Source organism: Streptomyces sp. NP-1717 (assembly GCF_022695985.1).
Lineage (GTDB): Bacteria > Actinomycetota > Actinomycetes > Streptomycetales > Streptomycetaceae > Streptomyces.
The window spans coordinates 1-49370 of the sequence record NZ_JAAPBF010000035.1 but is presented as its reverse complement, the minus strand read 5'-3'; the positions used below and the strand labels follow the sequence as shown (position 1 = coordinate 49370).

At 71.7% G+C, this 49370-nt stretch carries 42 protein-coding genes and 1 pseudogene; 22 read left to right on the top strand and 21 right to left on the bottom strand.

The window, feature by feature from the left end; all coding sequences use genetic code 11:
* Nucleotides 1–206 precede the first annotated feature (206 nt).
* From GXP76_RS10850 to GXP76_RS10840, 3 genes are all read left to right on the top strand, one after another.
* Nucleotides 207–1127, top strand: coding sequence for a hypothetical protein (locus GXP76_RS10850; protein ID WP_242571254.1), 921 nt, complete (start codon nt 207–209; stop codon nt 1125–1127).
* On the top strand, nt 1124–1885 hold the full coding sequence (locus GXP76_RS10845; RefSeq protein ID WP_242571253.1) for a hypothetical protein: 762 nt from the start codon (nt 1124–1126) through the stop codon (nt 1883–1885). Before GXP76_RS10850 ends, GXP76_RS10845 begins: the two co-directional genes overlap by 4 nt.
* 153 nt (nt 1886–2038) lie before the next feature.
* A complete protein-coding gene (locus GXP76_RS10840; RefSeq protein WP_242571252.1) occupies nt 2039–2695 on the top strand; it encodes a maleylpyruvate isomerase family mycothiol-dependent enzyme in 657 nt (218 codons plus the stop codon).
* A gap of 12 nt (nt 2696–2707) precedes the next feature.
* Here the strand turns inward: GXP76_RS10840 and dhaK (GXP76_RS10835) are convergent, their stop codons facing one another.
* The 5 genes from dhaK (GXP76_RS10835) to GXP76_RS10815 all read right to left on the bottom strand — a co-directional run bounded on the left by dhaK (GXP76_RS10835) (nt 2708) and on the right by GXP76_RS10815 (nt 7317).
* Nucleotides 2708–3703, bottom strand: coding sequence for a dihydroxyacetone kinase subunit DhaK (gene dhaK / locus GXP76_RS10835; RefSeq protein ID WP_242571251.1), 996 nt, complete (start codon nt 3701–3703; stop codon nt 2708–2710).
* An 81-nt stretch (nt 3704–3784) separates the two neighbouring features.
* Nucleotides 3785–4465 (bottom strand): dihydroxyacetone kinase subunit DhaL, encoded by a 681-nt coding sequence (gene dhaL, locus GXP76_RS10830; protein ID WP_242571250.1) that lies wholly within the window; start codon nt 4463–4465, stop codon nt 3785–3787.
* 22 nt (nt 4466–4487) lie between these two features.
* The gene (locus GXP76_RS10825) at nt 4488–5327 is read right to left on the bottom strand and encodes an HAD-IA family hydrolase (RefSeq protein WP_242571249.1); all 840 of its coding nucleotides are present in this window, start codon (nt 5325–5327) and stop codon (nt 4488–4490) included.
* Between the two features lie 2 nt (nt 5328–5329).
* Nucleotides 5330–6190 carry a class II fructose-bisphosphate aldolase gene (locus tag GXP76_RS10820; RefSeq protein WP_242571248.1) on the bottom strand — a complete coding sequence of 287 codons (861 nt, stop codon included), beginning with the start codon at nt 6188–6190 and terminating at the stop codon, nt 5330–5332.
* Between the two features lie 107 nt (nt 6191–6297).
* Nucleotides 6298–7317 carry a DUF4331 family protein gene (locus GXP76_RS10815; protein ID WP_242571247.1) on the bottom strand — a complete coding sequence of 340 codons (1020 nt, stop codon included), beginning with the start codon at nt 7315–7317 and terminating at the stop codon, nt 6298–6300.
* A 218-nt stretch (nt 7318–7535) separates the two neighbouring features.
* Between GXP76_RS10815 and GXP76_RS10810 the strand changes: the two genes are divergently transcribed.
* Nucleotides 7536–8084: a GNAT family N-acetyltransferase gene (locus tag GXP76_RS10810; RefSeq protein ID WP_242571246.1), complete on the top strand. Its 549-nt coding sequence runs from the start codon at nt 7536–7538 to the stop codon at nt 8082–8084.
* 148 nt (nt 8085–8232) lie between these two features.
* On the opposite strand, the gene GXP76_RS10805 is transcribed toward GXP76_RS10810, so the two are convergent.
* Complete coding sequence (locus tag GXP76_RS10805; protein ID WP_242571245.1) at nt 8233–8562, bottom strand: MerR family transcriptional regulator; 330 nt, start codon at nt 8560–8562, stop codon at nt 8233–8235.
* A gap of 784 nt (nt 8563–9346) precedes the next feature.
* On the opposite strand from GXP76_RS10805, the gene dhaK (GXP76_RS10800) reads away from it, so the two are divergent.
* The 7 genes from dhaK (GXP76_RS10800) to GXP76_RS10770 all read left to right on the top strand — a co-directional run bounded on the left by dhaK (GXP76_RS10800) (nt 9347) and on the right by GXP76_RS10770 (nt 16366).
* Nucleotides 9347–10339: a dihydroxyacetone kinase subunit DhaK gene (dhaK, locus tag GXP76_RS10800; protein ID WP_242571244.1), complete on the top strand. Its 993-nt coding sequence runs from the start codon at nt 9347–9349 to the stop codon at nt 10337–10339.
* Between the two features lie 96 nt (nt 10340–10435).
* Nucleotides 10436–11035 carry a dihydroxyacetone kinase subunit DhaL gene (gene dhaL, locus GXP76_RS10795; protein ID WP_242571256.1) on the top strand — a complete coding sequence of 200 codons (600 nt, stop codon included), beginning with the start codon at nt 10436–10438 and terminating at the stop codon, nt 11033–11035.
* Nucleotides 11032–11442, top strand: a complete 411-nt coding sequence (locus GXP76_RS10790; protein ID WP_242571243.1) for a PTS-dependent dihydroxyacetone kinase phosphotransferase subunit DhaM — start codon at nt 11032–11034, stop codon at nt 11440–11442. The genes dhaL (GXP76_RS10795) and GXP76_RS10790 overlap by 4 nt, the downstream gene beginning before the upstream one ends.
* 121 nt (nt 11443–11563) lie before the next feature.
* The gene (locus GXP76_RS10785) at nt 11564–13591 is read left to right on the top strand and encodes an NADPH-dependent 2,4-dienoyl-CoA reductase (protein WP_242571242.1); all 2028 of its coding nucleotides are present in this window, start codon (nt 11564–11566) and stop codon (nt 13589–13591) included.
* Between the two features lie 29 nt (nt 13592–13620).
* Nucleotides 13621–14235, top strand: a complete 615-nt coding sequence (locus GXP76_RS10780) for a PadR family transcriptional regulator (protein ID WP_242571241.1) — start codon at nt 13621–13623, stop codon at nt 14233–14235.
* Nucleotides 14236–14342: 107 nt separating this feature from the next.
* Nucleotides 14343–15830: an NAD(P)/FAD-dependent oxidoreductase gene (locus GXP76_RS10775; RefSeq protein WP_242571240.1), complete on the top strand. Its 1488-nt coding sequence runs from the start codon at nt 14343–14345 to the stop codon at nt 15828–15830.
* A gap of 80 nt (nt 15831–15910) precedes the next feature.
* Nucleotides 15911–16366, top strand: a complete 456-nt coding sequence (locus GXP76_RS10770) for a tellurite resistance TerB family protein (protein ID WP_078078742.1) — start codon at nt 15911–15913, stop codon at nt 16364–16366.
* A gap of 331 nt (nt 16367–16697) precedes the next feature.
* Here the strand turns inward: GXP76_RS10770 and GXP76_RS10765 are convergent, their stop codons facing one another.
* Both GXP76_RS10765 and GXP76_RS10760 read right to left on the bottom strand, forming a co-directional pair.
* Nucleotides 16698–17708: a M56 family metallopeptidase gene (locus GXP76_RS10765; protein WP_242571239.1), complete on the bottom strand. Its 1011-nt coding sequence runs from the start codon at nt 17706–17708 to the stop codon at nt 16698–16700.
* A gap of 5 nt (nt 17709–17713) precedes the next feature.
* The gene (locus GXP76_RS10760) at nt 17714–18121 is read right to left on the bottom strand and encodes a BlaI/MecI/CopY family transcriptional regulator (protein WP_242571238.1); all 408 of its coding nucleotides are present in this window, start codon (nt 18119–18121) and stop codon (nt 17714–17716) included.
* Between the two features lie 134 nt (nt 18122–18255).
* Here GXP76_RS10760 and GXP76_RS10755 point away from each other — a divergent pair, with 134 nt between their 5' ends.
* Nucleotides 18256–18831, top strand: a complete 576-nt coding sequence (locus GXP76_RS10755; RefSeq protein ID WP_242571237.1) for a TerD family protein — start codon at nt 18256–18258, stop codon at nt 18829–18831.
* Between the two features lie 109 nt (nt 18832–18940).
* On the opposite strand, the gene GXP76_RS10750 is transcribed toward GXP76_RS10755, so the two are convergent.
* The 4 genes from GXP76_RS10750 to GXP76_RS10735 all read right to left on the bottom strand — a co-directional run bounded on the left by GXP76_RS10750 (nt 18941) and on the right by GXP76_RS10735 (nt 22770).
* Complete coding sequence (locus tag GXP76_RS10750) at nt 18941–20224, bottom strand: cation:proton antiporter (RefSeq protein WP_242571236.1); 1284 nt, start codon at nt 20222–20224, stop codon at nt 18941–18943.
* A 6-nt stretch (nt 20225–20230) separates the two neighbouring features.
* Nucleotides 20231–20716: a cation:proton antiporter regulatory subunit gene (locus GXP76_RS10745; protein ID WP_242571235.1), complete on the bottom strand. Its 486-nt coding sequence runs from the start codon at nt 20714–20716 to the stop codon at nt 20231–20233.
* Between the two features lie 392 nt (nt 20717–21108).
* Entirely contained in the window at nt 21109–21399 is a 291-nt protein-coding gene (locus GXP76_RS10740; RefSeq protein ID WP_242571234.1) for a DUF3040 domain-containing protein, read from the bottom strand.
* Nucleotides 21400–21471: 72 nt separating this feature from the next.
* Nucleotides 21472–22770: an SLC13 family permease gene (locus GXP76_RS10735; RefSeq protein WP_242571233.1), complete on the bottom strand. Its 1299-nt coding sequence runs from the start codon at nt 22768–22770 to the stop codon at nt 21472–21474.
* Between the two features lie 247 nt (nt 22771–23017).
* Here GXP76_RS10735 and GXP76_RS10730 point away from each other — a divergent pair, with 247 nt between their 5' ends.
* From GXP76_RS10730 to GXP76_RS10715, 4 genes are all read left to right on the top strand, one after another.
* A complete protein-coding gene (locus GXP76_RS10730; protein WP_242571232.1) occupies nt 23018–24007 on the top strand; it encodes a HAMP domain-containing sensor histidine kinase in 990 nt (329 codons plus the stop codon).
* A complete protein-coding gene (locus tag GXP76_RS10725; RefSeq protein WP_242571231.1) occupies nt 24004–24771 on the top strand; it encodes a response regulator transcription factor in 768 nt (255 codons plus the stop codon). The genes GXP76_RS10730 and GXP76_RS10725 overlap by 4 nt, the downstream gene beginning before the upstream one ends.
* An 86-nt stretch (nt 24772–24857) precedes the next feature.
* Nucleotides 24858–25718, top strand: coding sequence for an ABC transporter substrate-binding protein (locus GXP76_RS10720; protein ID WP_242571230.1), 861 nt, complete (start codon nt 24858–24860; stop codon nt 25716–25718).
* Between the two features lie 65 nt (nt 25719–25783).
* Complete coding sequence (locus tag GXP76_RS10715; protein ID WP_242571229.1) at nt 25784–26743, top strand: siderophore-interacting protein; 960 nt, start codon at nt 25784–25786, stop codon at nt 26741–26743.
* 15 nt (nt 26744–26758) lie between these two features.
* Here GXP76_RS10715 and GXP76_RS10710 read toward each other — a convergent pair whose 3' ends face one another.
* On the bottom strand, nt 26759–30556 hold the full coding sequence (locus tag GXP76_RS10710) for a BTAD domain-containing putative transcriptional regulator (protein ID WP_242571228.1): 3798 nt from the start codon (nt 30554–30556) through the stop codon (nt 26759–26761).
* 181 nt (nt 30557–30737) lie between these two features.
* On the opposite strand from GXP76_RS10710, the pseudogene GXP76_RS10705 reads away from it, so the two are divergent.
* Nucleotides 30738–33165 (top strand): annotated as a pseudogene (locus GXP76_RS10705) (beta-L-arabinofuranosidase domain-containing protein).
* A 116-nt stretch (nt 33166–33281) separates the two neighbouring features.
* Here GXP76_RS10705 and GXP76_RS10700 read toward each other — a convergent pair.
* A complete protein-coding gene (locus tag GXP76_RS10700; RefSeq protein WP_167756268.1) occupies nt 33282–33431 on the bottom strand; it encodes a hypothetical protein in 150 nt (49 codons plus the stop codon).
* Between the two features lie 197 nt (nt 33432–33628).
* Between GXP76_RS10700 and GXP76_RS10695 the strand changes: the two genes are divergently transcribed.
* Both GXP76_RS10695 and GXP76_RS10690 read left to right on the top strand, forming a co-directional pair.
* Nucleotides 33629–34111, top strand: coding sequence for an NUDIX domain-containing protein (locus GXP76_RS10695; protein ID WP_242571227.1), 483 nt, complete (start codon nt 33629–33631; stop codon nt 34109–34111).
* Nucleotides 34112–34144: 33 nt separating this feature from the next.
* Nucleotides 34145–34978, top strand: a complete 834-nt coding sequence (locus tag GXP76_RS10690; RefSeq protein WP_242571226.1) for a glycoside hydrolase family 75 protein — start codon at nt 34145–34147, stop codon at nt 34976–34978.
* Nucleotides 34979–35124: 146 nt separating this feature from the next.
* On the opposite strand, the gene GXP76_RS10685 is transcribed toward GXP76_RS10690, so the two are convergent.
* Both GXP76_RS10685 and GXP76_RS10680 read right to left on the bottom strand, forming a co-directional pair.
* Nucleotides 35125–36648, bottom strand: a complete 1524-nt coding sequence (locus GXP76_RS10685; protein ID WP_242571225.1) for an amino acid permease — start codon at nt 36646–36648, stop codon at nt 35125–35127.
* A gap of 87 nt (nt 36649–36735) precedes the next feature.
* Nucleotides 36736–37734, bottom strand: a complete 999-nt coding sequence (locus GXP76_RS10680; protein WP_242571224.1) for a hypothetical protein — start codon at nt 37732–37734, stop codon at nt 36736–36738.
* A 258-nt stretch (nt 37735–37992) separates the two neighbouring features.
* On the opposite strand from GXP76_RS10680, the gene GXP76_RS10675 reads away from it, so the two are divergent.
* From GXP76_RS10675 to GXP76_RS10665, 3 genes are read left to right on the top strand one after another with little or no spacing between them, the layout of a single operon-like run.
* Complete coding sequence (locus tag GXP76_RS10675) at nt 37993–39498, top strand: FGGY family carbohydrate kinase (RefSeq protein ID WP_242571223.1); 1506 nt, start codon at nt 37993–37995, stop codon at nt 39496–39498.
* Nucleotides 39495–40964 (top strand): NAD(P)/FAD-dependent oxidoreductase, encoded by a 1470-nt coding sequence (locus tag GXP76_RS10670; RefSeq protein WP_242571222.1) that lies wholly within the window; start codon nt 39495–39497, stop codon nt 40962–40964. The genes GXP76_RS10675 and GXP76_RS10670 overlap by 4 nt, the downstream gene beginning before the upstream one ends.
* Nucleotides 40961–42292: an FAD-dependent oxidoreductase gene (locus GXP76_RS10665; protein WP_242571221.1), complete on the top strand. Its 1332-nt coding sequence runs from the start codon at nt 40961–40963 to the stop codon at nt 42290–42292. The genes GXP76_RS10670 and GXP76_RS10665 overlap by 4 nt, the downstream gene beginning before the upstream one ends.
* Nucleotides 42293–42427: 135 nt before the next feature.
* On the opposite strand, the gene GXP76_RS10660 is transcribed toward GXP76_RS10665, so the two are convergent.
* Genes GXP76_RS10660 through GXP76_RS10640 form a run of 5 tightly spaced genes read right to left on the bottom strand, consistent with a single transcriptional unit; the run spans nt 42428 to nt 48855 of the window.
* Complete coding sequence (locus GXP76_RS10660; RefSeq protein WP_242571220.1) at nt 42428–43915, bottom strand: mucin-5B; 1488 nt, start codon at nt 43913–43915, stop codon at nt 42428–42430.
* Entirely contained in the window at nt 43915–44886 is a 972-nt protein-coding gene (locus tag GXP76_RS10655) for a substrate-binding domain-containing protein (protein ID WP_242571219.1), read from the bottom strand. Before GXP76_RS10655 ends, GXP76_RS10660 begins: the two co-directional genes overlap by 1 nt.
* On the bottom strand, nt 44883–45932 hold the full coding sequence (locus GXP76_RS10650) for an ABC transporter permease (RefSeq protein ID WP_242571218.1): 1050 nt from the start codon (nt 45930–45932) through the stop codon (nt 44883–44885). The genes GXP76_RS10655 and GXP76_RS10650 overlap by 4 nt, the downstream gene beginning before the upstream one ends.
* Nucleotides 45929–47455 (bottom strand): sugar ABC transporter ATP-binding protein, encoded by a 1527-nt coding sequence (locus GXP76_RS10645; RefSeq protein WP_242571217.1) that lies wholly within the window; start codon nt 47453–47455, stop codon nt 45929–45931. Before GXP76_RS10645 ends, GXP76_RS10650 begins: the two co-directional genes overlap by 4 nt.
* Nucleotides 47452–48855: an aldehyde dehydrogenase family protein gene (locus GXP76_RS10640; RefSeq protein WP_242571216.1), complete on the bottom strand. Its 1404-nt coding sequence runs from the start codon at nt 48853–48855 to the stop codon at nt 47452–47454. Before GXP76_RS10640 ends, GXP76_RS10645 begins: the two co-directional genes overlap by 4 nt.
* Between the last annotated feature and the right edge of the window lie 515 nt (nt 48856–49370).

The window sequence follows — 49370 nt, the reverse complement described above, 5'->3', positions numbered from 1 at the left end:
GCGGTGCTCGCGAGTGCCATGGCACTGAGGACGGTTCGGCGCATGAGTCGCTCTCTTTCGTCGTCCGCCTGCCCGGGGATCCGGCGGGCGGGGCCGGTGATCGGGAGGAGAGACGAGGGGGCGACGGACCAGGTTGTAAAGGAATGGCAAAGTCGCGCGGGCCGCCAGCCCCTGCGCGTGCCCGGGTGTCGTGCTGTACTGACGAGATGAAGCGCAAGCACACGCCGGCGTTCGTCAGGACGCTCGCCGAGCGGCCGGGCAGAGCGGCTTCCGACACCGGCCACGCCGAGCGGGCCGAACAGGTGCGCACCAGGGTGCGGCTCATGATCGAGATCACCGCGCGGGCCGGGTCGTACCGCAAGGGCCTGGTCCGGGCCGCCGAGCGGCTCAGCCCCGAGGAGGCGGTGATCCTCGCCGATCTGGAGGCGCACGGCCTGCAGGTGCCGCAGCTGCGGGACGTACTGCGCGGCGGCCATGTGCTGGTGGACGATCCACAGCTGTACGAGAGCTGGCGGTTCGCCAAGGGCAGCCATCCGCGGCTCTCCAGCCACCACCGCGACATCGACAAGGCGGTCTACCCCGACATCGGGATGCGCGGACACGTCGTACGGGAGAAGCTGCACGGCCGTACGGCACAGGGGACCTGGGTGCAGCTGGAGAAGACCCCGGCCGCGTTCGGCGGATCCAAGCTGCCGCGGCCGAGCGATCTGCGGCACCTGATGGACTACGTGGTCTACAAGTTCACCGACAGCAACGTCGGGCCGTGGGGGCTGTCGCGGATGACCGAGCGGCGCCCGCTGTACCTCTCGCCGGTTCTGGCGGTGCCCACGTCCCTGAGCCCGCCAGTCGCGCGGTCGCTCACCCGGGAGCTGCGCCGGATCGAGGCGAACGACGACGTCACGGCGGTGTCCCGGTCCCAGGAACTCGCGTCCCGGTTCCCACCGCCGGACCGGCCGGATCTGGCCGGTGAGCTGGGACAGGCGCTGTCCGGGAGGGGCGGCCGGGGCCTGTTCGGCAACTCCGACGTATGGGTGACGCAGACCCCGTCCCGTACGGCCGCCGCGGTGCTCCGTGAGAGCCGGGCGGCGCCTTCCACGGACGGATGGCCGGCAGGAGGTCTGGCATGAACGACGACCGGCGCGGTACTCCCCCGGCGGCGCGGCCGGGACCGGGCGAGGCATCCGTCCCCCAGGGACTGGTCTCGGCCGTGGTGGATCTGGTGAACACCGGGCCGGTGCTGCTCGGCGCGTACACCATCGCCGAACTCACGGCCGTGGACGCGATCGTGGACTTCCTGGAGGCGCGGCCCTCGGACGACGAACTCGCCGAGGCCGTCCGCTCACTGGCCGCACGCGAACTGCTCCTGGCGGGGTCCTCGGGCGAGGAGGTCCAGGTACGGGGGGACCTGGGCATCGCCGTGGCGTTCCAGCAGCGGGCCAGGAAGGTGCTCGACGCGCGTACGACCGGCACTGCCCCGGGCGAGCCGTGGCGGATCCTGCTGCTCCCCCAGCCCGAGAAGATCTGTCTGATGGTCCGCATCGACGCGCTCGGCGTCCACCAGATCGGTCTGTACAAGCTCGACGAGGCGCTCCGTACGCTCACCGAGTGGCTGCCCCGGGGACCGTCGGCGGACGGCGATCGGCCGGTGGACGCCGACGCGGTGCTCTCCGGGTCGGAGCGTTCCGCGCTGGTCACCGTCACCGAGTACACCGCGGTCGGATCGGCCGAGACGGCGGGCGCCAGCACCGACCTGATCCTGGCCCGGAACGAGGGGCGGCTGCACGTGCTGTCCCGGGACCCAGGGCAGCGGGAGAGGCTGGTGGCGGCCCCTGAGAGTGACCGGGACGGTGTGCGCGACAGACTGGCCGGCCTCCTGGCCGCGTAACCGCCGCCGGGTGTTGTCTCAGAACGTGGAAGAAAACTCGGTCACGAGCGATGATTCCGCTCCGGGTCGGGAGTCCTCTCCTGGACGCCCGGCCTGAATTCCGTTCCGGCTCCGGTGCGGCACAGAACACGACCCGTGACAGGAGCCTCTCTCGTGATCGATCCGGAACCGACAGCCGACTCCGGCCGCAAGACCGACGTCTGGCCCTTGATCCGCACCGAGCGGGCGGCACTGGCCGCCGATCTCGCGGACCTGACCGACGAGCGGTGGGCGACGACGTCGCTCTGTACCGAGCTGACGGTGCGCGAGGTGCTGGCACACCTCACCGCGTCGGCGAACCTCAACGCGGTGCGCTGGCTCGCGGGTGTGATCCGCTGCCGGTTCGACTTCGACAAGATGGTGGCCATGCGGCTGGCCGAGCATCTGGGTTCGAGTCCCGCCGAGACTCTTGAGAGGTTCCGGCGCTCGGTCCCGAGCAGGACCAAGCCTCCCGTCCCCGCCATCGCCCTGCTCGGCGAGGCGATCGTGCACGGCGAGGACATCCGGCGCCCGCTCGGCATCCGCCACCCCTATCCGATCAGTACGCTCACGCTGGTGGCCGAGTACTACCGGGGTACGGACCAGGTGGTCCTGGCCAAGGGCCGTATAGGCGGGCTCCGGCTCGTCGCGGACGACGGGCCGTTCACGGCCGGCTCCGGGGCGCTCGTGTCCGGCTCCACCGTGGCCCTGATCATGGCCATGACCGGGCGCGCGACGTACTGCGACGATCTCACCGGCGACGGTGCGGAGACGCTCCGCGGCCGCTGCTGACAGGGGCGCCCGTCAGAACACCCGGATCGGGATCTCGGCCGGGTCGGTGAGCAGCTCGAAGATCTCGTCGTCCAGCCGGACCAGTGTCACGGAGGCGCCGGCCATGTCGAGCGAGGTGCAGTACTCACCCACGTAGCTGCGCCCGACCGTGATGCCGCGGTCGGCCAGCTGCCTGTGGGCCAGGCCGTAGACCAGGTACAGCTCACCGATCGGTGTGCCGCCGAGTCCGTTCGCCATCAGGGCGACGCGGTCACCGGAGGCGAACGGCAGGTCGTCCACGACAGCGCTGACGAGCTCGCCCACCATGGCGTCCGCCGACTGGAGCTTCTCGCGCTTGCGGCCCGGTTCACCGTGAATGCCCACGCCCATCTCGACGGCGTCCTCGGGCAGGTCGAACAGCGGCGACCCCTTCGCCGGCGGCGTGCAGGCGGTGAGCGCCATGCCCATGCTGCGGGTGACGGAGTTGACCTTCTCGCCGATGCGGTACAGCTCGTCGAGGTCCGCGCCCCGTTCGGCCGCGGCGCCGACGGCCTTCATGACGAAGAAGTTGCCGGCCACCCCGCGCCGGCCGACGGTGTACGTCGAGTCCTGTACGGCCACGTCGTCATCGATGAAGAGGGTACGGACGGTGACCCCGTCGGCCTGCGACAACTCCTCGGCCATCTCGAACGCCATCCGGTCCCCGGTGTAGTTGTTGACCAGCAGCAGGACGCCCTTCGGGGAGGCGACCCGCTTGACCGTCTCGTAGACGAAGTCGGCGGGCGGCGCGGCGAACACGTCACCGGGGCAGGCGGCGTCGAGCATCCCCTTGCCGACGCTCATCACGTGCGCCGGCTCGTGGCCGGATCCGGATCCCTGCACAAGGGAGACCTTGTCCTCGCGCGGGGCGTCGGCACGCATGATCAGGTTGTAGTCGGGCACGTACTTCAGCGTGTCGGGGTTGGCCAGGGCCAGTCCCTCCAGCATCTGCGCGACGTAGTCCTTCGGGTCGTTGACGAACTTCTTCATGCCGCAACTCCTCCTGATCCGGCCCGTCCCGGGCGCCCCGGGACGGGGATTCGGTCCGGGCGCCCGGCCCGGTGTCCGCTGTCAGTCGCGTGCCTCCCACTCGGCGGCGACGCGCTCCGCCATGACGGCGATCGCCACCGCGCCCGGGTCGGGCGAGCCGATGCTGCGCTCGCCGGTGTAGCTCTGGCGCCCGCGTCTGGCCTGCATGGGGGTCGTCGCGTCGGCGGCGGCGCGGGCGGTCGTGGCGGCCAGGGCGGCGAGTTCCGCACCGCCGGCCGCCGGTTCGCCGCCGGCCAGCCGCCGCTCCAGGGCGTCGGTCATCGGAATCAGCGCGTCCAGCAGCGTCTTGTCCCCGAGGTCGGACCTGCCCCGTGCCTTGATCCCCTCGGCGGCGGCCCGCAGCATGGCCACGGCGTCCGCGGCGTTCAGCTCCGGCCGGTCCTTCACGGCCCCGGCGGCCCGCAGGAAGGCGGTGCCCCAGAGTGGCCCGGAGGTGCCGCCCACCCGTTTGGAGATCACCAGGGCGACCTTCTTCAGGGTGTCGGCCGGGGAGTCCGAGGCCAGGTCGTCCCAGTCGCTGAGCACGATCTCGAAGCCGCGGGCGAGCGAGTACCCGAAGTCCCCGTCGCCCGCGACGGCGTCGAGATCGCCGAAGGCCTTCTCGTTGTCCACCGCGGTCCGGGCGACGGACCGGACGACGAAGGTGAGGTCGTCGGCCGGAGTCGACGACGACGGCGACGGTGTCGGTGATGGCGATGACATGGCTCTCCTGACTGCCGCGACGTCACCGCGGCCGGGGGCGGGGGCCGTCCACGGGCGGATCGGCTGCCGTGGGGTCCGGGGCGCCGTCACGGCTGGGCAGGACGGCCAGGTCCGCGAGTACCACACAGGGCCCGGGCCGGACGCCGAGCGGGTCGCTCAGCACCCGGGTGACGGTCTCCCGCGGCGGTGGGTCGCCGAGCGAGTCGACCACCAGCAAGGCCCCGGTGAAGTCCTCGTCACCGGTGTAGGCGCTGGTCGTGACCGCGCAGGCGAGCCCGGCGCCGAGCGCGGCCAGCATCCCGTTGCGGCTGTCCTCGATCACGACGGCGTCCGCCGGATTCAGGCCCAGCCGATCCACGGTCAGGGCGTAGATGTCCGGGGCGGGCTTCTTGCGCCGGACCACGTCGCCGGCGAACACGCCGAAGTGGGCGGCCAGTTCCGGCCCCATGGCCAGTTCGAGCACACTGCGGACGGACGCTTCCGCGGAGGTGGACGCGACCGCGAGCGTCCACCCGGCCTCGTGCGCGGCGGCGGCGACGCGCCGCACGCCCGGCCGGGGCGGGACGCTTCCGCCCCGGATGATCCCGGTGTAGATCTCGGTCTTGCGCCGGTGCCAGCGGGCGACCCGCTCATCGAGCGCGTCCGGGTCGGAGGGCAGGCCGGCGGCGGCGACGAACTCGGGCGTCAGCAGCGTCCGCATCCGCTCCTTGCCGCCTCCGACCTTCACCTTCCGCGCGTACTCCTCGTCGCTCCAGCGCACGGGCAGGCCGAATTCCGCGAACGTCTCGTTGAAGGCGGGCAGATGCCCGTCGCGTTCGGTGTCGGCCAGGACACCGTCACAGTCGAAGATGAGCGCGGGCACGGTTACCCCGCCTTCCCGGCGCTGCCGAAGAGCCTCATCAGCGAACCGGCCATCTCGACGACGTCCTGGCGCACGGCCCGGAAGAGCGACGGCGGATCCCACTTCTGCCGCTCCTCCGCCGTCCGCAGGAAGGCCAGGTTCGACTTCATGTACGTCTCCTTGAGGGCCGTGGAGATGTTGACCTTGGCGCACCCCCGGGAGATCAGATCGTGGAACTGCTCGTCGGACAGTCCGCTGCCGCCGTGCAGCGCGATCGGCACCGGATACTCCGCCACGAGGTCGGAGACGCGCTGGGCGTCGAGAACCGGCGCCTGCTTGTACGAGCCGTGAGCGTTTCCGATCGCCGGGGCGAAGACGTCGACGTGCGTGGTCCGCAGGAACTCCAGCGCGACCGCGAGGGTCTGCTGCTCGGCGGCCTCGGCGCTGCCGATGCCGTCCTCCACGCCGGTGATCGACTCGATCTCGCCCTCGACCGCGGCCCCGTACGCGCGGGCCTCCGCGACGACCTCGACGGTCTGCCGCATGTTCTCCTCGACCGGCAGCTTGGACGCGTCGAACAGCACCGAGTTCCAGCCCCGCCGCAGGCACTCGGTGATGACCTCGCGTTCCGGACAGTGGTCCAGGTGCAGGGTGACGGGCACCTCGATACCGGCGGTCATCGAGGTCCACATGTCGTGGAGGACGTCGCTGCCGATCGATCTGACCGTCTTGACAGAGGTCTGCACGATCAGCGGCGACGCGTTCTCCACCGCGGCCGCCAGCACGGCCTCCAGCGTGAGGTCGTTGAACACGTTGATGGCCGGTACGGCGTAGCGCTCGTCGAAAGGCTTGGCCAGGATCTCGGTCAGCGGTGTCACACCCACAGCGCCTCCACGTCTCCTCCCCGCCCCTCCATTCCACGCCCGCGCATCCCGCCCCGCCACTTCTGGGCCTGGGGTGGCACCCGCGCGGCAGGCTCCGCCGGGGTCGGTCAGGTCGCGGTTGCGGGGTGCGGGTCGCCGAGGTAGGGGAACCGGTCCAGGGTGTCGGTGTGCGGTGTCAGACCGGTGGGCGGCGCCTCGTTCTTGGTGAGGAACGCGACGCGGATGTCGATGACGTCCTCGGAGAAGGTGCGGCCGTTGGGGTACGCGGCGGGCCTGGACGGGTCGAAGTGCAGCACGTCCGGCAGGATGCCGTGCTCGTCGAGCGCGGCGATCGCCTCCTCACGCGAGTAGTCGCCGGTGTGGCCGAGCAGGTGGACGAACTGGTCCGTCCACCGGGCCCGGTCGTCGACGGGCTCGCCGGCGTTGTACTCCTCCTTGGTGTCGTCGGTGTTGAAGAAGCTGCTCACCGACGGGTGCCCGGCCCGGTCCGCGTGGACGAGCTCACCGTCGCGCATGACGCTGCACCGGCCCCAGATGCGCAGCTCGGGCTTGGGCGCCAGCTCCGCGGTGGGCAGTTCGACGGCCATGGAGAAGACGTTGGCCGTGCTGTTGGAGTCGACACCGGTCCACGGGGACTCACCGCTCAGATGCGGTGAGGTGAAGTTCCGCTTGCCGCTGGTGTCGAACAGCTTCTGGATGCCGTCGAAGTCGAAGAAGAAGGCATCACTGCGGCTGCCGGCGGCCACCTTGTAGTCACCGCTGACCACCACATTGGCCCGGGTGTCGAAGGAGACTGCGGCGTCCGACACGATCTTGGTGCCGACGGCCTCGGGCTTGCGGGCGTCAGCGCCGGTGGCCATGAAGACGCTGTAGGTCTGCGAGCCGTCCGCCGCCGGCGGGCTGAAGACCCAGCTGAAGGCGATGTCCGTGAGGAGGTCGCCGTCGTTGTCGATGTTCAGGCGGTACACGGCGTCGGGGTGCAGGGCGTCCGCGACGGGGTTGGCGTTGAGGATGAGAACGGTCCTGCTCGGATCGCCGGGTGCCCCGAAGGCGTACAGGTCGCACAGGTCGAGACGCTGGTCGCCGAGCGGCGCCCCAAGGCTGAGGCCGGTGAAGTGGTTGGACATGTCGGGCTTCCTCTGCTCGCGGGCCGGGAGCCGCCGGAGCGCACGAACAGCCGTTCGCCGCCCATGAGGTGCGTCCCGCACCCCGGCGGCGCAGCCAAGCTAGCCCGCGACGGCGGTCCGACCGCCGCAGCCGAAAGAGCCGCCGTGAAATGGCGCCCGAATGGGCCACCGCGAGGGCGACGACCGGGCGGCGTACCGCCGGGTCCTACCATTGGCGCATGCCCCATACACCGTCACGGGTCGAACTGAGCCCGCTCACCCTCGCCGACCAGGACGAGTTCTGCTCGCTCGTGAGGGCCAGCGCCGAGCTGCACCGGGCGACGATGCAGCTGCCCGCGACCGCGGAGGCGTTCCGGGACTGGATGCGCCGCTTCGAGGACGGCACCAACCGGGGCTATGTGATCCGCGTTCGGGAGACCGGTACGGCCGCCGGCATGGTCAACATCAACTCGATCATCCGGGGCCGTTACCAGGGCGCGTCCCTCGGGTACGCGGCGTTCGCCCCGTCCGCGGGGCGGGGCTATATGACCGAGGGACTCACCGCCGTCATGCGGCACGCCTTCGAAGACCTGCGGCTCCACCGGCTGGAGGCGAACATCCAGCCGTCGAACAAGGCCTCCGTGACCCTGGTCGAGCGCCTGGGCTTCCGTTACGAGGGTCTGTCGCCCGCCTACCTCTACATCAACGGGGCCTGGCGCGACCACGAGCGCTGGTCCGTCACCGCGCCGTCCCCCTGGACACCGGATCCCTCTCTTCCCGAGGTCTAGGTCCTGTCGTCCGGATCTTGCGGGGCTCAGGTGACCGGGCGCCGGATTCGCCCGCGCCACGGTCGGCGATCGTCATTCCCGGCTGCGGCGGGCGGCGGTGCACCCGTCTGAACCCCGCCGCTCTCTCCTGGCGGTGCCTGCCGAGGGTTCAGCCGGCGGAGTTGTGCTGTTGGCGCTGCTGTTCGTTGATGCGCAGGGCGTCTTCGAGCTGGTCTTCGAGAATGATGATGCGGCAGGCGGCTTCGATCGGGGTGCCGTTGTCGACGAGTTCACGGGCTCGGGCGGCGATACGCAGCTGGTAGCGGGAGTAGCGGCGATGCCCGCCGGCCGAGCGCAGCGGGGTGATGAGCCGGTTCTCACCGAGGGCGCGGAGGAAGGCCGGGGTGGTGCCGAGCATGTCGGCGGCGCGGCCCACCGTGAAGGCGGGATAGTCGTCGTCGTCGAGTCTGTCGGCGGGGCGGGGTTTCTCAGGGGGCACAGCACCTCTTTTTCGGGAACGCATCGAGGGGCCCGGGTGCCGTTACGGCACCCGGGCCCCGGGTTTCAACACCATCTGCCGACTATGTGCGCCGGCTTTCGTTTTCCGCCGACCGCCCGGTAGACCGGGCGGCTGTGCGGGGATCGCGTAAGCGTGACCGGGGACCACCTTCCGTTCTGGGGTCTGCGGTACCCGGGCGCAGTGATGCCCGCCCGGGCGATCCTGACGGTGTCTACTCCTCACTTCCTTCGGGTTGTACTGCCGGATTCCGCGGGACTGCTCGCGGCCCCTGGGGCCGCACGGCCCGGCAGCCAGTCACGGGACCCACCGATTCCGGCCCCGCCACTCCACTGCCGTTCCACAACCTGCTTGACCTGCATGCACGCCAGTTCATCTCTGCCGTGCTTCTTCACTGCCTGGCTACGAGAAGAACGTTAGCGCCGCAGAAGACCGAATGTCTACTCCCAACACGACAGATTTTCTGCCGCGCCGGGTCGGCGATGTTCTGCCGTCCGGATGCCACGGAAAGCTCCTCTCGCGAGGTGTGAAGCCCGGCGGTCCGGGAATGAACGCGGTTTTGCCGCGAGTCTCGTGATCGCGGACGACGGATGCCAGCGCGCCAGGCTTCACGATCGCGCCTGCCTCTTCGATACTGAGTGCGCGCCGGCCCTGGGCAAGCCAGGCCGGATGCGGCCTGACGACCGGTCAGGTCCCTCGCGCACCGGCTGACCAGGTAGATCCCGGCTCGGAAGCCTGGCTGGTAACTCTTCCCAGGAGGAACCCCTTGAAAATGCTCATCAACGTGCCGGAGACCGTCGTCGCCGACGGGCTGCGTGGAATGGCCGCCGCGCACCCCGATCTGTCCGTCGATGTCGACAACCGCGTCGTCGTACGCCGGGACGCGCCCGTCGAGGGAAAGGTGGGGCTCGTCTCGGGCGGCGGTTCGGGGCACGAACCGCTGCACGGCGGGTTCGTGGGGCCCGGGATGCTCTCCGCCGCCTGTCCGGGTGAGGTCTTCACCAGTCCGGTGCCCGATCAGATGCTGCGGGCCGCCACCGCCGTGGACAGTGGCGCGGGGGTGCTGTTCATCGTCAAGAACTACACCGGCGACGTCCTCAACTTCGACATGGCGGCCGAACTGGCCGAGGACGAGGGCGTCCGCGTCGGGAAGGTGCTGGTCAACGACGATGTCGCCGTGACCGACAGCCTGTTCACGGCGGGCCGGCGCGGCACGGGCGCCACGCTCTTCGTCGAGAAGATCGCCGGCGCCGCCGCCGAGGAGGGTGCCCCGCTGGAGCGGGTCGAGGCGATCGGGCGGCAGGTGAACGAGAACGCGCGCAGCTTCGGTGTCGCCCTCAGCGCCGTGACGACGCCGTCCAAGGGCAGTCCGACCTTCGATCTGCCGGACGGTGAGCTGGAGCTGGGCATCGGCATCCACGGCGAGCCGGGGCGTGAGCGGCGCGCCATGATGACCTCGCGCGAGATCGCGGACTTCGCGGTGGACGCGGTGCTGGAGGACCTGCACCCGTCGGGCCCGGTGATCGCGCTGGTCAACGGTATGGGGGCGACGCCGCTGCTGGAGCTGTACGGCTTCAACGCCGAGGTGCAGCGGGTGCTTGCCGAGCGGGGCGTGGCGGTGGCCCGTACGCTCGTCGGGAACTACGTGACCTCGCTCGACATGGCCGGGTGCTCGGTGACGCTCTGTCAGGTCGACGAGGATCTGCTGCGGCTCTGGGACGCGCCGGTGCAGACGCCCGCACTGCGCTGGGGCCGCTGAGCCGCCCGGTCCCGCCGGTCCCGCAGGCACGTACGTCCGACACGTACGCCCGACGCTCTTCGAGGAGACCTTGTGTCCGACCAGGATTCCGAGCCGGTGCTCGACGTCGATTTCTTCCGCCGCTGGCTCCGGGCGGCGGCCGCCGACGTGGAGCGGGAGGCGGCCCGTCTCACCGAGCTCGACTCGGCGATCGGTGACGCCGACCACGGCAGCAACCTCCAGCGCGGCTTCCGGGCCGTGACCGCGGCGCTGGAGTCGGAGCCGCCGGACACGCCCGGCGCCACGCTGATCCTCGCGGGGCGGCAGCTGATCTCCACGGTGGGCGGCGCCTCGGGGCCGTTGTACGGGACGCTGCTGCGGCGTACGGGCAAGGAGCTCGGCGATATTGCCGAGGTCACGCACGCGCGGTTGGCCGAGGCGCTGGGCGCCGGGGTCGCCGCCGTGGCGCAGTTGGGCGGCGCGAAGGCCGGGGACAAGACGATGATCGACGCGCTGGAGCCCGCGGTGGCCGCGCTCGGCACGTCGTTCGCGGCGGCGGCGACCGCGGCGGACGAGGGCGCGGTGGCGACCGTGCCGCTCCAGGCCCGCAAGGGCCGGGCCAGCTATCTCGGTGAGCGCAGCATCGGGCACCAGGATCCGGGCGCCACGTCCTCGGCGCTGCTGATCGCCGCCCTGGCCGCGACGGCGGGCGAATGAGTACCGGCAAGCCGGTCGGCGTCGTGCTGGTGTCGCACAGCCGGGCGGTGGCCGAGGCCGTCGCCGAGCTGGCCGTCGGACTCGCGGGCGGCGGTACCACCGCTCCGGTGGCCGCCGCCGGGGGCACTCCGGACGGCGGGCTCGGCACGAGTTCCGAGCTGATCGCGGCGGCGGCCGCCGAGGTGGACCGCGGCGCGGGTGTCGCGCTCCTGGTCGATCTGGGCAGCGCCGTGCTGACCGTGAAGTCGCTGCTGGCCGAGGGCGACGAACTCCCGGACGGCGCACGGCTGGTGGACGCGCCCTTTGTGGAAGGCGCCGTCGCGGCCCTGGTCACGGCGTCGGCGGGCGCGGACCTGGACGCGGTGGAGGCGGCGGCCTCGGAGGCGTACGACTACCGCAAGGTCTGACACCCCGGCGGGGCTTCGGGGAGCGATGGGCGAGAGACCGGCCACACTTTGTGCAACTGGTTGCACAAAGTGTGGCGGCCGGGCTACTACTGGAGCGCAGCCGTCGCGCGAGGAGCCCCCCATGAGCCCGTACCCCCATCTGTTCAGCCCTCTCGACCTGGGCTTCGTCACCCTGCCCAACCGGGTGCTGATGGGTTCGATGCACGTCGGCCTGGAAGAGGCCGAGAACGGCTTCGCGCGCATGGCGGCCTTCTACGCCGCCCGTGCCCGTGGCGGCGTCGGCCTGATGGTGACCGGCGGCATCGCGCCCAACGACCGGGGCCGGCCGTACGAGGGCGGCGCCCGGCTCACGACCGAGGCGGAGGCGGAGCAGCACCGTCAGGTGACGTCGGCGGTGCACGCCGAGGGCGGCCGGATCGCCATGCAGATCCTGCACTTCGGGCGGTACGCCTACCACCCGGACCTGGTGGCGCCGAGCGCGCTCCAGGCCCCCATCAGCCCCCACGTGCCGCACGCCCTCACCGACGACGAGGTGGAGGAGACGGTCGAGGACTTCGTACGGGCGGCGGAGCTGGCGCGGCTGGCCGGGTACGACGGTGTCGAGGTGATGGGGTCCGAGGGCTATCTGATCAACGAGTTCATCGCCGCGCGGACCAACCGGCGCGAGGACCGGTGGGGCGGCGCCTACGAGAACCGCATCCGCTTCCCCGTGGAGATCGTCCGCCGGATCCGGGAGCGCGTGGGTCCCGACTTCATCCTCGTCTACCGGCTGTCGATGCTCGATCTGGTGCCGGGCGGCTCCTCGCTCGCCGAAGTGGTCACCCTGGCCAAGGAGATCGAGGCCGCGGGCGCGACTCTGATCAACACCGGGATCGGCTGGCACGAGGCCCGGATCCCGACGATCGCCGCGTCCGTGCCGCGCGGCGCGTACACCTGGGTCACCAAGGCGCTGATGGGGTCGGTCTCCGTACCGCTGATCACCAGCAACCGCGTCAACACCCCTGAGGTCGCCGAGCAGTTGCTCGCCGACGGGCGTGCCGACATGGTGTCGATGGCGCGCCCCTTCCTCGCCGATCCCGATTTCGTCGCCAAGGCGCGTGAGGGGCACGCCGACCGGATCAACACCTGTATCGGCTGCAACCAGGCGTGTCTCGACCACACGTTCAGCGGGAGGATCACCTCCTGCCTGGTCAATCCACGGGCCTGCCACGAGACGGAGCTGGTCCTCTCCCCCACGCGACGCGTCAAGCGTGTCGCCGTCGTCGGAGCCGGTCCCGCGGGGCTGGCGTGCGCGGTGTCGGCAGCCGAACGCGGCCATTCGGTCACGCTGTTCGACGCGGCGCACGAGATCGGCGGACAGCTCAATGTCGCCCGACGCGTCCCCGGCAAGGAGGAGTTCGGCGAGACGCTGCGCTACTTCCGCGGCCGGCTCGCCCGGCTCGCGGTCGATGTCCGCCTCAACACCCTCGTGACGGCACGGGAGTTGACGGACGGGGCGACCGGATACGACGAGATCGTCGTCGCGACCGGTGTCACCCCCCGTACGCCGCTGATCCCCGGCATCGACCACGCCCGCGTGGTCAGCTATCTCGACGTGCTGCGCGGCGGCGTCCCCGTCGGTGAGCGCGTCGCGATCATCGGCGCCGGAGGCATCGGTTTCGACGTCGCCGAATTCCTCACCGACGGCGGCGAAGGCGCGAGCCTCGACGCGGACGCCTACTTCCGGCAGTGGGGCGTCGACACCGGCTACCGCTCCCCCGGCGGACTGCGGGAGCCCGTACGGCCGAAGCCGCCGAGGACGGTCCATCTCATCCAGCGGAAGACCGGGAAGGTGGGCGCCGGACTGGGCAAGACCACCGGCTGGATCCACCGCACCGAACTGCGGCACCGGGGAGTCACCACGATCGCGGGCGCGGTGTACGACCGCGTCGACGACGAGGGTCTGCATCTGACGGTCGACGGCTCGCCCGCCGTCCTGCCGGTGGACACGGTCGTCCTGTGCGCCGGGCAGGAACCGCGGCGTGAGCTGTACGACGCGCTCCGCGCGGCCGGCGCCGCCCCGCATCTCATCGGCGGCGCGGACGTCGCCGCCGAGCTCGACGCCAAGCGCGCCATCGACCAGGGAACCCGGCTGGCCGCCACGATCTGACCGGCGGCCGTTACTTCTAGGATGCGGTCATGTCCCTCCCCCACGCCATCCTCACCGCTCTCCTGGAAAGACCCTCGTCCGGCCTGGAGCTCACCCGCCGGTTCGACCGTTCCATCGGCTACTTCTGGTCGGCGACGCACCAGCAGATCTACCGGGAGCTGGGCAGGCTCGAAGAGGCGGGACACATCCGCGCCCTGGCGCCGGAGCAGCCGGTCCGTGGGCGGCGGAAGGAGTACGAGGTGCTGGAGGCCGGTCGTGAGGAGCTGACCGGATGGGTGGCGGGGAGGGAGGATCCCAAGCCCGTACGGGACCCGCTGCTGCTGCGGATGCGGGCGGCGGCGGTCGTCGGGACCGACGGACTCCCCGTCGAGTTGCGCCGCCATCTCGCCCTGCACGAGCGCCAGTTGGCCGAGTACCGGGACATCGAGGCGCGGGACTTCTCGCCGCGGGAGCCGGAGCGGGGCACGGAGCGGCGGCCGGAGCGGCGGCTCCGGGAGCCGCGCGCCGGCGAGCCCTCGGAGGCGGACCGGCTGCGCCATCTGGTGCTGCGCGCCGGGATCGATCTGGAGCGGATGTGGGTCGACTGGCTCACCGAGGCGCTCCGCGAGTCGGACACCGCACCGGCAGGACCCGACGCCGCGTAGAGCGCGTCAACCGCGTGCGGCACGGCCTCGACCGGAGGACGTCCGGACCGTGAGCCGACTTCGACATACTGGACGCTCACGATCAACTGCCGCACGAAACGGGAGACATGAGTATGGACGAGGACGTGGACGGCCTGGCGGCGCCCGATGCCGGGGAGCGCATCCCGCCCCATCGGCACACCGGCCGCCCCGCCCGGCACGCGGTGGTGATCGGCGGCGGTATCGCGGGCCTGCTCACGGCGAAGGTGCTCGCCGCCCACGCGGACCGGGTGACGGTCGTCGAGCGCGACCGGTTCCCCGACGAGGCGAAGGCACGGCCCGGTGTCCCGCAGAGCGGGCACATCCATGTGCTGCTCGCCGGGGGCCAGTCGGCGCTGGAGACGCTGCTGCCTGGGATCGTCGCCGAGCTGCGGGAGCACGGCGCGCCCGAGGTCGGGATGCCGGGTGACATGGTGCAGTGGCAGTCCGGCATCTGGTATCGCCGTACGCCCTCCACCACCCATCTCCTCACGGCGTCCCGGCCGCTCCTCGAATGGCTCGTACGCCGCAGGGTCCTGACGGACACACGCATCGAGACGGTGCAGGGCACGGAGGTGGTGGGCCTGCTCGGTGACGCGGTCCGCACGACCGGCGTACTGCTGCGGGAGCGCGGAGCCGGCGCCAAGGCCACCCGCGAAGGCGTCGTCACCCGGGCGCTGACCGCCGATCTGGTCGTGGACGCCTCCGGCCGCGGCTCGCGGGCGCCCAAGTGGCTCGCGGCCGTGGGCGCCGAGCCTCCCCACGAGGAGACGCTCGACAGCGGGCTCGCCTACGCCTCCCGGGTCTACCGTCCCGGCGACAACGAGGGCATCACCGACACCGTCGGGTACTACGTCGTCCCCGACCCGAATCAGGTGAGCGGCGGCGTCGCGCTGCCGATGGAGGACGGCCGTTACCTCGTCACCCTCTCGGGGGTGCGCGGGGGCGAACCCCCCTCGGACGAGGCGGAGTTCGCCGACTTCACCATGCGGCTCCCGCACAAGTTCCTGTACGAGTGGCTGAGGCGGGCCGAGCCGGACTCGCCCGTCCGCGCGTTCCGCAACACGGCCAACATCCGCCGCCGGTACGACCGTCCGGGCCGCCGTCCGGCCGGTTTCCTCGCCGTCGGCGACGCGCTGTGCGCCTTCAACCCGGTCTACGCGCAGGGAATGACCGTCGCCGCCCTGAACGCCGTCGCGCTGCGCGAGACGCTGGCGGACCGGCGCCATACGCCCACCACCCGGCGTGTGCAGCGGGCGCTCCTCGACTCCGCGCGGCCGGCGTGGGACATCTCCTCCGGGGCGGACAAGGAGATGCCCGGTGTCGTCGGCGACGCGGCACGGACCCGCGCGGTGGACCGGCCCGCGGCCTGGTATCTGGAGCGGGTGCAGCGGCGGGCAGGCGGAAATCCGGACGTCGGCAAGGCGTTCCGTGCCGTGCTGCACCTCTCCGCGCCGCTGAGTGCGCTGTTCGCGCCGAGTGTCGTACGCGCGGTGCTGTTCGAACCGGTACCGCACACGCCGGCCGAGCCGCCGATGTGGCGGGAGTCCGAGGGTCCGCTCCCCGAGACCTGGTAACTTCTACACCACTGTAGAAACAAGCACTGTCCGTGCCGGCCTTCCTCCGGTACGGACAGTCCGAGACATACGGAGCACTCATGGCCCTGTGGGATCGCATCAAGGAATCCGCCCAGACGATGCAGACCCAGCTGGAGGCGAAGAAGAACGACCTCAAGAGCGGCTCGTTCCGTGACGCCAGCATGGCGATGTGCGCACTGGTCGCGGCGGCGGACGGCTCCATCGACCAGGCCGAGCGTCAGCGCGTCACGCAGCTGATCACCAGCAACGACGTGCTGCGGAACTTCCCGCCCGCCGATCTGCAGAGGCGCTTCGACGACTATCTGAACCAGCTCGTCGCCGACATGGCGATCGGCAAGGTCGGCGTGCTCCAGGAAGTCGCGAAGGCGAAGAAGAAGCCGGCGGAGGCGCGTGCCGTCATCCAGATCGGCATCATCATCGGCGGCGCCGACGGCAACTTCGACGCGCAGGAGCGGGCCGTCGTACGTGAGGCGTGCTTCGCGCTCGACCTCCAGCCGCAGGAGTTCGACGTCTAGGGGGTGTCCGCGAAGTAGCGCCGTCCGCCCGCAGGGCGGGGCCGGCGGCGGCTGGTGCGGTGCATCGCGAGGCGGAGGATCGGCGTTGTGGACGGACCGGCCCTACTCGGCCGGGTCCGACAACGCGGCGAGGTGCCGTGCCAGGCATCGCGGGCCAGGCGGGACTTTGCGGACACGCCCCAGAGTCTGTCCGCGAGGTCCCGCCCGGCGGAGTATCGCGGGCCCGGCCGGTGGCCGGTTCGTCCTCGATCGCCGGACGCGCTGCGTACGCGGCCCGTCCGGCGATCGGGACAGGCGCGGACCACGAGCCGCGCGACCCGGCCGGCCGGCTTCACAGCGGGCCGGCCGCCTTCAGTACGAGGAGCAGCGTCACCGTCGCGTTCGCGGAGGAGAGCGCCGATCCGAGCGTCCCGGCCGCCGCCGCCCAGGCCGCCAGACCCACCGCGGTGAAGACCGGCGGCCACCGTACGGCCGACGGCGCCGGCTCCAGCAGCGCGGCCACCCGGCGCGGTACGGGCCCCGGCGCCGCGAAGCCCGCCAGCGTCGGGGTGGGCGTGCCGCGCGAGACGAGCGCCGCCTTGCCGATGGCCCGCGCCACCACCCGCCGCTCGCCCGTCACCCGGGCCGCCTCCTCGTCCGCCCAGCGCTCCGTCGCGTAGGCGACGGCCGAACGCAGCGGCCGCAGCAGCGGGTTGGCCCGCGCGGCGAAGCGGACGAGAAGCAGATAGCGGTGATGACGGCCGGCGAGATGGGCCCGTTCATGGGCGACGAGCGCCGCGCGTTCGTCGGCGTCCAGAGACGCGAGCATGGCCGTGGAGACGACGATCCGGCCCCCGGAGGTCACCTCGCGCGGGGAGGTCCCGTCCCGCACGGAGCGGCCACCGGTGAACCACGCGCGGACCGCCGGCCCGTTCCGTACGCCCGGCAGCGCGTACGCGTACGCCGCCTCGTCGTTCAGTACGGCCAGCTCTCCGTCCGGCACACCGGCGAGCGCGTCCTCGGCCCGGCGGCGGACACGGCGGTGTCTGCGGGCCGAGGTGGACCACGACACGGCCACGGCGAGCAGCGCGACGACCGCGCCCTTGCCCGCGGCCTCCTCGTACGGCGCGGTGGTGGGGGCCTCCCGGTCGGCCCAGGCGTCGGGGAGCGGATGGCCGGGCAGCTGCACCGTACCGACGACGACCAGCAGCCCGAGGCACACCGTGCTGCACACGGCCAGTACGGCGGCCAGCGCCGACAGCAGCCGGGTGGCGACCCGGGGATGGAGATGCCGTTCGGCGAGGCGGGCGACCGGGACCGCGGTCAGCGGCAGCAGCAACGGCAGCAGGACGAACACTCCCATCCGGCTCAGCCCTCCGTCCCGTCCTCGGGAAGACCGAGGAGGTCACGCAGCAGCCGTTCGTCGTCCGGCGAGAGCGTGGTGACGAACCTGGCCAGTACGGCCTCACGGTCCGACTCCGCGTCCAGCACACGGCGCATCCGCAGTGCGGCGAGCCCCGCCTCGTCGGAGGTCGCGCACCATTCGAAGAACCGGCCCACCCGTTCACGGGTGACGGCCCGTTTCGCCTGGAGTCTGGTCAGGATGGTCATGACCGTCGTGTACGCCAGGTCCCCGCCGAGCCGGTCGAGCACCCAGCCCGCGTTGACCGGCCCCGGTGCCTGCCGCAGCACGGCGAGGACCTGGGCCTCCAGCTCGCCCTGGCCGCGCCGCCGCGGGCGATCGCCCGGGCCGTCCGCTCCGCTCTGTTCCCTCACGCCGTCTCCCTCCGCCCGCTCTCGCCCGGAGCCATCCGGCGCAGCCCCGGCGTGGCGGCTTCGCAGCTCCGCACACACTTCTACAGTGTTGAAGATTTTTATTCGCGTCACCAGCTCAACTCAGGAGGAGCAGCGTGGGAGTTTCCCTGTCCAAAGGCGGCAATGTCTCGCTCACCAAGGAGGCGCCGGGGCTGACAGCAGTCCTGGTCGGTCTCGGATGGGACGTCCGCACGACGACCGGTACCGACTACGACCTGGACGCCAGCGCGCTGCTGGTCAACGAGGCCGGCAAGGTCGGCACCGACCAGAACTTCGTGTTCTACAACAACCTCAAGAGCCCTGACGGTTCGGTCGAGCACACCGGGGACAACCTCACCGGTGAGGGCGAGGGCGACGACGAGGTCGTCAAGGTGAACCTGGCCGCCGTACCCGCCGAGATCACCAAGATCGTGTTCCCGGTGTCGATCCATGACGCCGAGAGCCGCGGCCACAGCTTCGGCCAGGTCCGCAACGCGTTCATCCGGGTGGTGAACCAGGACGGCGGCACGGAACTCGCGCGCTACGACCTCAGCGAGGACGCGGCGACCGAGACGGCCATGGTCTTCGGCGAGCTGTACCGCAACGGCGCCGAGTGGAAGTTCCGCGCCGTCGGCCAGGGTTACGCGAGTGGCCTGTCGGGCATCGCCGCCGACTTCGGTGTCGGCGTCTGAGCCGAGGCCCTGTCCGGCTCGCCCGTGGCGGCACTCGAAGGGGTTCGGAGCGTGTGACGCGCGCTCCGAACCCCTTCGGCGTGTCCGGGCCGTGGCCCCGGGCCGGGCCTCAGCCGTGCGAACGAGCCGTGTCGGTCGGCTCCGGGGCGATGGGCGCCTCCGCGGTGGCCGACTCCGCGACGGCCCCCTCGGCGACGGGCCGCTCCGCGACCGGCGACGCCTTGGGCGAGGCACTCGGCGAGGGCTTCGGGCCGAAGCGCCGGGCGAGCGGTTCGGTCCAACGGGCGGCCAGCGGGCCGAGGATGACCAGGATCAGCACATAGGCGGTGGCCAGCGGTCCGATCCGGGGCTCCACACCCACGGCCAGTCCCGCGATGACGATGGAGAACTCGCCGCGCGCGACGAGCGTGCCGCCCGTACGCCAGCGGCCCGCTGCCTTCACTCCCGCTCTGCGCGCGGCGTACCAGCCGGTGGCGATCTTCGTCAGCGCGGTGACGACGGCCAGGATCAGGGCGGGCACGAGGACCGGCGGTATGGCGGCGGGGTCGGTGTTCAGTCCGAAGAAGACGAAGAAGACGGCGGCGAACAGGTCGCGCAGCGGCGCGAGCAGGTTGTGGGCGCCCTCGGCCACTTCCCCGGAGAGCGCGATGCCGACGAGGAACGCGCCGACGGCCGCCGAGACCTGGAGTTCCTGGGCGACGCCCGCGACCAGCACGGTGAGGCCGAGGACGACGAGGAGCAGCATCTCCGGGTTGTCGGAGGAGACCGCGCGGCTGATCAGCCGGCCGTGGCGCAGCGCGACGTACAGCACGACACCGACGCTGCCGAGCGAGATGAGCAGCGTGAGGCTGCCGCCCGCGAGGCTCAGTCCGGCCAGCAGCGCGGTGAGCAGCGGCAGGTAGACGGCCATCGCGAGGTCTTCGATGACCAGGACACCGAGGATGACGGGGGTTTCGCGGTTGCCGAGCCGGCCGAGGTCGCCGAGCACCTTGGCGATGACGCCGGACGAGGAGATCCAGGTGACGCCCGCGAGCGCGACGGCGGCGACGGGACCCCAGCCGAGCACGAGCGCGGCGACGGCGCCGGGAGTCGCGTTCAGGACGAAGTCGACGATGCCGGAGGGGTACTGCGTCTTGAGGTTGGTGACGAGTTCGGAGGCGCTGTACTCCAGCCCGAGCAGGAGGAGGAGCAGGATGACACCGATCTCGGCGCCCGTGGCGATGAACTCCTCACTGGCGGCCATGGGGATGAGGCCGCCGTGACCGAAGGCGAGCCCCGCCAGCAGGTAGAGCGGGATGGGCGAGAAGCCCACCCGCCCGGCGAGCCGGCCGAGCAGGCCCAGGCCGAGGATGACGGCCCCGAGTTCGATGAGCAGCGCGGTCGTGTCGTGCACGGGCGTTTATCCTCCGGTGATCAATTCGGCGACGGCGTCCACGCCTTCCCTGGTGCCGACGACGACGAGCGTGTCCCCCAGTGCGAAGCGGAAGTCCGGGGTGGGCGAGGGGACGGCGTCGGTGCGGCGCAGGACGGCGACGATGGACGCGCCGGTGCGGGCGCGGGCCTGGGTGGAGCCGAGCGTGCGTCCTGCGAAGGGGGAGCGTTTGGTGATCGGGATGTGCTCGGTGACGAGGTCGATCTCCAGGTGCTGGTGCAGATGCCCGACCGGGTCGGGCATCAGGAGCTTGGACAGTGCCGTCGCCTCGTACGGGGCCAGCGGCGTGGAGTCCTTGCAGTTGTCGTCGTCCTCGGGGTCGTGGAAGCCGACGATGCGGCGCCCGTCCTGGTGCACGACGACCGAGATGTGGCGGCCCGAGTCGGTGTTCAGGTCGTAGCGGGTACCGACTCCGGGCAGGGCGGTCTTGCTGACGTGAGCGGTGTGCTCCATAGGAAGGCGCTCCATGCGGGCATGCGTTGGCGGTGTGCGGGCGCGATGGCCCCTTGCGGGGGAATTCTCCACCATGCGGCGCGGCAGGGGCCCGTCAGTCCCCGGCGGCCGGCTCCGACGCTAAGGGGGGACGGGTGCGCTCGTCCATGAGTCGCCCCTCCGCCTCGACCACCGATCGGCAATGAGCAGCCCAACGCTCAACAGAGCGGCGACAACTCGTTAGCTATTTTAACGTAAAGTTAAATGGGCTTATTGCGGTGATAGGTGAGGGTATTGGCGCTTATTCACGCGCGGCCGCTCGTACCGCGCGGGCCGCCGGGCCGCCCGCGCGGCCCGGAGCAGCGGCCAGGACACCGGTCAGGTCACGGGTCGGAACGCCGTCGGAACGCGGGTCAGGAGGGCGGCGGAGTACCGCGCCGTATGTGCTCCCGGTTCGGGTCGAAGAGATGCCCGGCCGCCCCGGACACCACGAGCCCGCCCGCCAGCAGCAGCCCGTGTCCGAACACGATGCCCATCCCGAGCAGCCCGAGCCCGACGGCGAGTGTCAGCCACGCGACGCCGCGCCGGTACTCCCGGGGACGGCAGGGCAGGCCCTGCGCGAAGGCGGCGGCGAACCGCGGGTCGTCGCGTTGCAGCCGTTCGGCGAGGTCGTCGAGAGTCCGGTCTTCGTCGGGGGCGTGCATGGAACCTCCTCCCCCGGGTCGGTGCGGTGCCGTGGACGGCGCCGCGTGGCGTCGCGCCCTGGCGGGCAGGGATCAGGCCAGGACGAAGTAGCGCAGCCACACGTAGATCGCGGCGATGACGGTCGTGACCGCCGTGACGACCAGTCCGTAGCGGCTGAACTGCCAGAACGAGATGTGGTGGCCCTCCCGTTCCGCGATGCCGACGACCACGACGTTGGCCGACGAGGCGATGATCGTCGCGTTGCCGCCGAGGTCCGCGCCGAGCGCGAAGGACCACCAGAGCATGCCCGCCTCCTCCGTGCCGCCAGCCGAGGAGACGATCTCGGAGACGATCGGGCTGACGGAGGCGACGAACGGGATGTTGTCGATGAAGGCCGAAGGGACGACCGAGCCGAAGATCAACGCCATGGAGGTACCGAGGAGTTCGCCCTCGGTGGCCTCGGCCGCCATTTCGCCGAGATCCCCGATGACCCCGATCCGCACCATCGCGCCGACCATCACGAACAGGCCGGTGAAGAACGCCAGCGTCTCCCACTCGACGTCGCGCGCCACCTCCTCGGCGTCGAGCCGCGACAGGGCGAGGAGGACGAGCCCGCCGGTGATCGCGACGACCGAGGGCTCGATGTGCAACGTGGTGTGCAGGACGAAGCCGGCCATCACCGCCAGCAGGACGACCCCGCTCAGCTTGAGCAGCCGGGGGTTCGTGATGGCGGCGCGCTCGTCCATCTCCATCACGGACTTGACCCGCTCGGGGTCGTAGCGGAACGCCTTGCGGAACATCACGCGGCTCATCAGGACGAAGACCACCATCAGCACCACGACGATCGGTGTCATGTGCAGCAGGAAGTCGTTGAAGGAGAGTCCGGCGCGCGAGCCGATGATGATGTTGGGCGGGTCACCGATCAGGGTGGCGGCGCCGCTGATGTTGCACGCCATCACCTCGGCGATCAGATACGGAACGACCGGCAGACCGAGCTTCTTGCAGACGAGGATCGTCACCGGTGCGATCAGCAGGACGGTCGTCACGTTGTCGAGCCACGGGGAGAACACCGCGGTGGCCAGGATCAGCAGGACCATGAGCCGGTAGGGCTTGCCGCGGGCGCGTTTCGCCGCCCAGATCGCGATGAACTCGAAGACCCCGGTCCGCTTGAGCACCGAGACCATCAGCATCATACCGAGGAGCAGGAAGATGACGTTCCAGTCGATGCCCGCCTCTTCGGAGAAGAAGGCGTGCTCGGCATCGGTCACCCCGAGCGCCAGCATGATGACCGCGCCGCCGAGAGCGGCCTTCACGCGGTGGACCCACTCGGTGGCGATCAGGACGTAGACACCCGCGAACACCCCGACGGCCAGCCAGGCCGTGATGCCCATCTACGCTTCCCCCCGGTGTGCCACGCCGCTCCGGGCGGCCGGCTGCCCGACCGCCCCGTACCCGCCTGATGTCTGTGTCCACGATCACCCGCCGTGGGGGGCCGTCACCATCGGTGCCGGCACCCATATCGGGGGGTGTGGAACATGTATCCGGGGGTGGGGGACATGCAGATCGCCCCGGGGTGGCCGGGACTCACGGCGCGTAAGGGCGATAGTGGGGAGGTCCACCCCGAGGAGGCCGTACTCCGTGTCCCTGTTCTGGCGCATCTTCCTGCTCAACGCCGCCGTGCTGTTCGCGGCGACCGCGCTGCTGCTGCTCGGCCCCGTCACGGTGTCCACGCCGGTCCTGCTCACCGAGGCGATGATCATGGCCGCCGGTCTGGTCGCCATGCTGATCGCGAACGCCGCGCTGCTGCGGATCGGACTCGGGCCGCTCCAGCGCCTCACCCGCGCGATGACCACCACCGATCTGCTGCGGCCGGGGCCCCGGCCGGCCGTGTCGGGACACGGGGAGATCGCCGAGCTGATCCGGACGTTCAACACGATGCTCGACCGGCTGGAGGCCGAACGCGCGGCCAGCAGCGCGCTCGCGCTCTCCGCGCAGGAGGCCGAACGCCGCAGGATCGCCCAGGAATTGCACGACGAGATCGGCCAGACCCTGACCGCCGTCCTGCTCGAACTGCGGCGCGTCGCCGACCGGGCGCCGGAACCGCTGCGGGACGAGGTGCTCCAGGTGCAGGAGACCACCCGGGACAGCCTGGACGAGATCCGCAGGATCGCCCGCCGGCTGCGCCCCGGCGTGCTGGAGGAGCTGGGGCTGATCAGCGCGCTCAAGGCGCTGGCGAACGAGACCACCACACACACCGAACTCGCCGTCAGGCGCAGCTTCGACAGCGATCTGCCCCCGCTGGACCAGGAGGTGGAGCTGGTCCTCTACCGGGTGGCGCAGGAGGGGCTGACCAACATCATCCGGCACGCGCGGGCCCGCCAGGTCGCGGTGGCGCTGCACCACGGCGCGCTCGGACTCGAACTGCTGGTCAGGGACGACGGACGCGGGATCGGTACGGCCCCGGAGGGCGCCGGAATCCGGGGCATGCGCGAGCGCGCGCTGCTGATCGGCGCCGAGGTGTCGGTGGGTGACGCGCCGGGCGGCGGTACGGAGGTACGGCTGCACGTGCCCGCCGCCCATGTCGGACCGGCGACGCATCTGACGAACGGGAGCCACAGACTGTCATGACCGAATCCACTTCCGGACACGGCTCCGGCCCCGGTTCAGGTCCCCGTCCCGGTTCCGGTTCCGGTTCCGGTTCCGGCTCCGAGGGCGGCTCCGGCCCCGGTGCCGCCCTCGACCCCCCGCCGACGCGCATCCTGCTCGCCGACGACCACGCCCTCGTCCGGCGCGGGGTGCGGCTGATCCTCGACGGCGAGCCGGACCTGACCGTCGTCGCGGAGGCGGGCGACGGCGCCGAGGCCATCGAGATGGCCCGCGAACACCGCCCCGATCTGGCGATCCTCGATATCGCGATGCCCCGGATGACCGGCCTCCAGGCCGCCCGCGAACTCTCCAGGCTGCTGCCGGACACACGCATCCTGATCCTCACGATGTACGACAACGAGCAGTACTTCTTCGAGGCGTTGAAGTCCGGCGCGAGCGGCTACGTGCTCAAGTCGGTCGCGGACCGCGACCTGTTGGAGGCGTGCCGGGCGGCGATGCGCGACGAGCCGTTCCTCTATCCCGGCGCCGTCACCGCCCTCATCCGCAACTACCTGGACCGGGTGCGCCGGGGCGAGAGCATCCCGGAGAAGGCGGTGACCGTGAGGGAGGAGGAGATCCTGAAACTGGTCGCCGAGGGCCACTCGTCCAAGGAGATCGCCGACCTGCTCGTCATCAGCGCCAAGACGGTGGAGCGCCACCGGGCCAATCTGCTCCAGAAGCTGGGGCTCAAGGACCGGGTCGAGCTGACCCGTTACGCCATCCGGGCCGGTCTCATCGAGCCCTGACCGTCGTACGGTTGGAGTCCCGGCGCGGTCCGCCGGGCAGGGTCACACTCACGTACCGCACCACGAGAGCGGAATGAGGCGACGCCATGTCCTCGCACGGAGGCTGGGAGTTCACGGACGATCGCGGCCATCTGACCGTCGCGGACCGTCCGCCGGTCCGGGTGGTGGCCTACGTACAGGCGGGCGCGACCCTGTGGGACCACGGTCTGCGGCCCATGGGCGTCTTCGGCTCCCACCACGACGGCGACTCCCCGGACCCCGCGAAGGCGGGCGGGCTGCCGCTCGCCAGCATCCGGGACTTCGGCGCGGGCAGCTCGGTGGACCCGGATGCCGTCGTCGCCGCCGGGCCCGACCTCCTGGTCGCCGTCAGCTACGGCGGCGGTCAGATCTACGGCATCGACCCGGAGGCGGCCAAGCGTCTGGAGGAGCGGGTGCCCGTGGTCGTGGTCGATGTGGGCAGGGACCGTCCGCTGCACGGGATCAGGGACCGGTTCACGGCGCTCGCCCGCTCGCTGGGCGCACCGCGGGAGCCCGACGCGCAGGATCTGGAGTGGGCGGAGGCCCGGCTCCGTACGCTCACCGCGCGGCCCGCCGCGGCCCGGGTGCTCGCCCTGTCGGCCGCCGGGCCCGGCACCGTCCATCTCGCGCGGCCCGGCACCTGGCCGGACCTGCGGGCGCTGACGGAGCTCGGTGTCGATCTGCTCGATCCCGGACAGGGCGCGGGCGGCAACTGGCTGACCACCGGCTGGTCGCGGGCGCTCGCGCTCGAACCGGACTTGGTGCTGAGCGACGTACGGGCGAACGCGGCCATGCCCGACACGCTCAAGGGCGACCGCCAGTGGCGCGCGCTGCGGGAGCGGGTGCGCACCGTGGCGTGGAATCCGGAGGCGCCGCGCAGCCATCGGGGGCACGCGCGGTTCGTGGACGCGGTCGCCGCGGCGCTGTAGCCGGCGCGACGGCCGTGTAGGCGGCGTGTCGGTGGCGTATCGGTGGCGGCTGCGACCTTCTCCGTATGACACGTCACACAGACACGCCCGCCGGGCGGCCCCCCGCTCCGGCCCTGCCGGTACGGACCGTGGAGGTCTCCGCCGTACGCCGGCTCTCGCCGCGCATGGTCCGCGTCACCCTCGGCGGTCCCGCGCTGGCGGATTTCTCGTACGAGGCTCCCGATCAGCAGGTGAAGCTCTACTTCCCCAGGCCGGGCCAGAGCGTTCCCCGGCTCCCCGAACCCGGCGCCGACGGGGACGTGATGCGCTGGTACGGGGCGTTCCAGGCGATCCCCGAGGACGAGCGGCCCTGGATGCGCAGCTATACGATCCGCGCGCACGACGCGGAACGGGGCACGGTCGACGTCGACTTCGTCCTGCACGAGGGACCCGACGCCGCCGACAGCGGGGGCGGGGGCGCCGTCGAGGGGCCCGCGACCCGGTGGGCACGGTCGGCCGGGCCCGGGGACGTGCTCGGCATGTTCGGCCCGTCCGCGTACTTCACGGAGCCCGTACCGCTCGGGACCACCGACTGGATGCTGCTGGCCGGTGACGAGTCGGCGCTGCCGGCGATCGGCACGATCGTCGAGGCGCTGCCGGCGGGGGCGCGTGCGGTGGCGTACGTGGAGGTGTGGGACGCCGCGGAGGAGCAGCGGTTCGAGTCGGCGGGTGAGGTGACGGTGCACTGGCTGCACCGAGCCCCTTCGGCCGGGGACGCGGCGGCCGGGGACGCGGCGGCGGGCGGCGGTCCCGCGCTGGTGGAGGCCGTGCGGGCGGCGGTGTTCCCGGCGGGCTCGGTGTTCGCCTGGCTCGGTGGCGAGGCGGACACGGTGCGGGCGCTGCGCCGTCATCTGGTCGGCGAACGCGGCCTCGACAGGCGCTCGGTCCACTTCACCGGCTACTGGCGACGCCGTCTCACGCACGACGACGCGCCGACCGATGCCGATCTCGCGGAGGCCAGGGAGCGGCTGGCCGACCGGTCCTGAGCGGAGCCGGGAACATCAGATGAGGGCGGCGGCCTCCCGCACGGAGAGGGCGCCGCCCTCGGCGTACGCGCGCGCCCATGTCCCGTCGTCGAGCACGGCCCGCACCTCGGCCTCGGCACGCCGGGCGATCTCCCGTTCGTAGCCGGCCGGGTAGGGATGGAGGAGGAACTTCTCCGCGAGCCCGGTGTGCCGTCCGTACGCCCCCAACAGCCGTGCCCCGTCGGCGGCTTGACCGGTCCCGGACTTCGCCCAGGCGGCACAGAGGAACTGAACTGTCATCAGCTGAGGCGCCACGAGATGGGCCAGGCTGTCCAACAGGCGCACCGATTCCCGCAGATGGCCCAGGGCCCGCTCGTACGTGCTGTCGAGACAGTCGAGCCAGCCGTGCAGGCCCTCGGTCAGACCCAGCTGGAGGGTGTGCTCACGAAAGCCGGGTTCGTCTTCCAGGGTGGTCAGTTGGTCCCGCGCGAGGGCGGTCCGGCCGGTACGGCCGTATCGGCCGGCGAGCAGCAGGCGGGCCGTGCCGCCGGTGCGTCCCGCCTGGCCGCGGGATTCCTCGACCGCCTCCAGCAGCAGCCGCTCGGCGGCCTCGGCCGCCTCACGGCCGGTGGCGGCCTCCAGCCGTACGGCCGCCAACCGCGCCTTGAACAGCGACACTTGGACGGGCACACCGATGAGCGCACAGCTCTCCATGGCCCGCTCGAAGTCCGCTGCGGCCTCCTCGTAGCGGCCCCGCCGTTCGTACGACTCGCCCCTGGCGGAGAGGGATTCGGCGAGCATCACCAGATCACCGGCCTGCTCGAACAGGGTGACCGCCTCGTCGGCGTCCCGCACCGCCCGGTCCTCGGTGCCGGGCGCGGCCTCGAGCAGTTTCCCGCGCAGGGTCAGCGCGAGGCCGAGGTCCCAGCCCCGGCCGGGCAGAGCCCGGCAGGCGTCCACCAGGGCGTCCAGCGTCTCGCCCATGCTCCGCCACTCACCGGCCAGCAGCCCGGCGAAGAACCACATGACGCCGGGCTGCCGGCAGACCTGGGGCATGCCGGGGCGGTAGGCGGCGACGACCTTGGTCAGCTGTTCGAGCGTGTCGGCGCTGCCCCGGGACCGCGAGGCCTCGTCCGGCGTGCGGCCCGCCTCGTCCTTCTCTCCCCCGCCGCTCGCGAAGCTCACCAGCCGCACACCACGCCTGGCCTCCCACACCTGTTCGACCGACCAGGGCGGCGGGAGGTCGATACTCGGGGCTGCGAGCGGTACGGCGGGCCGGACGGGCGGCGCGAAGGGGTCGGGTCCCAGAGAGGCGACGGCCCCGGACCAGTCGCGGGCGTCGCGCTGATGACCACGCAACTGCCAGAACCAGCTCATGGAGAGCACGAGACACAGCGCGTCCTGTTCGCGGGGCCGCCCGTCCCCGCCGGCGACCGCGGCGCGCAGCGCGGCCCGTACGTTGTCGTGCTCCCGCTCGAACTGCGCGAGCCGGCAGGACTGGCGGGGGCCGCGCAGTTCGGGTTCACCGGCGCGTACGAGTTCGCGGTAGGCGCGCAGATGCCGCAGTTCGACGGCGGTCCGCTCACCCGACTCGTCCAGCCGCCCGGCCGCGTACTCGGCGACGGTCTCCAGCAGCCGGTAGCGCATGCCGTCCGGGCCGCCGGGCACGGCCACGACAAGCGACTTGTCGACAAGAGAGGCGAGTGCGTCGAAGACCGGCACGTCACCACCGGCGCAGACCTCCTCGGCCTCGCTCGGTGCGCAGCCGCCCACGAAGACGGAGAGCCTGCGCAGCACGGCGCGTTCGGACTCGGTCAGCAGCTCCCACGACCAGTCCACGACGGCGCGCAGGGTCTGCTGCCTCGGCAGCACGGTCCTGCTGCCGCTGCCCGCGCCCAGCAGCCGGAAGCGGTCGTCGAGCCGGTCGGCGAGCTGGCGCGGGGTGAACAACCGCAGCCTGGCGGCGGCCAGTTCGACGGCGAGCGGCAGACCGTCGAGCCTGCGGCAGATCTCCTCGCACGCGGCTGTGTCGTCGTCGGTACGGAAGCCGGGCCGGGCGGCCGCGCCGCGCTCACCGAGCAGGCGCAGCGCCGCCGGCCGGCCCAGCGGTCCGACTCCGTACAGGAACTCACCGCGCACCCCCAGCGGCTCGCGGCTGGTGGCGAGGACGGTCACGTGGGGGCAGCGGGTGAGAACGGTCTCGGCGAGTCCGGCGGCGGCACCGATCACCTGCTCGCAGTTGTCCAGCACGATCAACAGCCGGCGGGACCCGCAGTGTTCGACGAGCCCGGCGAGCGGTCCGGCCGCGGCGCCCTCCGCGCCACCGGGACCCCGCACCGCCGTCTCACGCCCCCCGAGTGCGGTCAGTACGGCCTCGGGAACGTCACCCGGCTCCCGTAGGGAGGCGAGCTCGGCGACCCACACCCCGTCCGGCCACACAGCACCGCCGCGCGCCGCGCTCTCGGCGGCCTCGAAGGCGAGCCGAGTCTTTCCGGCGCCCCCGGGCCCGGTGAGCGTGGTCAGCCGACGCGCCGACAACTGCTCTTCGAGCGTGCGGAGTTCGTCCTCACGCCCGACGAAGGAGGTGAGCCGGGCAGGAAGATTCCCGGGCCCGGGGGCTGCGCGGGGCGCGTCCGGGCGCCAGGTGGCGGCCACCTCACGGGAGGCCGCCACCACACCCTGCCCCGCACCGTCCCGAACGGCGTCTTGCTCCGGGACGAACGCGTCGCCGTCCCGGGCGGCCGGCGCCTCGCGCGAGTACGCGGCAGCCCGCCGGGCACCGTCCGGGCCGTCCGAGAACACCCCGCCCTCACCGCCGGAGGGCGCCACTCCCTCCCGCGTGGCAGCCGCACCGAGCCCCGCCGCATCATCCGAGTCGCCGGAGGGCGCAGCCCGGTTCCGGACATCGTCCCGGCCGGTCCGCGCCTCGCCGAAGGACCTCACCCCGCCGCGCGAAACGTCCTCCCCGCGCGAGTGGGCCACGCCCTCGCCCGGACGGGCCGGCTCGCGCGAGCGCACCCCGCCGTCCCTGGCGCCCCGCGACTCGGCAAGGCCCCCGGTCCCGTCGCCCGTCAGGGCATCGGCGTCCGTCTCGTCGTCCGAGAGGAGTGTCGCGTGGAGGAGTCGCAGCTCCCTGCCCGGGCCCGTGCCCAGGCGGTCGGCCAGCAGGGTGCGGATCTCGTCGTACGCCTGGAGGGCTTCCGCCCGGCGTCCCGCCGAGCGGAGCGCGCCGATCCAGGTCGCCTGCAAGGGCTCGTCCAGCGGTGCTTCGGCGGCGAGTGCGGCGAGTCCCGGCAGGGCACGTTCGGGCCGGCCGAGGCGGACATCGGCTGTCAGGCGGTTGCGGCGCGCCTCGGCGCGGCGCTGACGCGCGCGTACGGCCAGGGGGTCGCTCTCGCGGCCCGGCAGATCCGCGAGCGCCTCGCCGCGCCACAGTGCCAGCGCCTCGTCCAGCAGGGCCGCCGCGCGGGCGCCGTCGCCGCCGTCCAGCGCGAACGCGCCTTCGGTGGCGAGCCGTTCGAAGCGGAACAGGTCGATGTCGTCGCGCTCCACCACCAGCCGGTAGCCGCCCGGCCGGGAGGCGATCGCGGCGCCGCCCAGCGCCTTGCGCAGCCGCCCGATCAGGGCCTGGAGCGCGGCCGACTCGTCGGCGGGGGGCTTGCGGGTGTCGTCGTCCCACACCTGCGCGGCCAGCCGGCCGGCGGTGACCGTACGGCCGCCCCCGGCGGCGAGCGCCGTCAGCAGCGCGCGCATCCTCGCCCCGCTGATCCGCGCCTCGGAGCCGTCCGGCGCGAAGGCCCGGGTGGCGCCGAGTACGTCGTAGCGGTAGGTCACCAGGCCATTGTCCCCGCCCCGCCGGACGGCCGCGTCCTTGGATGTACCGGTGGATGCGGCGCGCCCGGCAGAAGCCGGGGTCAGCTCTCTGGACACGGCTCAGGCGCCGTGCTGTGATGCCAACTGCCGCCGTTTCCAACGTTGTACAGACCTTCGACGATGCTTGTGGACGGGAGACCCAATGACGCTCGACCGACGACATTTCCTCGGCACCGGCGCCCTCGCGATCGGTGGCGCGGGTCTGCTGGGGCCGCTCGCGCCGACAGCCGCGGCCGTCACCCCGGCACGCGGCGGCTGGTACACGCCGAACGCCGCACCGCTCGCCCCGACCGCGTTCCAGAAACTGCCGCTGGGCAGCGTGACCCCGCGCGGCTGGCTGACCGGCCAGTTGCGTCTGCTGCTCGACGGTCTCTTCGGCCGGTACGCCGAGGTCTCGCACTTCCTGCGGTTCGACGAATCGGGCTGGGTGCACCCGGAGAAGGCAGGCTGGGAGGAAGTCACCTACTGGCTGCGCGGTTATGTGGACCTGGCGGCCCTCACCGGCGATCAGGCGGCCCTCGCCACCGCCCGCCGCTGGATCGACGCGATCATCGCCACCCGGCAGCCCGACGGTTTCTTCGGCCCGGCCCGGCTGCGTACGGCCCTGAACGGCGGTCCGGACTTCTGGCCGTATCTGCCGCTGCTCCAGGCGCTGCGCTCGCACGAGGAGTTCACCGGGGACGAGCGCGTCGTGCCGTTCGTCGTGCCGTTCCTGCGCTACATGAACGCGCAGGGCCCCGGCGCCTTCAACTCAAGCTGGGTGTCGAAGCGCTGGGGCGACGGTCTCGACATCGCCTTCTGGCTCTACAACCGCACCGGCGAGTCCTTCCTGCTCGATCTCGCCGACAAGATGCACACCCACGGCGCCGACTGGGTCGACAACTTCCCCGACCTGCACAACGTCAACATCGCCCAGGGCTTCCGTGAGCCGGCCCAGTACGCGCTGCGGTCCGGCTCGGCGGAGCTGACCCGTGCCACGTACCGGAGTTACTCCTCCGTCATGGGCACCTACGGCCAGTTCCCCGGCGGCGGTTTCGCCGGGGACGAGAACTCCCGCCCCGGCTTCGACGACCCCCGCCAGGGCTTCGAGACCTGCGGCACGGTCGAGTTCATGGCCAGCCACGAACTGCTCACCCGGATCACCGGCGACCCGATGTGGGCCGACCGCTGCGAGGAACTGGCCTTCAATCTGCTGCCGGCCGCCACCGACCCGCACGGCCGGGGCATCCACTACATCACCAGCGCCAACGGCGTGGAGCTGGACAACACCACCAAGAACCAGGGCCAGTTCCAGAACGGCTTCGCCATGCAGGCGTACAAGCCGGGCATCGACACCTACCGCTGCTGTCCGCACAACTACGGTATGGGCTGGCCCTACTTCACCGAGGAGCTGTGGGCTGGCCACGCCCGACCGGGGACTCGCGGCGGCGATGTACGCGCCGAGCCAGGTGCGCGCGAAAGTCGCCGACGGCACGGAGATCACCGTCACCGAGGACACCGACTACCCGTTCAAGGAGACCGTCACCCTCACCGTCACCACGCCCCGGCGGGTGACCTTCCCGCTCTGTCTGCGGATCCCCGGCTGGTGCGCGGATCCGCGGCTCACGGTCGCCGGACGGCGCGTGGACGTGCCGGGCGGGCCCCGGTTCTTCAAGGTCACGCGCGAGTGGCGCGACGGCGACCGGGTGACGCTGCGGCTGCCGCAGCGCACCACCGTACGCACGTGGGACGACAACCACGGCTCCGTCAGCGTGGACCACGGACCGCTCACGTACTCACTGAAGATCGGCGAGCGGTACGAACGGTTCGCGGGCACCGAGGACTTCCCCGAACTCTCGGTGCACCCCACCACCCCGTGGAACGTCGGTCTCGCGCCGGACCCGCTCAGAGGACTGCGGTTCACGGCCGACGAGGGACCGCTGGCCGCGAACCCCTTCACCCACGAGGGCTCGCCGGTCCGGATCGCCACGTCGGCGCGCCGTATCGAGGAGTGGGTGGCCGACGACCAGCGTGTCGTCGCTCCCCTCCAGGACAGTCCGGCCCGCAGCACGGCGCCGCCCGAGCCGGTGACGCTGATCCCTATGGGCGCGGCCCGGCTGCGGATCACCGCCTTTCCGACCGCGTCGCCCGGCGGGCGGGCCTGGACGGCGGAGCCGCCGTACCGCCGGATACGGAACAAGCACAGCGGCAAGGTGCTCGGCGTGGACGGGATGTCGCTCGACGCGGGCGGGCGGGTGGTGCAGTTCGACAACACGGGGACGGCGGACCACGCCTGGCAGCTGCCCCCGGTGGGCGGCGGCTGGTTCCTGATCCGCAACGGGAACAGCGGGAAGATCATCGGCGCCGAGGGCAGGTCGACGGCCAACAGCGCACGGATCGTGCAGTTCGAGGACGACGGGAGCGGCGACCACCTCTGGCAACTGGTCGACCGGGGCGAGGGCTGGTCGCTGATCCTGGGCCGGCACAGCGGAAAGGTGCTGGGCGTGGACGGGATGTCGACGGCCAACAGCGCGCAGGTGGTCCAGTTCGAGGACAACGGCACGGACGACCATCTCTGGCGGCTTCTCTGACCGCCCTCCCCTCCGCGGCCGGTGACGGCAACGCGGCCGGCACCCGAGGGCGGGACCCGGCCTCATCATGAGGCCGAGTCCCGCCGTGCGCGCGTAACGCTCCGGGTCAGCGGTGGTCAGCGCCTGCCACCACGCAGCTTGCCGAACAGGCGGCGGGCCTGTTCGCGCTTCCTCGGGTCCGACGAGGCCGCGCGTGCCTGACCGATCACGCGCTGCCCCTGCGGGCTACGGGTGAAGGCCTTGATGCGGTCGATGATTCCGGGCATGCCGTCTCCTGCGCTTCGATGACACCGACGGCCCCGCTGAAGGGCCTCGGACTGCGTCTACCCCCCTAACGCTCCGAGACTCGCATTACGTTCCCATTACTTACTCTTTACCTTGAGGGGCCTGCTTCGAAGCGGTCCGCTGCCCCGCATGCGCTCCCCCGATGGCGGCCCCGCGCCACCCCCCACAGACTGACGTGATGTCAGGGAAGCGAAGCGCGGGACTCCTTCTGTACCGGGTCACGGACGCGGGCACCGAAGTGCTCATCGGACACATGGGCGGCCCGTTCTGGGCGGGGCGCAGCCGGGCCGCGTGGTCGATCCCCAAGGGTGAGTACGGCCCCGACGAGACGCCCGAGGACGCGGCCGACCGGGAGTTCGAGGAGGAGGTGGGCCATCCGCCGCCCGCCGGGGACCGGGAGCCGCTGGGCGAGACCCGCCAGTCGGGCGGAAAGACCGTCACCGTATGGGCCGTCGAGGCGGACTTCGATCCCGCGCTCGCCGTACCCGGTACGTTCACGATGGAGTGGCCGCGCGGGTCGGGCGTCGAGCGGGAGTTCCCGGAGCTCGACCGGCTCGGCTGGTTTCCTCTGGAGGACGCCGTGGAGCTGCTGGTGACGGGGCAACGGATCTTCCTCGGCCGGCTGGCCCTGTTCATAGAGAGCCGCGAGGACCGGCCGTAAGGAGCCTTCGAGCACCCGAAAGGGATCGTCTCCGTGCACCACCGTTCACACCTCTACGCCGCCGTCGGCGCCGTACTGTTCACCGCGTCCGCCCTGCCCGCCTCCGCGCACCCCGCCAGGGCGCTCGACACGACGCATCTGCCGCCACCGCCGGTATCTCCCACCGAGGCTCACGGCCCGCCGGCCGCCGAGGGCCCGCCGACCACCGAGGGCCTGCCTGCCGACGAGGGCCCGCCGGAGTCCGACGGTCCGACGGCCACCGACGGCCCGCCCCGGCTGGAGGGCTCGGTCACCGCGGCGGCGCTGCGGGCGAAGGCCGGGCACTGCTCGCGTGTCTCGAAGGGGCTGTACCGGACGGACCGGGGCAGGCCCGCCGACGTCCCCGTGTGCGGCGGGAAGGGCGCCGTGTTCTGGAAGGCCGACCTGGACGTCGACTGCGACGGTCGGGCCACCGCCCGCTGCAACAGGAGGTCGGATCCCTGGTTCCAGGAGGACACGGCCTTCCGGCAGTCGGACGGCAGGCGGCTGAACGCGGAGGAGCTGCCGTACGTCGTGGTGCCGGCGCCGAGCGGCACCTGGAACCACACCGCGTCCGGCATCCGGGGCGGCGGTGTCGCGGCGGTCGTCCACGAGGACCGGGTGGAGTACGCGGTGGTGGGCGACACCGGGCCGGCCGGGCTCGTCGGGGAGGCGTCGTACGCCGCCGCGCGCTCGCTGGGGATCGATCCCGATCCCGCGCGGGGTGGTGTCCCCTCGGGGGTGACGTACATCCTGTTCAAGGACTCCGAGGTCACGCCGATCGAGAGCCGGTCGTCGGCGGTGAGGCTGGGCAGCGAGCTGGCCAGGAAGTTCCTTCAGGAGGACTGACGGACGCCCTCGGCCCGGGCGGTCCTCAGCAGGAGCACGCACGCCGCAGGCGTCGCACGCGACAGGCGCCCTCTCGTACGGACGTCCCCGGTGCGGAGGCGGAGTCGGCGTCGCCTCCGTACCGAGGACCGGTCGTACGTGTCCGCCTACACGATCCCCTCGGAGATCTCCGACTGCTCCCGGGCACTGCCGTAGGACTGCGGGGTGCTGTACGAGCCCCGCGCCGCGTACCACCAGGCCGTGGCCAGGGCGAGCACGACGGCCAGCGCGATCACCGCGTAGTTCATGGTGTCCGTGGTGACCGGATTCTTCTGCGGCAGACAGAAGATCACGGTGACGATCGCGACCCAGACGACGGCGATCCAGCCGATCGGCTTGCTCCAGCGGCCCAGCGTCCAGGGGCCGGGCTGGAAGCGGTCGCCCGCGCGCAGTTTCAGATAGATGGGAATCGCGTAGGCGGGTGTGATGCCGATGACGTTGATCGCGGTCACGGCGCCGTACGCGGTCGGCGAGTACAGCGACGGCACGGCGAGCAGGCAGGCGAACCCGACCGACAGCCACACGGCGGGCACGGGGGTCTGTGTGCGGCTGCTGACGCGCCGCCACAACGCCGATCCGGGCAGGGCGTTGTCCCGGCTGAAGGCGAACACCATACGGCTGGCGGCGGCCACCTCGGCGTTGCCGCAGAAGAGTTGCGCCATGATCACGACAAGCAGAAGAGCGCTGGCGCCGTTGGTACCCAGGACGTCGATGAAGATCTGCGCGGGCGGCACACCGGCGCCGCTCGTGGCCGCGTAGTCCTGGATGGCGAAGGTCAGACCGGCGAGGAGGGCGAAGCCGGCGATCCAGGAGACCCAGATGGCGCGCACGATGCCGCGTGCGGCGGAGACGGAGGCGTTGGACGTCTCCTCGGAGAGATGTGCCGACGCGTCGTACCCGCAGAACGTGTACTGGGCGAGCAGCAGACCGATCGCGGCCACATAGATCGGGTTCTCCCAGCCGGTCTCGTTGACGAACTGGGTGAAGACGAATTCGGGCGACTGGTGGTTCTTGGGGACGACCGCGAGGATGCCGACGATCAGGGCGACACCGCCGAGGTGCCACCAGACGCTGATCGAGTTCAGCACGCTGACCAGACGGACCCCGAACAGGTTCAGCGTCGCGTGCAGCAGCAGGATGCACATGAAGATGACCATGGTCCAGCCCGGCGTGGGGTCGAAGCCCCACTGGAGGTTGAGGAACGCGCCGGTGAACAGGGCCGCGCCGTAGTCGATTCCGGCGATCGCGCCCAGCAGTCCGAGCAGGTTCAGCCAGCCGGTGTACCAGCCCCACTTACGTCCGCCGAGCCGGTCGGCCATGTAGTAGAGGGCCCCCGAGGTGGGATAGGCGCTGGTCACCTCCGCCAGCGCCATGCCTATGCACAGGACGAAGAGCCCGACGCCCACCCAGCCCCAGAGCATCACGGCGGGACCGCCGGTGATGAGCCCGAAGCCGTACAGGGTCATGCATCCCGAGAGGATCGAGATCACCGAGAAGCTGATGGCGAAGTTGCCGAAGCCGCCCATCCTGCGGGCGAGTACCGGCTGATAACCGAGTTCCCTCAGCCGTTCTTCTTCATCCTGCTGCGGAACTGAATCCGGCTTCGACCAGGCCGGTGGGGAGACGGACACGGAAGTACCTCCGGGTACGGAGAGTTTCGGGGAGAGACAGGGGGAACGAGCGGCGAGGGCGGCGGCGGCAGGGCCGGAGCAGGGGCCCTAGGTGTCCGTCTTCCGCTCACGGGCGGCGGAGAAGCAGCGGGCACGGGCGCGGGCGAACACCTCCTCGACCTGTGCGGAGTCGTTCGGTCTGCGGGCGCGGTAAGACCACGGCAGGGGGGTGTAGTACGGCCCCAGGGCCTCGAACACCCGGGCCGCCTCGGCCAGTTGGAGCGATCCCCACAGGGCGTGCGCCAGATAGTTGAGGTCCAGCAGCGAGTTCTCGGCGGGCACGGACCGGTCGAACCAGATGTGCAGCGCCCGCAGCGCGTCCCTGGTGGCGTCCTCGGTGACCCAGTGCAGATCGAGCGCCTTCTCGTTGCCGCCCTCCCTGCGGTACCTCTCGACCCGTACGAAGAGCGGCAGCGCCTGGAGCGCCGAACCCTCGGGGGCGGAAGACGCCGCCCACTGGACGAAGTTGACCGCCTCGGACAGCGAGCCGTCGGACCTGCGGGCGTACACGAACTGGAGCATCCGGTGGTACGCCTCGCGGTTGCCCGGATCGCGTTTGTCGGCCTCGGCCAGCAGGGCCCACGGACCGGGGAAGAGCATCGGTCCCGGCGGGGGCAGCCGGTTCTCCTCCATCCGCTGCTTGCCGTCGAGTTGGGCGAGCGCGAGCAGACAGACCCAGGGGACGGGGTCGGCCGGGACCAGCCGCGCGGTGGCGCCGCACGCCTCCCACGCCTGCTGCCACAGGTCGGTCGTCCGGGCGTGGTTCTCGCGGTGCGCGCGCAGGGCGCGCTCCACCGCCACACGGGTCCGCATGACGACGGCGGCCTCGCTGTCCGGCTCCTCGGCCAGCCAGGCGTGCACGGTGTCGGAGCCGGCGGCGACGGCGGCGAGCACCTGTGTGCGCTGCGTCCACAGCGCCCAGTCGTGCGTGCCGTCGAGCAGGTCGCGCATCGACAGCCAGCGACCGGCGCGCAATTCCTGGACGGCCGCCCGGAGTTCACTGTCATGACCCGCTGGGTGGTAGAGCGGACGAAAGCGATCGCTCACGGACCCTCCGCCCGATTCTCCCGCAACTCCGCCTCATTCCGGTGTAGTTCACATCCCGGCACCCGAGAATCACGCTACTCAGTGACACTCCGCTGTTACTCGGCGATCAGTGTAGGGGTCAATGCGACGACCTTTGAACACTTTGCTGATCTTAGGCAACCCTGAGTGCATGTCGTGACCTTGACGTCGCAGGCGGGCCGCGTCACCCTTTCGCTCAGTGATCGGACGATCACCGGCCTCCGAACCGAAGAACGTGACATGCCGCCTGCTCAGCACTCCCCCGGCACCGCCGTGGACCCGGCCTCGCGGCCGGTGCTCGCCGTCGATCAGGGCACCTCCGCCACCAAGGCGCTGGTGATCTGCCCGGAACGAGGGGTGATCGGCAGCGGCTCGGCCCCGGCGCCCCCGCGCTACGGCGCCGGCGGACTGGTCGAGGCCGATCCCGCACTCCTGCTCTCCTCGGTGGTCGACGCGGGACGCCTGGCGCTCGCCGATGCCGGTGAACCCGTCGCGGCGGTCGGACTGGCCAACCAGGGGGAGACCGTCCTCGCCTGGGACCCGGACACCGGTGAGCCGCTGACCGACGCGGTCGTCTGGCAGGACCGGCGGGCCGCGTCCGTCTGCGCCGAACTCGCCCCGCACGACGCGATGTTGAGAGAGCTGACCGGTCTGCCGCTGGAGCCGTACTTCGCCGCGCCCAAGATGGCGTGGATCCGCCGGAACCTGACCCGCGAGGGTGTCGTCACGACCTCCGACTCCTGGCTCGTCCACCGGTTGACCGGCGAGTTCGTCACCGACGCCGCGACGGCCGGCCGCACCCAGCTGCTGGACCTCGACACCGCCGAGTGGTCCCCCGCCGCCCTGGACGTCTTCGGGATGAGCGACGAACGGCTGCCCCACGTCGTGGACGCGGCGGGGCGGTTCGGCGTGACGACGGCCTTCGGTGACGACCCCGTCCCGCTGACGGGGCTGCTCGTCGACCAGCAGGCCGCGCTGCTCGCCCAGAACGTGACCGAGCCGGGGACGGCCAAATGCACGTACGGCACGGGGGCGTTCCTCCTCGCGCAGACCGGCGCGCGTCCGCTGCGCAGCGCGACCGGCCTGGTCGGCTGTGTGGCCTGGCGGCTCGGCGGCCGTACCAGCTACTGCCTCGACGGTCAGGTGTACACGGCGGCCTCGGCCGTGCGGTGGCTGAGCGACCTCGGCGTGATCTCCGGCGCCGGCGACCTCGACCGGGTGGGCTCGTCCGTCCCCGACAGCGGGGGCGTCACCTTCGTACCGTCGCTCGCCGGACTCGCCGCGCCGTGGTGGCGCGGTGACGCGAAGGGGTCGATGACCGGGCTCGGTCTGGAGACCGGCTCCGGGCATCTGGTGCGGGCGCTCTGCGAGGGCATCGCCGCCCAGGTCGTCGCGCTCGCGGACGCCGTGGCCGAGGACACCGGCACGCCCCTGGAGGCGCTGCGCGTCGACGGCGGGCTGACCCGCTCGGACCTGCTGATGCAGACCCAGGCCGATCTGCTGCAACTGCCCGTGGAACTCTCCCCGTTGCCCGACGCCACCGCGCTCGGCGTGGGCGCTCTGGCCCGGCTCGGTCTCGACCCCGGTCTGACGGTGGAGCATGCCGCGCCCCGATGGCGTCCCCAGAAGGTCTTCGAGCCCCGGATCGGAGCGGCCGAGGCCGCCGAGCGGCTCGGCGTCTTCCGTACGGAGGTGGACGCGCTCGTCGCCGGACTGCCGGACGCCGGACGGACGGGCGCGGTATGACCGTCACCGTCTCGGGGCCGCTGCCGGACGAGGTGTACGACGTGGTGGTCGTCGGCGCCGGGGTCGTCGGCGCGGCGATCGCCCGTGAACTGGCCCGGTACCCGCTGCGTACCGCCCTCGTCGAGGCGTCCGGCGATGTCGGCGACGGGACGTCGAAGGCCAACACGGCCATCCTGCACACCGGTTTCGACGCGGTGCCCGGATCGCTCGAAGCCCGGCTCGTGCGCGAGGGCCGCGACCGACTCGCCGTGTACGCCGAGGAGTGCGGCATCCCGGTCGAGCCGGTCGGCGCGCTGCTGGTCGCCTGGGACGACGAACAGCTCGCCGCCCTGCCGGCCCTCGCCCGCAAGGCGGCCCGCAACGGATACCGGCGCACCCGGACGGTCTGCGCCGACGAGCTGCGCCGACGCGAACCACATCTGGCACCGGACGCGGTGGGAGCGCTCGACGTCCCCGACGAGAGCGTCATCTGCCCGTGGACGACGACGCTCACGTACGCGACCCAGGCGGTACGCGCCGGGGTCGACCTGCACCTCAACTGCCGTGTGCGCGACGTGGGCGAGGGCTCGCGGCGCTCCGCGCACCGGCTCGCCACCACACGCGGTCCGCTGCGCACCCGGTGGCTGGTCAACGCGGCGGGCCTGTACGCCGACGAGTTCGACCGGCTGCTCGGTCACACCGACTTCTCGGTCACGCCCCGGCGCGGTCAGCTGGTGGTCTTCGACAAGCTCGCGCGTGAGCTGGTCTCGCACATCCTGCTGCCCGTTCCCACGGCGCTCGGCAAGGGCGTCCTGGTCGCGCCGACCGTGTACGGCAACGTGATGCTCGGCCCGACCGCCGAGGACCTGGACGACAAGCGCGCCACCGGTTCCACCGCCGAAGGACTCGCCTTCCTCATGGAGAAGGGCGGACGGATCATGCCGGACCTCCTCGAAGAGGAGGTGACCGCCGTGTACGCGGGGCTGCGCGCGGCCACCGAACACGACGACTACATGATCCGCTCGCACCCCGGACAGCGGTACGTCACCGTGGGCGGGATCCGGTCGACCGGGCTGACGGCGTCGATGGCGATCGCCGCCCATGTCGTGGAGCTGCTGACGGAGGCCGGGGCCCGGCCGGGGACGGCGGCCGACCTCGTACCGGTGACGATGCCCAACCTCGGTGAGGCGTTTCCCCGTCCGTACCAACGCGCCGGACTGATCGAGGCCGATCCCGCGTACGGGGCGATCGTGTGCCACTGCGAGCGGGTTTCGCGGGGCGAGATCCGTGACGCGCTCGCCGGTGACATCCCGCCGTCCTCGCCGGAGGGGCTGCGCCGGCGGACCCGGGCGCTGGGCGGCCGGTGCCAGGGGTTCTACTGCGGGGCGGCGGTGCGCGCCCTGTTCGACGCACCCGCGCACGGTGCGTCCGCACCCGTCTCGTCGTCGCCCGGCACGCCGTCGTCCGGCAGGGAGGCCGCACGGTGAACAGCGAACAGCCCCCTGCCGCGACCGGCCGCGCGCCGGGCCGCCGCGAACGTGCCGTCGACGTCCTCGTGGTCGGCGCGGGCCCGGCCGGTCTGGCGCTGGCGTCCCGGCTGGCCGCCACCGGCTCCGCCGGAGTCGAGGTCGTCGACCGGGAGGACGAGCCCGGCGGTGTCCCCCGCCACTGCTTCCACTCCGCGTTCGGCCTGCGTGATCTCGGTCGGCCCATGACCGGTCCGGCGTACGCGCTGCACTGGGCGGACGCGGCGGTCCGCGCGGGAGCGACCCTGCGTACGGGCGTCACGGTCACCGGGTGGAGCGACACGGCGGGGCAGGCGGCCGGCCCGCTCGGTGTCGAGGTGACGAGCCCGGCCGGTCTTGAGCGGATCACGGCGCGCGCCGTCGTCCTGGCCACCGGTGCGCGCGAACGCCCGCGCAGCGCGCGGCTGGTGCCGGGCACCCGGCCCGCCGGGGTGTTCACGACGGGTGAGCTGCTGCGGACGGTGCGCGGACGGCGCCAGCCGGTCGGCAGGCGCGCGGTCGTCGTGGGCGCCGAGTCCGTCAGCTACTCCGCCGTACGGACGCTGCGGGAGGCCGGTGTCGAGGTGGCGGCCATGGTCACGGAACTGCCGTACCACCAGGCCGGCCCCGTCACGGCTCTCGACGCCAGGCTGCGGCGCGGCGTCCCGCTCCTCGTCGGCGCGTGGGTGGGCGAACTGCTCGGCCGGGGGCGCCTGTCGGGGGTGGCGCTGCGGCACCGGGACGGCCGGAGCACGACCGTCGCCTGCGACACGGTGGTGTTCACCGGCGACTGGATCCCGGACCACGAGCTGGCCCGCCGGGGCGGTGTCACGCTCGACCGCGCCACCCGGGGCCCGGCCGTGGACGGCTCGTTCCGCACGGACCGGGCCGGGGTCTTCGCCGTCGGCAATGTGCTGCACGCGGTCGAGTCCGCGGGCACGGCCGCGCGCGAGGGTCTGCTGGCGGCCGGACCCGTACTGCGGCATCTGCGGGTCGGCGCGCGGCCGGCCGCGTGGGTGCCCGTCGAGACCGACGCGCCCCTGCTGTGGATCGCGCCCAACCGCATCGATCCGGCGGATCCGCGGGTGGCCACGGGCGGCTTCACCCTCCGTACGGAGAGCAGGCTCGGCCCGTGGTCGTCGCTGGTGGTCAGCCGGGGCGGGAGGGTGCTGCACCGGCGGCGTCTTCCGTGGGGCGCGGTGCCGAACCGGACGCTGCGGCTGTCCGCCGACTGGACCGGGGACGCCTGTACCGGGGACGCCTGGGCGGGATCCGGCGGCGAGCCCGTACGGATCTCCGTGGAGCGGTGACCTCCCCCGGAAAGGAGGCGGCCCCACCGGCAGGGGGTGGACCGGTGGGGCCGTTGGAACACTGCGGCGGGGGATGCCGCAGGCTCGGGTCGAAGAGGCATGTGCCCCCTCACCCGCGGATTACTCCTTACCGCATCAGTTCTTCTTTCCCCTGGGGACGAACATCTTGATGTCCGTCAGGCTCGCGCTGCCCTCGTACACGTTCGTGTAGAGGTCTCCGATGACGAAGGAGTCGGGGTAGGCCGATCCGGCGGGCCACTGGTCGGGCCAGGTGGAGCTGCCGTTGTGGTCGTTCTGCACGAGGGTGTTGTTGTAACGCCCGTCGTACTCGCCCGGCTTGACGTTGTAGTGCCAGATCGGCTTGTCGTCGACGATGAACGGCCGGTGGAAGCGCAGTGTCCGCTGACCGGCGCGGGCGAAGTTGCCGCTGGCCTCCAGCGTGTAGCCGGTGGCGTCACGCTCGATGGCGAACGTGTAGTCCTGGTTTGGCATCAGCTCCGGCTGGAGCTCGGCCGCGGACGAGAGCTGCTGCTCGGCGACCCCGTCCGAGCAACTGGTCATGAACCACTGCGAGTTGCCCGCGAGACCGCCCTTGCCGGGGGTCCAGTTGGGCAGTCCGCTGATCCACATGTTGACCGTGTTGAAGCTGCTGTCCTTGTAGTCGTAGTACGTGTCGGCGGCGGAGTCGCAGACCCGGCCGCCGGTGCCCGTGCCGACCCGGTCGGGGTGCTGGGAGAAGGAGTCCATCAGCACCTTGCGGCGGTAGTGCCAGAAGTGGTTGTTGCGGGGCGCGGGGTCGGCGAAGTCCACGATCGACAGGAAGTGGAAGCCGTTGTACCCGTACTTGCCGGCCCGGACGTCCTGCCACTCGCAGTACGGCGCCGACGCGTCACCCTCCCAGCCGGGGCTGTTCGAGCCCTCGCCCCAGGGGTGCTGGGTCTTGCAGCCGTCCTTGCTGTACCCGTTGGTGCGGTTGTCGTAGTCGATGGTGCCGCCCCGCTTGCCGCCGAAGTCGAGTGTCTTGAGCTTGTACTCGATGCGGTACTGGTCCGGCAGGGACTTCGTGGGCCGGAAGATGGCGCCGCCGGTGTGGTCGGGGACCTTCAGCTGGGCGACGGTCTTGCCGGCCGCCCTGCCGTTGGTGATGGACGGCGGCTTCTCGATCCGGCCGTCCTTGTTCCAGTCGCGGGCGGAGAGCGACGCGGTGAGCCAGCCGCCGTCACCGACCTTGAACTCCTTGCGGTAGGTGGAGAAGGAGTCGAAGGCGGTGTTCCACGCGGGCCCGTAGTCGTTGGCGTACCACTTGCCGTTGTCTTCCATGATGGTGTCGAACGGCCGGCTGTACGTCTCACGGGTCCAGGGTGTGCCCGCGGGGTCGAGCGGCTTGGCGAAGTTCTCCGAGTGGAGCAGTCTCCAGGCCGGTGCCTTGGGGGCCTTGGGGGGCTTGTCCGCCGCCGTCGCCGTCCCGTCGTCCGGGGCCGCGTTCGCGGACCCGAGCGAGAGCGGGAGGACGAGGGCGCCGCAGAGCAGCGCCGTCAGGGCGTACGCGCGCTTCTTCCGCGGCAGTGACCGGGCGCGGCCGGTGCCGCCTCTCGGTGGGGGAATCGTCGGGGTGCGGCTCATCAGAAGTTGCCCTCCGGGTCGTAGTACTTCTCCGCGTTCTCCTTGGTGACGCGCGGCGAGGGCACGACCGTGTCCTTCTCGGGCTTCTCGCCGTCGAGGATCTCCACGGTCCTGTCCAGGCCGAGACTGCCGATCACATCGGCGTCGTTGAGGCCGGTGACCAGGTAGTTGGTCCCGTCGAGGATCGCCTTCAGCGCCTCGGCCTGGCCGTCGACGCCCGCCAGCACGATCTTGTCGGCGCGGTCGGCGTCCTTGACGGCGCGCTGGGCGCCCAGGCACATGGCGTCGTTCTCGCAGAAGACGGCGTCGATGTCGTCGTGGGCGGCGAGCAGGCTCTCCATGACGGTCAGTCCGCCGTCGGAGCTCCAGTTGCCGTAGTCGGGGGCCTCGACCAGTTCGATGCCCGACGCGTTCTCCAGGGCTCCCTTCACCCCGTCCGTCCGGGCCTTGCCGATGCTGTTGTCGGCGGGTCCGCCCTTGATCAGGGCGACCTTTCCGCCGTCGGGAAGCCGCTCGACGAGGAATTCGCCGTTCTGCTTGCCGATCGCCTCGTTGTCGGGGCCGACCCAGCTCGCGTACTCCCCGGTCCGGAACTTCCGGTCGACCAGGACCGCGGGCTTGCCCGCCGCCTTCAGGGAGTTGAGCACGGCGGGCGCGGACTCCAGGGGCCCGCCGGAGATGATGACGGCGTCGACGTCCTTGCTCAGCAGGTCCTCCACGTTGGAGGCGAGCTTCGCCGCGTCGCCGCCCGCGTCCGTACTGAGGATCTCGACGTCCTTCTTCTTGGCCTGGGCCTTGATGGCCTTGTCCATACCGTTGAAGTAGGGGCCGCCGAGGGTGAAGTTGGCGACGCCGACGGTGTACGAGCCGTCGCCCTTCCCACCGTCGCTCCCGGAGCCATAGGAACAGCCGGTGAGAGCCGCGGTGAGGACTCCGGCCACCAGCACACCGGTCGCTCGTTTCGTGATCATGGACTTGCCTTTCCGGGATTCGGATCGTTCACGGCCGCGTTGCGGAACCGGCCGGTGCGCTGGACGAGGATGACGGCGACGATGATCAGGCCCTTGAGCACCTGCTGCCAGAAGCTCTGTACGTCGTAGAGGTTGAGCAGGTTGTTGATCAGGGCGAGCACGAGGACACCGGCGAACGTGGCCCGTACGGAGCCCTTTCCGCCGGCGAGACTGGCCCCGCCGATGACGCAGGCGGCGATCGCGTCGAGTTCGAACGCGGTGCCGACGCTGGGCTGGGCGATGCCGACCCGGCTGGCGAGGATGACGCCGGCGAGTCCCGCGCAGGCGCCGGAGATGGTGTAGGCGAGGACGATGTGGCGCCGTACGCCGATGCCCGCGAGCCGTACGGTCTCCGCGCTGCCGCCGATCGCGACCAGTGAGCGGCCGGCCGGGGTGCGGCTGAGGAAGACGCCGCCGACGAGGAAGACCGCGAGCATGATGAGGGTGGAGACGGGCAGCGGGCCGATCACCGCCGAACCGAGTTCGAAGAAGCCCGGCTTCTCGGGCGCGACGGGTGTCTCGGAGTAGACGAAGGCGAGACCTCTGATGGTGGTGAGCGCGGCGAGTGTGACCACGAACGGCGCCAGTTGGAAGCGCGCCACCAGTGCGCCGTTGACGAGTCCGAAACCGATGCCGGACGCGACGCCGACCGCCATGGCGACCGGCACGGGCAGTCCGGAGGAGAGCCCGGCGGCGACGATGCCGGAGAACGCGACGACCGAGCCGACGGAGAGGTCGATGCCTCCGGTGAGGATCACGGCGAGCATGCCGTAGGCGAGCAGGCCGGTGGTGACCATCTGCTTGAGCAGATTGGTGAGGTTGCCCTCGGTCAGGAATGCCTCGGTGGTGGAGCCGGCCACCACGACGAAGACGACCAGAAGCGCGGCGAGCCCGGTCTCGACGGTGATGTCGTGGCCGGCGACGGTGAGCCGGGGCAGCCGGACCCCCCGTGGCGGCGGAGGTCCGGGTTCGCCGGGCCCGGTGGTCCTGGTGAGCTGTTCGGTCATGCTGCGTGTCCGATCGCGTGGGCGAGGACCGTGTCCTCGGTCGTACCTTCCGAAGCCAGTTCCGCGGTGATCCGCCCCTCGTGCATCACCAGCACCCGGTCGGTGGCGCCGAGCACCTCCGTGAGGTCGGAGGAGATCAGCAGGATGGCCATGCCGTCGCGGGCGAGCCGGTCGAGCATCCGGTAGATCTCGGCGCGGGTGGCCATGTCGACACCGCGGGTGGGTTCGTCGAGCAGCAGGACGCGGGGCCCGGTGAGGAGCCACTTGGCGAGGACGGCCTTCTGCTGGTTGCCGCCGCTGAGCGTGCGGACGGGCAGCTTCGCGCAGTGCGCGGGCCTGATGTCGAGCCGGTCGACCATGGCGACGACGTCGTGGCGGCGTCGCGCGGTGTCGAGCAGCGGGCCCCGTGTGGTGGTGCGCAGGGTGGTGAGTCCGATGTTGTCGGCGGTGCTGAGTCCGAGTACGAGTCCGGTGCGCTTGCGGTCCTCGGTGACGAGCGCGAGGCCGGCGGCGATGGCCTCGCGGGGGCTGCGGAACCGTACGGTGTCGCTGTCGCCGCCCGGTGCGCGGACGGTGCCGGTCCTCGCGGGCTCGGCGCCGAAGACACAGCGGGCCAGTTCGCTGCGGCCGGAGCCGACGAGCCCGAAGAGGCCGGTGATCTCGCCCGCGCGCAGGGAGAAGGAGACGTCGCCGAACTCCCCGGTGCGGCCGAGTCCGGAGACGTCGAGCAGTGTGTCGCCCTCGGTGGTGCGGCGGGCCGGGTAGAGCTGTCCGGCGGGCCGGCCCGCCATCAGCCGGATGAGTTCGTTCTCGTCGGTGCGGTCGGGGGTCGTCTCGGCGACCACTCTGCCGTCCTTGATCACCACGATGGACGTGGCCAGTTCGGTGACCTCGGCGAGCCGGTGCGAGACGTAGACGATCAGGACACCGCGTTCCTGGAGGCGGCGGATGAGCGCGAACAGTGCTTCGAGGTCGCTGCCTGCGAGGACGGCCGACGGCTCGTCGAGGACCAGCACCCTGGGCTCGGCGCCCCCGCTGACGAGGGCCTTGGCTATCTCGACCATCTGCTGCCGGGCCACGGTGAGGCGGCCCGCCCTGGTCCGGGGGTCGATGGCGCCGTAGCCGATGCCCTCCAGCAGGGCGCGGGCCCGCCGGTGCGCGGCCTTCCAGTCGATGAGGCCGCCGAGGCGCCGGGGAAAGTGGCCCATGAGGAGGTTCTCGGTGACGGACAGCTCGGGCACCAGGGTCAGTTCCTGGTGGACGGTGCGGATGCCATGGGTGTGGGCGTCGTGGGGCGAGCGCAACTCGGCCTTCGCGCCGTCGAGCAGGAGTTCTCCGGCGCTCATCCGTTCGGCGCCCGCGAGGATCTTGATGAGGGTGGATTTGCCGGCCCCGTTGGCGCCGACGACGGCGAGCACCTCACCGGCGTGGCCGGTGAGATCCACCCCGTGCAGCACCCGGGTGGGCCCGTACGACTTGTGCACCCCGCTCATCCGCAGGACCGGACGGGTCCGTGTGCTCACCCGAAGGCCCCCATCACGATGACCGTCTTCTGCCGGGTGAACTCCAGGGCGGTGTCGTGCAGTCCCTCGGCCGAGCCACCGGTGTCCTTCGGCCCGCCGAAGGGCAGGTTCTCGGCGCGCAGCGCGGTCGATCCGTTGATGACGACGCCGCCGACCTCAAGCCGTCCGGCGAGGGTGAAGGCGCGCTGGATGTCTCGGGTGAAGACGGCCGCCTGGAGGCCGTACGGGGACGAGTTGGCCATCCGTACGGCGTCGAGCGGGTCGGTGAACCGGGCCACGGGGGCGACGGGGCCGAAGATCTCGTCGGCGAACGCGGGGCTGTCCTCGGGCACGCCGACGAGGACGGCGGGGTCGTAGAAGGCGCCCCGGCGGGCGCCGCCGGCCACCTTCCGCGCGCTGTCGGCGACGAGCGCGGCGACCGCCGACTCGACGCGCTCGGCGGCCTGCTCACTGATCAGCGGACCGACGTCGTTGCCGTCCGCCAACTGGTCCCCGACGCTGAGCGCGGTCGCGCCCGCCAGCAGTGCGTCGACGAAGCTGTCGTGCACGCCGTCCTGGACGTAGACGCGTTTGACGGCGCAGCAGATCTGGCCGTTGCCGCGGGCGAGCCTGCCGAGGACGACGGCCTCGGCCGCGGCCTCGACGTCCGCGTCGTCACAGACGATCAGGGCGTCGTTGCCACCGAGTTCGAGGTGGACCTTCTTCAGGGTGTCTGCGGCGCGGCGGGCGATCTCGCGGCCGGCGGTGGTGCTGCCGGTGAGGCTGACGGCGGCGGCGCCGGGGCGCGAGGCGAGTTCCTGGGAGACGCCCACGCCGCCGGTGATCATCTGGTGGGCGCCTTCGGGCGCGCCCGCGCGCTCGACGAGTTCGCCGATCCGCAGCACGGCGAGCGGACAGCGCGCGGGCGGGTGGACGAGGACGGCGTTGCCTGCGGCGAGGGCGGCCGCCGCCTTGTGGGCGTACAGCTCGACCGGGTAGTTGAACGGCACCAGCGCGGCGACCGGACCGAGCGGCTCGCGGACCGTGACGGCGAGGTGCTTCTCCAGGCCGGGCACGGCGTCGAGCGGGATCTGCCGGCCGAAGAGGCGGGTGGCCTCCCCGGCGAAACCGCGGAAGATCCTGATGGCCGCGCGGACTTCCTCGGTCGTCTGGAAGACGGGCTTGCCGTTCTCGGCGGCGAGCAGCCGCGCCAGGTCGCCGGCCTCGGCCTCGATCAGATCGGCAATGGTGAGCAGCAGCCGGGCGCGGGCGTGCGCGGGCATCGCGGCCATCGCCCGCTGGCCGTGCGCCGCGGCGGCGAGGGCGAAGGTGACGCGCTGCGGTCCTGAGTCCTCGATCTCACCCAGCAGTTCGCCGGTTCCCGGATTGCGTACGGACAGCGGTGCGGTTCGGGTGGGCATGCGGAGCTACTCCCTGGTGCAGGGCTCGGCAGAGGAATGTTCGGCACTTCGAACAATTGGGGGCGATGCTGACGCACGCTCAGCAATTCGTCAACACATCTAACAAAATAAGAAAGTGCTTTCGGACGTGCCTCCGGGACGGTCCGGGCATGGCCGCCGAGCGCGGTGGACAGCGGCGCTTCCCCGTCCGGTGAACGGTGGATGAGCGGATTCCGGACGGCGCGGGAGGGGCGGGAGAACGTTTGCGGTTGCGAGTGATCCCTGTGCGGTGATGGGCGCCGGCCGTTGCGGCCTCGTTCATACGCGGGCCACGCCGGGTGCCCAGCATCAGGAGGAGGCCGGGGCCTCACCCCGGCGTCCTTGCTGTCGCGACGTACGCACTCGGGGAGAGCGCACCATGTCACGCATCCGCTCCGCGGTCACCGCTGTCGACCGCCGTTCCTTCCTCGCCGCCGCCGGCGCCGTGGGCCTCTCCACCGGGATCGGCCTGGCGGTCGGTACGGGTGGCGGCCCCG

Excerpts from the sequence above, each read along its gene's own strand:
- GXP76_RS10850 (WP_242571254.1), top strand. The coding sequence starts at position 207 with ATGAAGCGCAAGCACACGCCGGCGTTCGTCAGGACGCTCGCCGAGCGG.
- GXP76_RS10845 (WP_242571253.1), top strand. The coding sequence starts at position 1,124 with ATGAACGACGACCGGCGCGGTACTCCCCCGGCGGCGCGGCCGGGACCG.
- dhaK (WP_242571251.1), bottom strand. The coding sequence starts at position 3,703 with ATGAAGAAGTTCGTCAACGACCCGAAGGACTACGTCGCGCAGATGCTG.
- dhaL (WP_242571250.1), bottom strand. The coding sequence starts at position 4,465 with ATGTCATCGCCATCACCGACACCGTCGCCGTCGTCGTCGACTCCGGCC.
- GXP76_RS10815 (WP_242571247.1), bottom strand. The coding sequence starts at position 7,317 with ATGTCCAACCACTTCACCGGCCTCAGCCTTGGGGCGCCGCTCGGCGAC.
- GXP76_RS10810 (WP_242571246.1), top strand. The coding sequence starts at position 7,536 with ATGCCCCATACACCGTCACGGGTCGAACTGAGCCCGCTCACCCTCGCC.
- GXP76_RS10790 (WP_242571243.1), top strand. The coding sequence starts at position 11,032 with ATGAGTACCGGCAAGCCGGTCGGCGTCGTGCTGGTGTCGCACAGCCGG.
- GXP76_RS10785 (WP_242571242.1), top strand. The coding sequence starts at position 11,564 with ATGAGCCCGTACCCCCATCTGTTCAGCCCTCTCGACCTGGGCTTCGTC.
- GXP76_RS10780 (WP_242571241.1), top strand. The coding sequence starts at position 13,621 with ATGTCCCTCCCCCACGCCATCCTCACCGCTCTCCTGGAAAGACCCTCG.
- GXP76_RS10775 (WP_242571240.1), top strand. The coding sequence starts at position 14,343 with ATGAGTATGGACGAGGACGTGGACGGCCTGGCGGCGCCCGATGCCGGG.
- GXP76_RS10770 (WP_078078742.1), top strand. The coding sequence starts at position 15,911 with ATGGCCCTGTGGGATCGCATCAAGGAATCCGCCCAGACGATGCAGACC.
- GXP76_RS10765 (WP_242571239.1), bottom strand. The coding sequence starts at position 17,708 with ATGGGAGTGTTCGTCCTGCTGCCGTTGCTGCTGCCGCTGACCGCGGTC.
- GXP76_RS10745 (WP_242571235.1), bottom strand. The coding sequence starts at position 20,716 with ATGGAGCACACCGCTCACGTCAGCAAGACCGCCCTGCCCGGAGTCGGT.
- GXP76_RS10740 (WP_242571234.1), bottom strand. The coding sequence starts at position 21,399 with ATGCACGCCCCCGACGAAGACCGGACTCTCGACGACCTCGCCGAACGG.
- GXP76_RS10735 (WP_242571233.1), bottom strand. The coding sequence starts at position 22,770 with ATGGGCATCACGGCCTGGCTGGCCGTCGGGGTGTTCGCGGGTGTCTAC.
- GXP76_RS10725 (WP_242571231.1), top strand. The coding sequence starts at position 24,004 with ATGACCGAATCCACTTCCGGACACGGCTCCGGCCCCGGTTCAGGTCCC.
- GXP76_RS10720 (WP_242571230.1), top strand. The coding sequence starts at position 24,858 with ATGTCCTCGCACGGAGGCTGGGAGTTCACGGACGATCGCGGCCATCTG.
- GXP76_RS10715 (WP_242571229.1), top strand. The coding sequence starts at position 25,784 with ATGACACGTCACACAGACACGCCCGCCGGGCGGCCCCCCGCTCCGGCC.
- GXP76_RS10700 (WP_167756268.1), bottom strand. The coding sequence starts at position 33,431 with ATGCCCGGAATCATCGACCGCATCAAGGCCTTCACCCGTAGCCCGCAG.
- GXP76_RS10695 (WP_242571227.1), top strand. The coding sequence starts at position 33,629 with ATGTCAGGGAAGCGAAGCGCGGGACTCCTTCTGTACCGGGTCACGGAC.
- GXP76_RS10675 (WP_242571223.1), top strand. The coding sequence starts at position 37,993 with ATGCCGCCTGCTCAGCACTCCCCCGGCACCGCCGTGGACCCGGCCTCG.
- GXP76_RS10670 (WP_242571222.1), top strand. The coding sequence starts at position 39,495 with ATGACCGTCACCGTCTCGGGGCCGCTGCCGGACGAGGTGTACGACGTG.
- GXP76_RS10660 (WP_242571220.1), bottom strand. The coding sequence starts at position 43,915 with ATGAGCCGCACCCCGACGATTCCCCCACCGAGAGGCGGCACCGGCCGC.
- GXP76_RS10655 (WP_242571219.1), bottom strand. The coding sequence starts at position 44,886 with ATGATCACGAAACGAGCGACCGGTGTGCTGGTGGCCGGAGTCCTCACC.
- GXP76_RS10650 (WP_242571218.1), bottom strand. The coding sequence starts at position 45,932 with ATGACCGAACAGCTCACCAGGACCACCGGGCCCGGCGAACCCGGACCT.
- GXP76_RS10640 (WP_242571216.1), bottom strand. The coding sequence starts at position 48,855 with ATGCCCACCCGAACCGCACCGCTGTCCGTACGCAATCCGGGAACCGGC.